Origin of the sequence: Nocardia nova, from assembly GCF_002933465.1 — a bacterium.
GTDB classification, from domain to species: Bacteria; Actinomycetota; Actinomycetes; order Mycobacteriales; family Mycobacteriaceae; genus Nocardia; species Nocardia nova_B.
In genome coordinates, this window is record NZ_PSZE01000012.1 from 111958 (window position 1) to 169628 (window position 57671).

At 68.0% G+C, this 57671-nt stretch carries 49 protein-coding genes and 3 pseudogenes (2 of these 52 only partly in view); 21 read left to right on the plus strand and 31 right to left on the minus strand.

Annotated elements, in window-relative coordinates; all coding sequences use genetic code 11:
* Positions 1 to 22 carry the end of a DUF4185 domain-containing protein gene (locus C5E41_RS16805; protein WP_104376764.1) on the plus strand. The gene continues 1034 nt to the left of window position 1, outside the view, so 22 of the gene's 1056 nt are visible here — the last part of the coding sequence; the start codon falls outside the window, past its left edge; it ends in the stop codon at positions 20 to 22.
* 186 nt (positions 23 to 208) lie between these two features.
* On the opposite strand, the gene C5E41_RS16810 is transcribed toward C5E41_RS16805, so the two are convergent.
* The 7 genes from C5E41_RS16810 to mftA all read right to left on the minus strand — a co-directional run bounded on the left by C5E41_RS16810 (position 209) and on the right by mftA (position 5607).
* Entirely contained in the window at positions 209 to 1168 is a 960-nt protein-coding gene (locus C5E41_RS16810) for a DUF5996 family protein (RefSeq protein WP_104376765.1), read from the minus strand.
* A gap of 137 nt (positions 1169 to 1305) precedes the next feature.
* The gene (locus tag C5E41_RS16815) at positions 1306 to 1509 is read right to left on the minus strand and encodes a hypothetical protein (RefSeq protein ID WP_104376766.1); all 204 of its coding nucleotides are present in this window, start codon (positions 1507 to 1509) and stop codon (positions 1306 to 1308) included.
* Between the two features lie 422 nt (positions 1510 to 1931).
* Positions 1932 to 2717, minus strand: a complete 786-nt coding sequence (locus C5E41_RS16825; protein WP_104376768.1) for a mycofactocin-coupled SDR family oxidoreductase — start codon at positions 2715 to 2717, stop codon at positions 1932 to 1934.
* Positions 2717 to 3889 carry a pre-mycofactocin synthase MftD gene (gene mftD / locus C5E41_RS16830; RefSeq protein WP_104376769.1) on the minus strand — a complete coding sequence of 391 codons (1173 nt, stop codon included), beginning with the start codon at positions 3887 to 3889 and terminating at the stop codon, positions 2717 to 2719. Before mftD ends, C5E41_RS16825 begins: the two co-directional genes overlap by 1 nt.
* A gap of 134 nt (positions 3890 to 4023) precedes the next feature.
* The gene (mftC, locus tag C5E41_RS16835; RefSeq protein WP_104376770.1) at positions 4024 to 5205 is read right to left on the minus strand and encodes a mycofactocin radical SAM maturase; all 1182 of its coding nucleotides are present in this window, start codon (positions 5203 to 5205) and stop codon (positions 4024 to 4026) included.
* Positions 5202 to 5507, minus strand: coding sequence for a mycofactocin biosynthesis chaperone MftB (mftB, locus tag C5E41_RS16840; RefSeq protein WP_258081024.1), 306 nt, complete (start codon positions 5505 to 5507; stop codon positions 5202 to 5204). The genes mftC and mftB overlap by 4 nt, the downstream gene beginning before the upstream one ends.
* Positions 5497 to 5607 (minus strand): mycofactocin precursor MftA, encoded by a 111-nt coding sequence (gene mftA, locus C5E41_RS16845; RefSeq protein WP_104376772.1) that lies wholly within the window; start codon positions 5605 to 5607, stop codon positions 5497 to 5499. The genes mftB and mftA overlap by 11 nt, the downstream gene beginning before the upstream one ends.
* A gap of 68 nt (positions 5608 to 5675) precedes the next feature.
* On the opposite strand from mftA, the gene mftR reads away from it, so the two are divergent.
* Both mftR and C5E41_RS16860 read left to right on the plus strand, forming a co-directional pair.
* On the plus strand, positions 5676 to 6305 hold the full coding sequence (gene mftR / locus C5E41_RS16850) for a mycofactocin system transcriptional regulator (RefSeq protein WP_104376773.1): 630 nt from the start codon (positions 5676 to 5678) through the stop codon (positions 6303 to 6305).
* Positions 6306 to 7144: 839 nt separating this feature from the next.
* Positions 7145 to 7948, plus strand: a complete 804-nt coding sequence (locus C5E41_RS16860; protein WP_258081025.1) for a DUF5995 family protein — start codon at positions 7145 to 7147, stop codon at positions 7946 to 7948.
* A 24-nt stretch (positions 7949 to 7972) separates the two neighbouring features.
* On the opposite strand, the gene C5E41_RS16865 is transcribed toward C5E41_RS16860, so the two are convergent.
* Entirely contained in the window at positions 7973 to 8569 is a 597-nt protein-coding gene (locus tag C5E41_RS16865; RefSeq protein ID WP_104376776.1) for a maleylpyruvate isomerase family mycothiol-dependent enzyme, read from the minus strand.
* Positions 8570 to 8608: 39 nt separating this feature from the next.
* The gene (locus C5E41_RS16870) at positions 8609 to 9601 is read right to left on the minus strand and encodes an RNA polymerase subunit sigma-70 (protein ID WP_219823178.1); all 993 of its coding nucleotides are present in this window, start codon (positions 9599 to 9601) and stop codon (positions 8609 to 8611) included.
* A 62-nt stretch (positions 9602 to 9663) separates the two neighbouring features.
* Here C5E41_RS16870 and C5E41_RS16875 point away from each other — a divergent pair, with 62 nt between their 5' ends.
* Complete coding sequence (locus tag C5E41_RS16875; RefSeq protein ID WP_104376777.1) at positions 9664 to 10002, plus strand: alpha/beta fold hydrolase; 339 nt, start codon at positions 9664 to 9666, stop codon at positions 10000 to 10002.
* A gap of 337 nt (positions 10003 to 10339) precedes the next feature.
* Entirely contained in the window at positions 10340 to 11332 is a 993-nt protein-coding gene (locus tag C5E41_RS16880) for an LLM class F420-dependent oxidoreductase (protein ID WP_104376778.1), read from the plus strand.
* A gap of 10 nt (positions 11333 to 11342) precedes the next feature.
* Here the strand turns inward: C5E41_RS16880 and C5E41_RS16885 are convergent.
* Positions 11343 to 11471, minus strand: a pseudogene (locus tag C5E41_RS16885) (steroid delta-isomerase); the annotation flags it as partial.
* A 69-nt stretch (positions 11472 to 11540) separates the two neighbouring features.
* On the opposite strand from C5E41_RS16885, the gene C5E41_RS16890 reads away from it, so the two are divergent.
* The gene (locus C5E41_RS16890) at positions 11541 to 12029 is read left to right on the plus strand and encodes a GAF domain-containing protein (protein WP_104376779.1); all 489 of its coding nucleotides are present in this window, start codon (positions 11541 to 11543) and stop codon (positions 12027 to 12029) included.
* A 74-nt stretch (positions 12030 to 12103) separates the two neighbouring features.
* On the opposite strand, the gene C5E41_RS16895 is transcribed toward C5E41_RS16890, so the two are convergent.
* Entirely contained in the window at positions 12104 to 12352 is a 249-nt protein-coding gene (locus C5E41_RS16895; protein ID WP_104376780.1) for a hypothetical protein, read from the minus strand.
* A 352-nt stretch (positions 12353 to 12704) separates the two neighbouring features.
* On the opposite strand from C5E41_RS16895, the gene C5E41_RS16900 reads away from it, so the two are divergent.
* Together C5E41_RS16900 and C5E41_RS16905 are read left to right on the plus strand one after the other, a co-directional pair.
* Positions 12705 to 13151, plus strand: coding sequence for a GAF domain-containing protein (locus tag C5E41_RS16900; RefSeq protein WP_146097581.1), 447 nt, complete (start codon positions 12705 to 12707; stop codon positions 13149 to 13151).
* 189 nt (positions 13152 to 13340) lie between these two features.
* Entirely contained in the window at positions 13341 to 14777 is a 1437-nt protein-coding gene (locus C5E41_RS16905; protein ID WP_439956442.1) for a glyceraldehyde-3-phosphate dehydrogenase, read from the plus strand.
* A gap of 10 nt (positions 14778 to 14787) precedes the next feature.
* On the opposite strand, the gene C5E41_RS16910 is transcribed toward C5E41_RS16905, so the two are convergent.
* The 3 genes from C5E41_RS16910 to C5E41_RS16920 all read right to left on the minus strand — a co-directional run bounded on the left by C5E41_RS16910 (position 14788) and on the right by C5E41_RS16920 (position 16926).
* Positions 14788 to 15324, minus strand: a complete 537-nt coding sequence (locus tag C5E41_RS16910; protein ID WP_104376783.1) for a hypothetical protein — start codon at positions 15322 to 15324, stop codon at positions 14788 to 14790.
* Between the two features lie 101 nt (positions 15325 to 15425).
* Complete coding sequence (locus tag C5E41_RS16915; protein ID WP_104376784.1) at positions 15426 to 16319, minus strand: IS982 family transposase; 894 nt, start codon at positions 16317 to 16319, stop codon at positions 15426 to 15428.
* Positions 16320 to 16377: 58 nt separating this feature from the next.
* On the minus strand, positions 16378 to 16926 hold the full coding sequence (locus tag C5E41_RS16920; protein WP_104376832.1) for a hypothetical protein: 549 nt from the start codon (positions 16924 to 16926) through the stop codon (positions 16378 to 16380).
* 275 nt (positions 16927 to 17201) lie between these two features.
* Here C5E41_RS16920 and C5E41_RS16925 point away from each other — a divergent pair, with 275 nt between their 5' ends.
* Positions 17202 to 17600, plus strand: coding sequence for a hypothetical protein (locus tag C5E41_RS16925; protein WP_104376785.1), 399 nt, complete (start codon positions 17202 to 17204; stop codon positions 17598 to 17600).
* A gap of 29 nt (positions 17601 to 17629) precedes the next feature.
* Here the strand turns inward: C5E41_RS16925 and C5E41_RS16930 are convergent, their stop codons facing one another.
* Positions 17630 to 19168 carry an acyl-CoA synthetase gene (locus tag C5E41_RS16930; protein WP_104376786.1) on the minus strand — a complete coding sequence of 513 codons (1539 nt, stop codon included), beginning with the start codon at positions 19166 to 19168 and terminating at the stop codon, positions 17630 to 17632.
* Positions 19169 to 19456: 288 nt separating this feature from the next.
* Here C5E41_RS16930 and C5E41_RS16935 point away from each other — a divergent pair, with 288 nt between their 5' ends.
* The 3 genes from C5E41_RS16935 (at position 19457) to C5E41_RS16945 (ending at position 22075) form a co-directional block, all read left to right on the plus strand.
* Positions 19457 to 19768, plus strand: coding sequence for a hypothetical protein (locus tag C5E41_RS16935; RefSeq protein WP_258081026.1), 312 nt, complete (start codon positions 19457 to 19459; stop codon positions 19766 to 19768).
* A complete protein-coding gene (locus C5E41_RS16940; RefSeq protein WP_104376787.1) occupies positions 19768 to 20349 on the plus strand; it encodes a carboxymuconolactone decarboxylase family protein in 582 nt (193 codons plus the stop codon). Before C5E41_RS16935 ends, C5E41_RS16940 begins: the two co-directional genes overlap by 1 nt.
* Positions 20350 to 20539: 190 nt before the next feature.
* Positions 20540 to 22075 carry an aldehyde dehydrogenase family protein gene (locus C5E41_RS16945; RefSeq protein WP_104376788.1) on the plus strand — a complete coding sequence of 512 codons (1536 nt, stop codon included), beginning with the start codon at positions 20540 to 20542 and terminating at the stop codon, positions 22073 to 22075.
* Positions 22076 to 22447: 372 nt separating this feature from the next.
* On the opposite strand, the gene C5E41_RS16950 is transcribed toward C5E41_RS16945, so the two are convergent.
* The 3 genes and pseudogenes from C5E41_RS16950 to C5E41_RS35130 all read right to left on the minus strand — a co-directional run.
* A complete protein-coding gene (locus C5E41_RS16950) occupies positions 22448 to 23092 on the minus strand; it encodes an LppP/LprE family lipoprotein (RefSeq protein WP_104376789.1) in 645 nt (214 codons plus the stop codon).
* A 353-nt stretch (positions 23093 to 23445) separates the two neighbouring features.
* The gene (locus tag C5E41_RS35125; protein ID WP_308706071.1) at positions 23446 to 24381 is read right to left on the minus strand and encodes an erythromycin esterase family protein; all 936 of its coding nucleotides are present in this window, start codon (positions 24379 to 24381) and stop codon (positions 23446 to 23448) included.
* A pseudogene (locus C5E41_RS35130) lies at positions 24299 to 24652 on the minus strand (erythromycin esterase family protein); the annotation flags it as partial. The gene C5E41_RS35125 and the pseudogene C5E41_RS35130, both read right to left, overlap by 83 nt.
* A gap of 112 nt (positions 24653 to 24764) precedes the next feature.
* On the opposite strand from C5E41_RS35130, the gene C5E41_RS16960 reads away from it, so the two are divergent.
* Positions 24765 to 25460 carry a MerR family transcriptional regulator gene (locus tag C5E41_RS16960; RefSeq protein ID WP_104376790.1) on the plus strand — a complete coding sequence of 232 codons (696 nt, stop codon included), beginning with the start codon at positions 24765 to 24767 and terminating at the stop codon, positions 25458 to 25460.
* A gap of 89 nt (positions 25461 to 25549) precedes the next feature.
* Positions 25550 to 26020 carry a hypothetical protein gene (locus tag C5E41_RS16965; RefSeq protein WP_258081027.1) on the plus strand — a complete coding sequence of 157 codons (471 nt, stop codon included), beginning with the start codon at positions 25550 to 25552 and terminating at the stop codon, positions 26018 to 26020.
* Here the strand turns inward: C5E41_RS16965 and C5E41_RS33335 are convergent.
* The 3 genes and pseudogenes from C5E41_RS33335 to C5E41_RS35140 all read right to left on the minus strand — a co-directional run.
* Positions 25919 to 26350 (minus strand): hypothetical protein, encoded by a 432-nt coding sequence (locus C5E41_RS33335; protein ID WP_146097582.1) that lies wholly within the window; start codon positions 26348 to 26350, stop codon positions 25919 to 25921. The two genes, C5E41_RS16965 and C5E41_RS33335, sit on opposite strands and share 102 nt — an antisense overlap.
* A gap of 589 nt (positions 26351 to 26939) precedes the next feature.
* The gene (locus C5E41_RS35135; RefSeq protein ID WP_258081034.1) at positions 26940 to 27773 is read right to left on the minus strand and encodes a carboxypeptidase-like regulatory domain-containing protein; all 834 of its coding nucleotides are present in this window, start codon (positions 27771 to 27773) and stop codon (positions 26940 to 26942) included.
* A gap of 144 nt (positions 27774 to 27917) precedes the next feature.
* Positions 27918 to 29636 (minus strand): annotated as a pseudogene (locus C5E41_RS35140) (MFS transporter); the annotation flags it as partial.
* Between the two features lie 286 nt (positions 29637 to 29922).
* Between C5E41_RS35140 and C5E41_RS16980 the strand changes: the two are divergent.
* Positions 29923 to 30885: an acyl-ACP desaturase gene (locus tag C5E41_RS16980; RefSeq protein ID WP_104376793.1), complete on the plus strand. Its 963-nt coding sequence runs from the start codon at positions 29923 to 29925 to the stop codon at positions 30883 to 30885.
* A 15-nt stretch (positions 30886 to 30900) separates the two neighbouring features.
* On the opposite strand, the gene C5E41_RS16985 is transcribed toward C5E41_RS16980, so the two are convergent.
* The 5 genes from C5E41_RS16985 to C5E41_RS17005 all read right to left on the minus strand — a co-directional run bounded on the left by C5E41_RS16985 (position 30901) and on the right by C5E41_RS17005 (position 36217).
* A complete protein-coding gene (locus C5E41_RS16985) occupies positions 30901 to 31605 on the minus strand; it encodes an MBL fold metallo-hydrolase (protein ID WP_104376794.1) in 705 nt (234 codons plus the stop codon).
* Entirely contained in the window at positions 31602 to 31835 is a 234-nt protein-coding gene (locus C5E41_RS16990) for a hypothetical protein (RefSeq protein ID WP_146097583.1), read from the minus strand. Before C5E41_RS16990 ends, C5E41_RS16985 begins: the two co-directional genes overlap by 4 nt.
* A 59-nt stretch (positions 31836 to 31894) precedes the next feature.
* Complete coding sequence (locus C5E41_RS16995; RefSeq protein WP_146097584.1) at positions 31895 to 34177, minus strand: glycoside hydrolase family 65 protein; 2283 nt, start codon at positions 34175 to 34177, stop codon at positions 31895 to 31897.
* Between the two features lie 88 nt (positions 34178 to 34265).
* Complete coding sequence (locus C5E41_RS17000; RefSeq protein WP_104376797.1) at positions 34266 to 35084, minus strand: acyl-CoA thioesterase domain-containing protein; 819 nt, start codon at positions 35082 to 35084, stop codon at positions 34266 to 34268.
* A 233-nt stretch (positions 35085 to 35317) separates the two neighbouring features.
* The gene (locus tag C5E41_RS17005; protein ID WP_181063281.1) at positions 35318 to 36217 is read right to left on the minus strand and encodes a phosphotransferase; all 900 of its coding nucleotides are present in this window, start codon (positions 36215 to 36217) and stop codon (positions 35318 to 35320) included.
* Positions 36218 to 36425: 208 nt separating this feature from the next.
* Between C5E41_RS17005 and C5E41_RS17010 the strand changes: the two genes are divergently transcribed.
* Entirely contained in the window at positions 36426 to 38738 is a 2313-nt protein-coding gene (locus tag C5E41_RS17010) for an MFS transporter (RefSeq protein WP_104376799.1), read from the plus strand.
* A gap of 300 nt (positions 38739 to 39038) precedes the next feature.
* Here C5E41_RS17010 and C5E41_RS17015 read toward each other — a convergent pair whose 3' ends face one another.
* From C5E41_RS17015 to C5E41_RS17030, 4 genes are all read right to left on the minus strand, one after another.
* Entirely contained in the window at positions 39039 to 39665 is a 627-nt protein-coding gene (locus tag C5E41_RS17015) for a PAS and ANTAR domain-containing protein (protein WP_439956441.1), read from the minus strand.
* A gap of 183 nt (positions 39666 to 39848) precedes the next feature.
* Complete coding sequence (locus C5E41_RS17020) at positions 39849 to 40796, minus strand: helix-turn-helix transcriptional regulator (protein ID WP_104376801.1); 948 nt, start codon at positions 40794 to 40796, stop codon at positions 39849 to 39851.
* 173 nt (positions 40797 to 40969) lie between these two features.
* The gene (locus C5E41_RS17025) at positions 40970 to 41638 is read right to left on the minus strand and encodes an HAD family hydrolase (RefSeq protein WP_104376802.1); all 669 of its coding nucleotides are present in this window, start codon (positions 41636 to 41638) and stop codon (positions 40970 to 40972) included.
* Positions 41639 to 41892: 254 nt separating this feature from the next.
* Positions 41893 to 44124 carry an MMPL family transporter gene (locus C5E41_RS17030; protein WP_104376803.1) on the minus strand — a complete coding sequence of 744 codons (2232 nt, stop codon included), beginning with the start codon at positions 44122 to 44124 and terminating at the stop codon, positions 41893 to 41895.
* Positions 44125 to 44666: 542 nt separating this feature from the next.
* Here C5E41_RS17030 and C5E41_RS17035 point away from each other — a divergent pair.
* From C5E41_RS17035 to C5E41_RS17050, 4 genes are read left to right on the plus strand one after another with little or no spacing between them, the layout of a single operon-like run.
* Entirely contained in the window at positions 44667 to 51110 is a 6444-nt protein-coding gene (locus tag C5E41_RS17035) for a type I polyketide synthase (RefSeq protein WP_104376804.1), read from the plus strand.
* 42 nt (positions 51111 to 51152) lie between these two features.
* The gene (locus C5E41_RS17040; RefSeq protein WP_104376805.1) at positions 51153 to 52559 is read left to right on the plus strand and encodes a condensation domain-containing protein; all 1407 of its coding nucleotides are present in this window, start codon (positions 51153 to 51155) and stop codon (positions 52557 to 52559) included.
* A 15-nt stretch (positions 52560 to 52574) separates the two neighbouring features.
* Positions 52575 to 53276 (plus strand): hypothetical protein, encoded by a 702-nt coding sequence (locus C5E41_RS17045; RefSeq protein ID WP_258081029.1) that lies wholly within the window; start codon positions 52575 to 52577, stop codon positions 53274 to 53276.
* Complete coding sequence (locus C5E41_RS17050; protein ID WP_104376807.1) at positions 53273 to 54709, plus strand: MFS transporter; 1437 nt, start codon at positions 53273 to 53275, stop codon at positions 54707 to 54709. The genes C5E41_RS17045 and C5E41_RS17050 overlap by 4 nt, the downstream gene beginning before the upstream one ends.
* A 24-nt stretch (positions 54710 to 54733) precedes the next feature.
* On the opposite strand, the gene C5E41_RS17055 is transcribed toward C5E41_RS17050, so the two are convergent.
* Positions 54734 to 55999: an MFS transporter gene (locus tag C5E41_RS17055; RefSeq protein WP_258081030.1), complete on the minus strand. Its 1266-nt coding sequence runs from the start codon at positions 55997 to 55999 to the stop codon at positions 54734 to 54736.
* A 238-nt stretch (positions 56000 to 56237) separates the two neighbouring features.
* Between C5E41_RS17055 and C5E41_RS17060 the strand changes: the two genes are divergently transcribed.
* On the plus strand, positions 56238 to 57671 hold the 5' portion of the coding sequence (locus C5E41_RS17060) for a lipase family protein (RefSeq protein ID WP_258081031.1). 264 nt of this gene lie beyond the right edge of the window; only the first 1434 of its 1698 coding nucleotides appear in the window; it begins with the start codon at positions 56238 to 56240; the stop codon falls past the right edge of the window.

Sequence of the window (57671 nt, forward strand, 5' to 3'; positions counted from 1 at the left end):
GTTCGACGGAATCACACCGTAGCGGCCGGGGCAGTGCGGAGGGCGACCCGCGAGCATCGCCTTCGCCGCGGCGCGCTGGTCGGCGCGGGGGTATCGAGTTCGGCGATGCAGATCTGACGCAAGCTCCGCTTCGCCGCGCGGGTGTAGCGCGTCGACCCCGCGGCCGGCTCGCATCCGTGCGAGCCGGCCGCTGCGCTGTTCGCGTCCCTCAGCGCGACGACCAGGGCGCCGCCGCCTTCTTCTCGGCCCACCGATGCGGATCGCCTTCGAGCTCGGTGCGATCCCACCGCCCCAATTCGGCTGCCGCCGCGTACGTTTCGCGCAGAAAGGCCGCCACCACGGCGTTCGGGTCATCCGCCGTCCGCACAGTTTCGTACGGAAGAACGAATTCCCCCAGCGCGGCGTCGTAACCCGCTCCCGGCACCTGCAGCTGCCGCTCGCGGTAGCCCTCCGGTTCGGGATACGCGTAGGCGTAGAACGCGCCTTCCTCGCCGCCGCCGGGCCAGAATCCGCAACTGCTGAGTTCGTGGGAATAACCCTCCACCATGACCCAATCAGCACAGTGCGGCGCACCGCCGCCGTGTTCCGGCGCGGTTCGCCCCGAAAACCGCGTATAGGCGAGATCCATTGCGCCCCAGAAGAAATGCACCGGACTGGACTTGCCGACATATCCCGACCGGAACTCGTTGAGCCCGCGATTCGCGTGCACGAGCTGCCGCCAGAACGCCCGCGCGGACTCCGGATCGTAAGAGGCGTGCCGGGTGTCCTCGGCGAACGGAATGGACGGATCGACCTCGTTGGGCCGTCCCTGAATCCGAGTCGGCAACCCCAGCTCGTCGAGCGCCCGCATGGTTTCGGCGTAGAACTGTGCCACGGTTTTCGGCGCGAGCGCCACACTGCGCGTATCGCCGCTGTCGGCGCGGATCACCAACCGATCCGCGAGAAAGTCGAATTCGATATCGAACAGCCGATCACCGTAGGGAATCGCCGGCGTCATCAACCCCCGCGGACTCACGACGAGAGTCACCTGCCACCAGTGATTCAACAACGGAGCATGCGCGAGCCGAACCTTCCCCACGATCTGCATCCACATATGCAGGGTCTCGCGCGTCTGCGCCCACTCCGCAACCCGCAACCGCGGCCATGTGCTGGGATTTGTTTCCGGCATATCGATGGTCCCTTCGTCGATACCTTCGACCCGGGGGTCTCGAGCTTTTCCGGTTTCAGCGGGCCGGGAGAGGTACAGCGGTTGTCCCGGCTACGGTAGCGCAACCGCGACGTAGGGCCGGCCGTCGACCGTGTGGTTCAGGGGCTATGGCGGTCGCCGTTTCTCGGCATCGAGTGAGCGACTGCGTCGGACGGCCACGCGTTCAGGAAATCGGCGATCAGGGGGTTGGTATCGGTCACGCGGGTTGCCGGGACCACGCGGACCGGGTCGACACCTTCGATGGGCACGGTCGTCAGGTCGGGGCGCAACTCGGGCCGCCGGTCGCCGACGGCCAGAATCAAGACCGCCCGCTCCTCTCGGCGAGCCGCAGGCCGTCGGCGGCGAAGGGCAGAGGCGCTTGGGCGACCAGAGCGTCCACCCGCCGGTCGGGGCGGGCATGGGCGTCGTTCCACTGCAGGTGGCGAGTGCGGATGCGAGCCGTGGGGTGCCGGCGCCGCAGTCGGCGCACGGCGGGTGTGATGATCAGGTCCTCGACGTACCCGATGGTGAGTTCGCGCGGGCTGGCGGCGTCGCGGGCAGCGAGCTCACTGTGATGAGCGGCTTTCAGCAGCGCCTGAGCCCGCGGAAGAAAGGCCCGGCCCGCTTCGGTGAGTCGGCTGCCCTGGGGCGTGCGGTCGAACAGGCGCCCCCAGATGTTGCTCGAGGCGCTGGATTTGACGGCTCAGCGCAGTTGTGACACCAGCTCGATCGCGCCTCGTCGCCGTCAGGCCAGGAATCCGCCGTCGGCGTGCACCACACTTCCGGTGACGGCGGCGGATTCGGGGGTGCACAGCCATGCGATGGTGGCGGCGACCTCGTCCGGTTCGAGGATGCGGTCGAGGAGTTGGTGGGCGGCGAATTCCTCGACGGTGTCGAGGTGGTAGAGGCGGGCGGTTTCGGTGAGCAGGGCGGTGCGGGTGGAGCCGGGTGAGACGGCGGTGGCGGTGATGCCGGTGCCGCGCAGGTCGTGGGCGAGTCCCTTGATCAGCCCGACGACGGCGTGTTTGGCCGCGTTGTAGCCGGAGAGGTGCCACATGCCGTGATGGGCGGCGGCGGAAGCGACGGCGATGAAGCGGCCGGTGCGGGGTTCGGGGCGTGCGAGCATGGCGGGGATGGCGACCCTCGCGAGGTTGGCGATGCCGTGGACGCCGATGTCGAACATGGGCTCCCAGTCGGAGTGGGTGGTTTCCCACAACGGCCGGCCGCCGGTCATGACGGCCGCGGCGGCGACGGCCGCGTCGAGTCGGCCGAAGCTCTGCAGCGCGACTTCCACTGCGTCGCTGAGGCTTTCGACGTCGCGCACATCTGCTTCGACGTCGACGATCCCCGCGTGCGCGGCCGCCACCGCCGCGAGCTGATCGCGGGTGCCGAGTGGGTAGCCGAGAGCGGGATCGTCGTGGCAGATGTCGACGGCCACGACGCGCCAGCCCGCAGTGGCGAGCCGGTGCGCCGTGGCGGCGCCGATGCCCCGGGCGGCGCCGGTGACGATGGCGACCGGGGCGGGGGTCATTACATGCCTCGGGTGAAGCCGTCGGGGATGATGAGGTCGTTGGGGGTGAGGTCGTGGATGGTGGAGTGGCCGAGTCCGTAGAGGGCGGAGTCGATGCCTTGGCGGATGACTTCGAGGACGTTGTGGACGCCTCGGTCGCCGGCGGCGGCCATGCCCCATAGGTAGGGGCGTCCGATCATGACGGCGTTGGCGCCGAGGGCGAGGGCTTTGACGACGTCGCTGCCGCGGCGGATGCCGCCGTCGAGCAGGATCTCGACTTGGCCGCCGACGGCCTGGACCACGCTGGGCAGCATGCGGATGGCGGCGGGGGTGGTGTCGAGGTTGTTGCCGCCGTGGTTGGACACGGAGATGGCGGTGGCGCCGATGTCGACGGCGCGTTTGGCGTCGTCGGGGCGGCCGATGCCTTTGATGAGTAAGGGGCCGTCCCACTGCTGGCGTAGCCAGGCGAGGTCGTCCCAGGTGACCGGTGGGGTGCCCATCCATTGGCCGTAGGCGCCGAAGAAGGTCGGGCCTTGCTGCCCGCGGGGGACAAGGTTGGGGGTGGTGAGGTCGGGGAGTTTCCCGGAGCGGGCGAAGCGCAGCAACCAGCCGGGTTTGGTGACGACCTGGGGTGCGAAACGCACCGCGGTCTTCAGGTCGATCTTTTCGGGCAGTGGGGGGCTGCCCCAGTCGCGGGCGGTGGCGAAGACCCAGTCGAGGGTGACGATGACGCCCTTGGCGCCGGCCTCGCGGGCGCGGTCGAGGCGGGCGGCCATGTCGTCTTTGGTGCCGAGCCAATAGATTTGGAAGAAGGTTTTGTCGTTGGCGGCGATGACTTCTTCGATCGGTTTGGAGCCGAACGACGACAGTCCGAGCGCGGTGCCCGACATGGCGGCGCCGCGTGCGACGCCGACTTCTCCGGCGGGGTCGACCGCTTGGACGCCGGTGGGGGAGCAGATGACCGGCATCGAGATGTCTTGTCCGAGGACAGTGGTGCTCAGGTCGCGGGTGGCGGGCAGGTCGGCGATGTGGGGGCGCAGGCCGAGTTCGGTGAAGGCGGCGGCGTTGTCGTCGAGGGTGGCGCCGGCTTCGGAACCCGCGAGCAGTGCGAGATACACCGCTTTGGGGACGCGCTTTTTCGCGCGGCGCTGGGCCTCGGCGACCGATTCGAACCAGTCACGGGTGCTTGCCATGAGAATCCTTGTGCTGAAAGTGAAGTGCGTACCGCGAGCCGTTGGCGTAACCCCTGCGACCGATAGTGTTCAGCAGTGGAGTAGGTAACCGGCAGGCCGGCGACAAGACTTCAGTGGTCGGATGGTGACGGAGGTCAGGTGAGCCCCGCCAGAGGGCTGGTGTCGCAGGCGCGATCGGGGGCGGTGGTCCGGCTGCGAGTCGGTATCCCGAGGGCGACCGTTCGACGCGCCGGCGCACTGCGGGAGTGGTTCTTGTCCGGCTGGGGTTTCGCGCCGACGCCGGCCAGGGCGAGTTCGGCGTTACCCTTCACACATTCCGGGTCGGGCCCGTCCAAAGGCAGTCCGGTGAAGAATTTGGCGGCCATGCATCCACCCTGGCAGGTGTCGTAGGCCGAACACGACGTGCAGGCGCCGCCGGTTTGCGGTTGCCGCAGTCGGGCGAACAGTTCGGATGTGCGCCAGACGGTGTCGAATCCGCCGGTGTCGCGGACGTTGCCGGCGAGGAATTCGTCGTGGATGGCGAACGGGCAGGCATAGACGTCGCCGACGGGGTCGACCAGGCAGACCACCCGCCCGGCGCCGCACAGGTTCAGCCCGGCGATCGGGGTGGAGCCCAGCGCGTTGAGGTGGAAGAACGAGTCGCCGGTGAGGACGCCTTCGCCGTGGGCGACGAGCCAGTCGTAGATCTGCAACTGCTGGTCGGTGGTCGGGTGCAGCTCGTTCCACACGTCCGCCCCGCGTCCGGAAGGCCGTAGCCGGGTGATGCGCAGCTGGGCGCCGAACCGGTCGGCGATGGCTTTGAATTCGTCGAGCTGGTCGACATTGTGGCGGGTCATCACGACCGAGATCTTGAAGTTCTCGAACCCGGCGTCGGCGAGGTTGCCCATGGCCCGCATCGCGGTGTCGAAGGATCCGGGTCCGCGGACGGCGTCGTTGACCTCCGCGGTGGCGCCGTCGATGGAGATCTGCACGTCGACGTAGTCGGTGGCCGCCAGCTGCCGGGCGCGTTCGGGGGTGAGCCGAATACCGTTGGTGGAGAACTTGACTCCCACGTGGTGGGCGACCGCATAGTCCAGCAGTTCCCAGAAGTCGCTGCGGACGGTGGGTTCGCCGCCGCCGATGTTGACGTAGAAGACCTGCATGCGTTCGAGGTCGTCGATGAACGCCTTGCATTCTTCGGTCGACAGCTCGCGGGGGTCGCGGCGGCCCGACGACGACAGGCAGTGCTCACAGGCCAGGTTGCAGGCGTAGGTCAACTCCCAGGTCAGGCAGATCGGGGCGTCGAGACCGTGTTTGAAATGTTCGACCAGTTTCATCGGTGATCCTGTTCGTCCGGGCCGGCGGGGCGCGCGGTGATGGTGCCGGCCTCGAGCAGCCCGGCGAGCGCGCTCAGATAGCGGGGGCGTTCGGCGTCGGCGACCCCCGCGGCCGCCAAGGCGGCGACCGCGGAGGGTTGCTCGGCCAGGCCCTGCACCACCGCTACCAGCTGGGGTGTTTTCAGAAACGACAGCCGGCGGGTTGTGAAGTCGTAGACCAGCGCTCCGAACGGCTCGGGCCGCAGCGAGATCGAGGGCGCGAGCCGATAGGAGCCTGCCGGGTCGAAGACGTCAGTAGACACCGCACATGCCATCGATCGACACATCCTCGACGAGCAGGTCGTCTTCGACGAGCGCGTCCTCGCCGGGGACTACTGTCTGGCTGGTGATGGGTTCGTTCATGACCGCTCCTTGGGGTGGGATCGGGGGAATGGGGTATGAGGCACAGCATAATGTCACCGAGTGACAAAATGAAAGAGGTGGGGGCGGGAAAATCTGTCGCACCCCGCGCAAGGGCGGGGCGCAGGCCCTCTACCAGCGCGGACGAGTTGGAGCGGGTGGCATTCGAGCTGTTCGAACAGCGCGGCTTCGACGACACGACGGTCGGGGACATCGCGGCCGCCGTCGGTGTCAGCAAGCGGACCTTCTTCCGCTACTTCGAGTCGAAGAACGACGTCGTGTGGGGCAATTTCAGCGACCAGCTGCAGGCGATGCGCGATCTGTTCGACCGGTGTCCACCCGAACAGCCGGTCGCCGACGCGGTCCGCAGCGTGGTGGTCGAGTTCAACCGCTTCGACCCGGCTCAGGTGCCCTGGCACCGCAAGCGCATGGAGCTGATCCTGAAAGTGCCCGCGCTGCAGGCGCATTCGACGCTGCGCTATCAGGAGTGGCGAAACGTGGTCGCCGAGTTCGTGGCGGCCCGGCTGGGTGTCGGCACTGGTGACCTGCTCGCCCAGGTCGCGGGGCACTGTGCCCTCGGCGTCGCGATCGCCGGATACGAACACTGGCTCGACCATCCCGACCAGGAACTCACCGACATCCTCGACCGCGCGCTGCGGAGTTGGGGTTCCGGATTCGGCGCCGAGGCGGCCACCGGGTAGGTGGACTGCGTAGAGAAGTACGTAGTTCTACGGTCGCCGACGGGCGAGGCGGAAGCAATGCTGGACCGCAGTCATGCCGGCACTACCCGCTCGGGGACGAAGATGTACGCAGAGATTCGGCAGCGGCGCCGCGATGGCAGCGCTGTCCCGGCCGTCCCGGCGCCGTGCTGAGGCCCGACGGGGGAGGGAACGCCGTGCACAACGATGTGCACTTGCGTATCTGGGTGGGCGGAACCGCCTTCGATTACCGGACCGCTGCGGCGGCGGTGGACAACATCGTCCGGGACTGGCGGCGGAAACGGTGGTGCACGATCGAATTCATTCTCAGCACGATCGACGGGCGTCTCCCGGAGACTCGCTTACCGAACGAGCGACTGTTCCTCGGCCCGTAAAGCCCCGCTCTCCGCCAAGTGGAGCGAGGGCGACCGCCTACGCCGGGCGCGCGTTGGCTGGCCCTGCGGTATCAGCGCTACCGATGCGAGGATCTGCGCCGCGAGCCCGACGCCGTCGACGCGGCGGCGACCTCGTTCGGTCCGATCGTCACCATTGCTGTCCTTCGATTCCGAGATCCGCCTCGGCGAGGCTTCGAATGGCTCTACGTGACGGGATGCGCGCGCATGTGCGTCCCGGCGCGTCCGTCGACGGGAGAGCCGATTGTGAGCGGCAACCGACGACACCGCCAGGGTCGTGCCCACCGCCTCGGATGGAACCGCAGTACCGTATCGGCAACACCGCCGTATGTCATCGGACAGGATGGTCATCGTATGCTCCGAATCGCGTCGATCGTTGTGGTTCTTGGCTTTTCGTCCCTGATCGCGTCCGCGCCGCAGGCGGGAGCCGTGGCCGAGGCGCAGTGCGGCACCCCGCTGTCCGCCGGGGAGATGCAGACCGTCGCCGCGCTGTCGGATACCACGACCATCGGCGCCGGGCCCACCCTCGACCGGCTCGACGAGGCCGTGGCGCGAAACCATCGGATCACCGAAATACTTGCCTCCCACCATGATTGGCGCGGGCTGTTCGATGTGGGGCTCGACGCCGTGGAACAGTCGCCGGTGCTGCCGCTGCAGCACGATCCCAGCGCCTTCGCCGACCCGGAATACGCCCACGCGATCAGCTATGAACTGCTGCGCCGATTCCTGGTGAACCTGCACGCGCAATTCACCGGCGGCGCGCCCGAGCCGCACTGGGCCTGGTATTTCCAGCTGGCCGGGCAATGCGACCAGTCGCCCGCCAGGGTCGCGATGGCCGGCTATAACGCGCACCTGACGGTCGATCTCGCCTACGCGGCCGCCGCGGTCGGCAGCAAACCCGAGAACGCGCCGGACTTCTTCCACATCGTCGACGCGATCGCCCGCAGCGGCGATCTGATCGTCGAACGGACTACGCAGGTCTACAACGCCGACCTCGGGCCGCTGTGGCGGTTCTACTTCGTCGGTGACGGGCTCGACCGGCTGTTCGGCCAGGGCGTGGCCACCGGGCCGCTGCTCGAGGTCGCCGACCTGGGCTACAACGTGGTGGTCTGGACCAACGGCCTGGCATTGCAGAATCCCGCCACCGCCGAGGCCACGCGCGCCGAGATCAACGCTCTGTGGTCGGCCGACGACGCGGCCTTCGCCGTACTCGTACGCCTCGGCGGTCTGTGAGCACGGCGCGCCCGGCCGGCTCCGTCACTCGGCCGGCAGCGGGTGGCGGCCGGTGACGATGAGCAGAATGTCCTTGGCGCACATCGTGATCGGCGTCCCCGACCCCAGTGTGACCGGTGCGTCGGACGCCCGCAATTGCCGACCGGCCAGGTCGACACCGAAGTAGCGCAGCGATTTCGGGCTCGCATGGTCGAGCACGAGGGCGATCCGTTCCGGCGGGGCGGGCGGCAGGCCCAGCGGCTCGGTGATGTCCAGGCCGTGGATCACGTCGTGGCTCAACGCGCCCACCACCCCACCGCCCGGCGGACGCCACGGGTGGTCGACGTTGTCGCGCAGCGACGCGAGCAGTGCGGCATCGCTCATCCGCGCGGTGTCGGCGCACGCGGCCCGGTCGGCGTAGCGGTGGAACGAGAAGCGCGCGCCGGCCAGGCCGCGCACGAACGCCCAGGTGGATGTCCGGTAGGGCATCGTCATATGGGCGAGCACCTCGCGGACTCGCCAGCCGTCACACAGCGAGGGCGCGGCCCACTGCTCCGTCGTGAGAGTGGTGAGCAGCTCCGCGAGGCGTCGGCGCTCGGCCACAGTGTGCTCGCGCAGGAAGTCGGTGTCGGTCGAGGTCATGAACCCGTCGTTTCGGTCGTAGGGCAGTGGTCACCTCTGTTACGAGCCCGACGGCGAGAATTCATCGGTGGGAGCGTGGAAAGCCGGCGGGAGGCCGAATTCGGCGAACCGGTCGCCGCTACCCAGGTATGTCACCTGCCGCGCTATCAGGCCCGACCGCGCCTCGATCGCGAGCAGAGCGAAGGGGCGCAGCACACCGTCGGTGTCGGGGCGGTACTGACCGAATCCGACCGAACCGTTCATCCGGACCGGTATCAGCCGATCGTCGACGCACGCCTCGCCCGCCGCGAAGACCGAGACGACGAGGTCGCGCCCGCTCAGTCGCCACGCGAGCGGCGGCATACCGGATTCGGCGTCCTCGCACAGCAGCGCGGCGAGGGTGTCGACATCGTGGTTTTCGAAGGCCGCGACGTAGCGCCGGACCAATTCGCGGTCGCCCGGATCGTCGGGATCGAGCGGATCCGTGGGGGACTGGCGAACCGCGGTCAGGGTGGCGCGCGCTCGTTGCAGGGCGCTGTTGACCGCGGCCGGGGTGACCTCCAGCATGGTCGCGGTTTCGGCGGCGCTGAACGCCAGCACCTCGCGCAGGACCAGCACCGCCCGCTGGCGTGGCGGCAGATGTTGCAATGCCGCGACGAAGGCCAGCCGCACGGACTCGCGGCGAACCACGCGGTCGGCCGGGTCGAGCACCCGCGCGTCCGCGATCGGATCGAGCCATCGGTCGGCGGGCACCACCGCATCCGGATCGAATCCGGTCGAGACCGGGCCTTCCCATACCAGCATCCGGCGCCGCGCCGAGCGCAGCATGTCCAGGCAGATGTTGGTGGCGATGGCATGGACCCAGGTCGACAGTCGGCCGCGCCCGGGGTCGAAGCTGTCGAATCGGGTGTAGGCGCGGATCAGCGTCTCCTGCACCGCATCGTCGGCATCGGCCGACGAACCGAGCAGACGGTAGCAGTAGCCGGTCAGCGGAATCCGCAGCGCCTCGAGGGCATCGGCCTCCGACAGCGGTTCACTCGCGGACACACTCACCGCCCCATGCTCGCACCTGCGTCTCGCTGGCGACAGCGGGACCGCTCCGGTAACTTGCCGTCATGAAACTGCGCGCGGGTGAGGTCGATTTCCACTACGTGGAGCACGGCACGGGCCGGCCGGTCGTGGTGCTGCACGGTGCCGGTGTCGATCACCGCGAGGCCGAGGCGTGCTTCGAGCGATCACTCGGCGATATCGCCGGATTACGGCGGATCTACCCCGACCTGCCCGGAACGGGATATACCACCGCGCCCGACACGCTGTTCGCGCGCTGTCCGCACGCGACGCTCGCCGTGATCGACGAGGCCGGACACGCCCTTCCGCACGAGCAGCCGGAACTACTGCGAGCCCTGCTGGCCGAGTGGCTCACACGCGTGGCGCGCGCCGGCGAGCGACCGTGACGTTCACCCGGCCGGTGCCGGCGGAGGCGGACCAATCCGACATACACCTCGACATCGAATACATCGTGGTTTGCCAACGGAAACGCTCGGAGAAAGGAACGCTGTGATAAGCGGAATCATCGCGGTTGTCGGAGCTTTGGCCTCGGGTCTCGGATCGATCCTCACCGGCCTGATCGGCGTTTTGCTCTGATCGAGGCTCTGCGGACCCGGTGAACCGATTCCGGCTTCGCCGGGTCTGCGCGGGCAGTTCGGCGCGCCGAGCGCCGAACTCTTGCCCGCGAGCGCATCGATCGGAAAAGTGGCCGCCGGATCTGTTCACTCGACGAGGAGGCGCGGCGTGCGTTTCGGCATCTTCATTCCGCAGGGCTGGCGGCTGGATCTGGTCGGCATCGAACCGGGGGCGCAGTGGGGTGTGATGCGGGAGCTGGCGCAGCGGGCCGACGCCGCGGAAGTCTGGGAATCGCTGTGGGTCTACGACCACTTCCACACCGTGCCGGTTCCCACCGAGGAAGCGACACACGAGGCGTGGACGCTCATGTCGGCATTCGCCGCCACCACGTCGCGCATCCGGCTGGGGCAGATGTGCACGGCGATCAGCTACCGGAACCCGGCCTACCTCGCCAAGGTGGCCGCGACCGTGGATCTCGTATCGGGCGGACGGGTGGAGATGGGTATCGGCGGCGGCTGGTACGAGCACGAGTGGCGCGCCTACGGTTACGGATTCCCTTCCGCGGGTGAGCGTTTGGGCCGGCTGGACGAGGGTGTGCAGATCTTCCGTCAGGCGTGGACCACCGGCACCGCCACCCTCGACGGCAAGTACTACCGGGTCGACGGTGCCCGGGTGTATCCGTTGCCGCTCCAGCGGGGCGGCATTCCGATCTGGATCGCGGGTGGCGGTGAGAAGGTCACGCTGCGCATCGCCGCGAAATACGCGCAGTACACCAACTTCGCGGGCGATCCCGAGACCTTCACCCACAAATCCGAGCTGCTGCGCGCGCACTGCGCCTCCGTCGGAACCGATTTCGATTCGATCACCCGCAGCTCCAACTTCAACACCGTGATCGGCGCCACCGAGGCCGAGGTGCGCGAACGGCTGGACGCACTCGCCTCGCGGCTCGCTCCCGCGCTCGGGTCCGACGCCGCGCAGGACTGGGTCACCAAGCTCTGCGCTGATTCCCCTGCGGTCGGCACACCGGAACAGATCGTCGAAAACCTGTCCCGGGTCCGCGATCTGGGCTTGTCGTACGCGATCCACAACTTCCCCGAATCGGCATACGACCTCTCCGGTGTGGAGTTGTTCGAGCGTGCGGTGATTCCCGCGCTGCGATGAACCGATGCCCTCAGTCGCCGCGCGCGTCCTCCGGTGACCAGAACGCTCGCATACCGGTGATCCGCGCGTCCTCGTCGAAGGTCATCACATCGATCGGTTCGATCGTCGTTGTGCGGGAGCCGGTTTCGGTGACCACCCGCGGGACATCCGAAGCCGCCACCACCAGGAAAGGGATAGTCATGAACCACCGCATGCGCGCAGGTGCCGCATGAGCGCCGCCGACGACCACGCGGACGACGAACGCTACCGAGAACTCGCGGCATCGGCCCGGGGGCTCCTGGCGGGGGAACACGACCGGATCGCCAACGCCGCCAATCTGTCCGCGCTCGTCTATCACGGTCTTCCCGACCTGAACTGGGTGGGATTCTATTTCTACGACGGGAGAGAGCTGGTGGTCGGCCCCTTCCAGGGCCGCCCGGCATGTGTGCGGATCGGGCTGGATCGCGGTGTCTGCGGTGCGGCGGCGCGGACTCGCCGGACGCAACGCGTCGCCGATGTACACGCGGTGCCCGACCATATCGCCTGCGATCCGCTGAGCAGATCCGAATTGGTGGTGCCGCTGGTGTCCGAGGGCACGCTGCTCGGCGTCTTCGATCTGGACAGTCCCGAACTCGACCGATTCGGTCCGGTCGATCAGCGGGGCCTGGAGGAGATCGCGTCGATCTATCTCGCCTCGGTCGCGCAGGGGAGGAACTGAGCCGACGTCCGGCTCGAAGTCGCAGTGCCGCAACCGAATCGAGGGCGCGTTGGGGGGTCGGCGTAGCCGGTCGGCTACGAGGCCGCCTGCATCGCCGACCGGAAAGCCTGGGGGTTCGGCCGGCCCAACGTCCACCTGGCCGCCGCCAGCGCCTCCGCACACGATGCCTTCAGGCGTGGATGCTGGGGGCGGGGATAGCCGGCGGCGTCGACTTCTGCCCGCAGACCCACGATTCGACGTTCCAGCAGGCGTGCGTCCGCGGTCTTCAGCCCGCGCCGCGCAGATGTCAACGCGGTCAACACTCTGCGCTGGAGATCGTCCATACAGCACACCTCCTGTGGTGATGGGCCCTCGGCGGTGACGAGGTTCGTTCCGAGTGCGGATTGTCGAGTGCGGATTGTCGAGTGGTACCCCAACGACGCGCCGCGAAAACGGCGGCCCCGCCCGGGGCGCAATGAGGCAAACGGCTTGTACCGGAAGGACATTCGTCCTACGCGGCGGCAGGCTTGCCGGGACGAGGTTTGCCGCGGCGGGCAGCGGGGCACTCGAAGACTGGTCGTCATAGCTCGGCCCCGCTTTGGCCGGGGCGGTATGCCGGCGGTGAAGTTGACTCATCGCGTCGGATCGAGGTCCGTTATGCACAGTGACCCACCCGGTCGCACCGGTGCGTCGCCTGTGTCGGCGGCCGGAGTCGCCGCATTGTTGCGTGCCCTGCCCGGCTCACCGATGGCCGGGGTGACCGCGCACGGCGGAACGGTGCTCGAGATCGTCGCGGCGACGACGCAACGCGCGCGCATGGTCGAGGAGGCTCAGCTGCTCCACCCCGACAGCCCTGCCAGAGACGTTGCGGCGACCGGCGTGCCGATCGTGATCACCGATCTCGCCGGCAGTTCGCGCTGGCCGGGGTGCGGCGCGGAACTGAGGTTGTGGGGAGTGCGGGCGGTGCAGTGCCAGCCGCTGTCCGACGACGACGGTGCGGTGGTCGGAGTGCTGAGCATCTACACCCCCGCCGCGAACGTGCTCACCGAAGAACTCGCCGACGCACTGCACCCGGTGTGCCGTTGTGCCACCGACCTGTTGCAGATCCGGCGCCGCAATCCACCGCGGCTGCGGCGGGACTGACGCCGCTACGTCCCGACGCGGGCGGTGTGGTCGCCGTCACTCGAACACCTCACCGCCGGGGAGCCGCCGTCGGTGATTTCCGGGCCCTCATTAGCATCGACGTGGCGTACCCGTCGAGGAAACCGAGGACCTGCGTTGACTACCGAACAACTTGACCGCTGGAACGCCCAGGAAGCCGCCGCGGAGGCGATGATCCCGATCATCGGCACGTTGTATCGGGCGAAGGGTGTGACGGTCCTGCTGCACAGCCGGTCGCTGGTGAACCGGTCGGTGATCAGCATTCTGCGGACACACCGGTTCGCCCGCCAGATCGAGGGCGACGAGCTGTCGGTGGACGAGACGCTCCCGTTCCTGCGCGTCCTGGAGGAACTGGATCTCGGCCCGTGCAAGATCGATCTCGGTCAGCTGGTCGTGGCCTATCGCGCCGATGATCGCGGGCTCTCGGTTCGTGAGTTCACCGAGGTGGTTCTGGCCGAGGTGATCGGCGGCAACAAGGCGCAGGCGCCGGGTCCGCGCGATGTCGTGCTGTACGGCTTCGGCCGGATCGGCCGGCTGGTCACCCGTCTGCTCATCGAGAAGGTCGGCTCCGGCAATGGGCTGAACCTGCGTGCGGTGGTGGTTCGCCGCGGCGGCGACGGTGATCTGGCCAAGCGCGCGTCGCTGCTGCGCCGGGATTCGGTGCACGGGCACTTCAACGGCACCATCAAGGTCGACGCCGACAACGACACGATCATCGCCAACGGAAACGTCATCAAGTTCATCTACAGCGACGATCCGACGACGATCGACTACACCGAATACGGAATCGACGACGCGATCCTGATCGACAACACCGGTAAGTGGCGCGATCGCGACGGGCTGTCGCAGCATCTGCGCCCCGGCATCGCGAAGGTGGTCCTCACCGCGCCCGGTAAGGGCGACGTCCCGAATATCGTGCACGGCGTCAACCACCGCGATCTGGATCTGACGCAGCGGATCTTCTCGTGCGCCTCCTGCACCACCAACGCGATCGTGCCGCCGCTCAAGGCCATGGACGACGAATTCGGCATCACCCGCGGCCACGTGGAAACCGTGCACTCGTTCACCAACGATCAGAATCTGCTGGACAACTATCACAAGGCCGACCGCCGCGGCCGCTCCGCGCCGTTCAATCTGGTTCTGACCGAAACCGGCGCCGCCTCCGCCGTCGCCAAGGCGATGCCGGACTTCAAGGCCAAGATCACCGGTAACTCGATTCGTGTCCCCACCCCGGATGTGTCCGTCGCCATCCTGAACCTGCAACTCGAGCGGGAGACGACGAAGTCCGAGGTGCTCGCGTACCTGCGGCAGGTGTCGCTCGCCGGCCCGCTGAGCCGCAATCTCGACTACATCGCCGCATCCGACGTGGTCTCCAGCGATTTCATCGGCTCCCGCGCGGCCTCGATCATCGATGCCAACGCCACCATCGTCGATGGCGACACCGCGATCCTGTACTGCTGGTACGACAACGAATTCGGTTATTCGTCCCAGGTGGTCCGGACGGTGCAGTACATCTCGGGTATCGAGTACCCCACCTACCCGCAGTTCGCGGATCGGTCGCAGGATGCCGCCGATGTGCGCGCACTCGTCGCGGTCGAGGCGGGGTAGCCGCGCCCGTTCAGTGGGTGAGGACGACCTTGACGACGACCACCGTCGTCGCGACGGCGGTCAGCAGGAGTGCCGAGAGGACGGTCGAGCGGCCGGGTCTGGCGCCTTTGAGCCGTTCGATGACGAAGACGATGCCGCCGATGCGGACGAGCATCGCCACCTCGGCGACGATCTGTGCGGTGTGGGGTGCGAGCCAGTCGACGGCGGCGCATGCCAGGATGATCGACGGCAGCACCGCGGAGCTGAGAATCGGCATCGAATCGCGCAGTTCCTCCCACCGCTGCTGCGGCGTGAGCGGGCGGTTCTCCCGCACGCCCTGGCCGACGCCCTCGGCGAAGGTGTGCGCGACGAAGGTGGACAGCGCGGTGCCGACGACCACGAGGATTCCGACGTGCTCCGCGGTGGTGGTCACCGGGATCAGCGCGGCGAGGACGAGGATGTTGCCGTAGACGTAGGCGCTGATCCGGCTGGCGGCATTGTTGCGGTCCAGCGGATCGCGCCGGGAGAACAGGGGGCCGTGAAGTAGTGCGTCGCGGCTGCCGTCCATGAGTCTCCCGTTCTGATCGTCTGGTGCGAGGCCTCGGGGCGGGCACGGGTGGGGCGGGTGGGCCGCCGCGAACAACCCTAGATGAGTCATTCCGATGTTGATCAGTGGTCGTAGGCGATCAGGGATCGTGTGACCGGTTGTCCGGTCTTGTGGTTGTGCCAGATCGCCGCAGCCAGCGCGAGGACGCGCTGAGCGACGCGAACGGCGACGCCCTCGAAGGTCCGGCCGCCGTGCTGTTCCAGGTCAAGCTGGCCTTTGAGGGTGTCGTTCACCGACTCGATCAGTTGTCGCACCGACTTCAGTGGGGACTCGCCTTTGCGGTGTTTCTCCCGCTTGAATGCTGGCCGCAGCAGCGCTGCGCCGCGTAAGGCCAGATCGGCCTCGAACTCCTTGGAGGCGAAGCCCTTGTCTGCGATCAGCAGCAGGCCGGGCCGGTCGGTGACCGCCTCCGGTTCGCGGTCGAGCATGGCCGTCAGTACCTCACGCTCGTCCAGCTTCGGGTTCGCCAGAGCCCACAGAATCGGCATCCCGGTGGGGGTGCACACCAGATACAGCCGCAAGCCCCAGAAGAACCGGGAGTGGGAGGCGCAGTACCCGTAGCTGGCCCAGCCGGCCATGTCCGACCGTTTCACCGTGGGCCGTGAGCGTCCGCACTCGACCGGGGTGGAGTCGATGATCCAGTGGTTGTCGAACCAGAAGTCGGTGTCCGTTGCCATGATCCGGATCACCCGTTTGATCAGCGGCAGCGCGGCCCTCAGCCGCTTGTTCCACCCTGGCTGCTTCGGTATGTAGGGGAACATCGCGCCCTGGCGGGAGCGGACGAATCGCAGCCACCTCGACTCCGACGCGAAGCCCAGCATCGCCTGTGCCACGGCGAGGCAGACGAGCTCGGAGTCCGTCAACTGTGGCGGGCGGCCCAGCCATCGGGGATCTCCGATCTCGTCGTCAATCCTCACGTACAGTGCGGTGAGCAGGGTGTCCAGATCGCTTGTCACAGAACGATCTTGGATGCCGTGCCTGCGCTCCCGGACGCGGGCCTCAGCAGAAGCCCGTTCAGAGGTGAGTGGCGGGAAGCGGTTCCACATCAAACGGGCGGGGCCCGAAAATGCTGACGGATCGCTCACGCACCAGCGGTAGTGCCTGACGGAGGTCTGCGCCGAGGTAGTGCAGGGAGTCGAGAGCGCGCGACTCCCAGATGGGGAACTCCCCGTCCGTGTTGCGTGACGCGGTGTTCCACAACAAGGCATCGCCGTTCTCGCTCCACGCGAAGACCTCCAGGGTGGCAGCCAGGGACCAGTGGCCGTCCGGTTCCACCATCCAGTCGAACGCTTCGGTCTCTCCGTCTCGATAGCTCGCGCGAAATCGCTTCGTGAGCTGGGTGCCCCGACCGTGCAAGCCGTCGGCGCATCCCGAACGGACTGGCGGGTAAACCAGCCACAACCCGAAGGCGCGTCCCCACCCCGCATGGCGAACGAACGCACTATAGGAAGCGGGAAACCCCTCGCCGTCTGCGAAGCGGTATCCATAGAGCGCCTCGAAGTCGATGTGCTCGATCGTCGGTGAACCCGGAAGACGCAGGTCGGCTATTGAATCGCTGATCATGTCGTGGATGCTAGCGGTCGCACAGGACCGGACTGCCGCAAACTTCCTCAACTCAGTAGACCAGGACAGGACGGCGGATGACCCTCTCGAAGCGCACGATGACCATGAGTGCGTACAAGGCACACCGCCAGCATTAGGAATAACTCGTCTAGGACATCGGTGACCGACCCACCTGGCGGTGCGGCGCGTTCGTCTGGTTTGCTCTGGCAGAGCACGGCATTCGGGCCCGGCGCGTGCGTGAGTGCCCGGCGACAGGTGGAACGCGAGGTCAGGTGATGGGGTTCGGGGACGGCGGTCCGGCGGGGGAGCCGCGCGGCGTGACCGGGGTGGTCCAGTGGGTGGGTGTGCTGTGGGGTGCGCTGGCGGCTGTGCTCACCGCACCGGTGGCCGCGGCGGGGGTGGCGAGCGTCTATCGGTTCCCGATTCCGTTCGGTGAGTACGCCGAAGGACTTCGCGAGGCGGTGAACGCCGCGCTGGCCGCGGTGTTCTATCTCGTGATGGGCGGCGGCATGCTGCTGGCCGTGCTCGGTGGTGCGGCGGGGTTGATGATCGTGCGCGCGCACGGCCGGCGGCTCGGGCGCTCGCTGGCGCTCACCTTCGCGGCGGGGTTCGGGCTGGCGGCGGTGGGCGCGTTCGCGCTCGCCCTGTTCGAGCACGTCATCGGCCCGTGGTGAGCGAGCGCCGTGGTGACCGCCGGGTCCGGTCACTCTGCCGCCGTCAGTGGTTCGCGCAGTTCACGTTTGAGTAGTTTTCCGCTCTGGTTGCGGGGCAGCGACTCGACGAAGCGGATGTTCTTGGGCACCTTGAACGGTGCGATCAGCTCCTTGACGTGCGCGATCAGCGCATCAGCCGTCGTCTCGCGGCCCTCGTGCAGGACCACGACAGCGGTGACGGCCTCGATCCACTTCTCGTCCGGGGTGCCGATGACCGCGACCTCGGCGACGGCGGGATGAGTGTAGAGGGCGTCTTCGACCTCGCGAGAGGCGACGAGGATGCCGCCGGTGTTGATGACGTCCTTGATCCGGTCGACGACGGTGATGTAGCCGTCGGCATCCCGCGTCACCAGGTCGCCGGAGTGGAACCATCCATCGCGGAACGCCGCGGCGGTCGCCTCGGGATTGTCCCAGTACCCCCGGCACAGCTGTGGTGAGCGATAGAGGACCTCGCCCGGCTCGCCGGGGCCGACGTCGTTGCCGTCGGTGTCGACCACACGGGTTTCCACGAAGAACACCGGCCGCCCGCACGACGACGGCCGCTCGGCATGTTCCTCCGGGCGCAGCACCGTGGCCAGCGGCCCGATCTCCGATTGTCCGAAGCAGTTGTAGAAGCCCAGGTCCCGATAGCGTTCCCGCAGCCGGTTCAGCACGGTTACCGGCATGATCGAGGCGCCGTACTGTGCCTTGCGCAGCGCGGAGAGGTCGCGGCGGTCGAGGTCGGGGTGGTTCGACAGGGGCACCCAGACGGTCGGGGCGAGGAACAGCGAACCGATCCGGTCCTGTTCGACCCGGCGCAGAATCTCCGGGATATCCGGGGTGGCCATGAGGTGCACGGTCGCGCCGACCGACAGGTAGGGCAGCATGAACACGTGCATGGCCGCCGAGTGGTAGAGCGGCATGGCGACGAGCGGATTGTCGTCCGCATGCAGGTCCAGCGCGATCACCGACGAGACGTACTCGAAGACGAGCGCCTCGTGAGTCATGATGGCGCCCTTGGGTTTCGACGTCGTGCCCGAGGTGTAGAGCAGTTGGGCGAGGTCGGTGGCGGACGCCCGGGACGAGAAGTCCGAGACCTCGCCCGCGGCGTCGGCGACCTCCCGCAGCGATCCGTCGGCATCGCGCAAGGGTATGACGTACTCGACCGCGGTGAGTTCGCCCCGCGCCTGATCGAGCGTGCCGATCAGCGCGGGGTCGGCCAGCACGGCCCGCGCGCCCGACTGGGAGACCAGGTAGCTCAGCTCCCCACCCTTCAGGGCATAGTTCACCGGTACGTGCACCAGGCCCGCCCGAGCGCAGGCCAGGAAACCGATGACGTACGCGTCCGAATTGGTGCCGTAGGCGGCGACCCGATCGCCCGCGGCCAGGCCGAGGTCGAGCAGATGGGCCGCCGCCCGGGTGACCGCGGCATCGAGTGCCTGGTAGGTGTAGGCCCGGCCTTCGAATGTCAGCGCGATGCGGCCGGGGACCTTTGCCGCCGAACGGTGCAGCACGCCGTCGATGGTGTGCGTGCGGGGGTCGAGACTCATAGGCCGCAGATTATAGGGCGTCCAACTAGTTTGGTGAGGAATTCGCGCGGCCGATGCATCGCCGCACTTCGTCCGCTGCGCATCGTCGTTGCTCCGGCAGGACCAGGATCTGCACGGGCTCGTCGGGCGCGCGGGGCGGTGGACGCGTCGGCGACCCTGTGAGTCCCACGCGGGCGGTGATGAGCGGTCGAGCATCGGAACCGGCTGCCGGGGCGTACATTCGTGTCCGTGGCGCCTGCCCGTCACGGCTCGCGTCCATCGCACGGGAACCGGTTGTGAGGAGGCGGGATGGCACAGGACAAGGGCGCGATATTCCGGGCTCTGGTGGAGCGGATTCGCGACGGCGAGGGCAGCACCCCACGAGAACAGCGGGCACAAGCCTTCGGAAACGCCGGACCGCCCCCGCTGCGTGAACTCGTCGACAAGGTCGCGACCCACCCGACCGAGGTGACCGATGCCGACTTCGCGGCGGCTCGGGCATCGGGATTCGGCGAGGACGAACTCGTCGAACTGGTGATCGCTGCCGCGGTCGGACAGTCTGCCCGACAGTACGACGCCGGACTCGCGGCGCTGGCCGAAGCGACCGGGGAGCGTGGCTGATGCGGCCGGATATCCTGAACCACGGCTATCGGCCCGGAACCACACTTCTGTTCAAGGCCATCCGAGTGTTCTCCGGCCAGCCGCTGCCCGATGCCGCGAAGCTGGTGTTCTATCGACCGGATTTCTACGGCGCGCGAGCGAAGGCGTTCACCCACGCGGCAATGCGCGGACCCTCCGAGTGGTCGGTCGCCGACCGGGAACTGATGGCGGCGTACGTGTCGAAGGTCAACGACTCCGCGTTCTGCGTCGGTGCCCACAGCGCGACCGCGAGGCGAGCGTATGCCGACGAGGCGAAAGTCCGCGCGGTCCTCGACGATCCGGAATCCGCCTCGATCGACGCGGGCCTGCGCGAGACGCTGCTGCTCCTGGGCACGCTGACTCGCGACGGGGAGGTCGCTGCCGACGACGTCCGAAAGGTCCTGTCCGCCGGCGTATCGCCACAACAGGTCGAGGACGCCCTGGCCGTCTGCGCCGCCTTCAACACGACCAACCGGCTCGCCGACGCCTTCGGATTCGACGTCCTGGGTCCGGACGGCTTCGACGCGGGCGCGAAATACCTGCTGAAGCGCGGCTACCGGTAGGTAGCGGGAGCGGTCCGGCGGTGTCCGTTCGGCGGAAATCTAGAACAAGTTCTCGCAATGGGTAGACAGTTTTGGTAAGTTGTCTACCAGTTCACCAGGGATGTCCGCCGTGCGGTCGGTTCGGTTGCGACAAGCCTTGTCTCACAACCGAAATCGCACGGGAACGCCAGCTCCGACCGAGGGGAAGACCATGGCCATCGTCCACCCACTGCCGACGACCGAGGGTAACCGGCGCACGCTGGCGTTGGACAGTCCGGTGGATCGCCGGCGCATCGGCGAACTCGAGGTGGACACCACCGCCGAGGTGCGGAGCGCGGTCGCGCGCGCCCGTGCCGCCCAGCCGGAGTGGGCGGCCCGCAGCGTCGCCGGGCGTGCCGAGATCGTGCGGGCCGCCATCGGCGTGATCGTCGCCCGGCGCGCGGAGATCGCCGAGACCATCCGCACCGAGACCGGTAAGCCGGAGGCCGAGGCGCTCGGCGTCGAAATCGTGCCCGCCTGCGACTTCCTCAACTACTGGACCGCGCGCGCCCCGCGTGATCTGCGCTCGCACCGGCAGCGGCTGCACGGTTATCTGAAACCGATGAAGAAGCTGTACATGCAGTATCAGCCGCTCGGCGTGGTCGGCGTCGTGACGCCGTGGAACGCGCCGTTCGTGCTATCGCTCAATCCGGTGGTGCAGGCGCTGGTCGCGGGCAACACCGTGGTGTTCAAACCGTCCGAGGTGACGCCGTGTTCGGGGGAGTGGGTGGCGCGGGTGCTGCACGAGGCCGGGGTGCCGGAGGATGTCGTGCAGGTGCTGCACGGCGACAGCGAAACCGGTGCGGCGCTGGTCGATTCGGATATCGACAAGGTCTGCTTCACCGGTAGCGTCGGCACCGGCCGCAAGATCGCGGCCGCCTGCGCGACCCGGTTGCTGCCGTGCACTCTGGAGCTGGGCGGCAAGGACGCCATGATCGTCTGCGCGGACGCCGATCTCGAGCGCGCCGCCGCCGGCGCGGTGTATCTGTCGATGTTCAACACCGGTCAGGTCTGCATGAGCGTGGAACGCATCTACGTGGTCGACAGCGTCGCGGACGAATTCATCCGGCTGGTCACCGAGAAGGCGGCGGCGGTCACCTACGGTCCTGGCGACACCGATATGGGCCCGCTGTTCTGGGATCGCCAGCGTGACATCGTCATCCGGCACATCGACGACGCGAAGGCCAAGGGCGCCGACATCGTGGTGGGCGGCGCGGCCGACGCCGGCGAGGGCCTGTACTTCCAGCCCACCGTCGTCGTCGGCGCGCACCACGACATGGAGTTGATGACCGAGGAGACGTTCGGTCCGGTCACCACGATCATGCGGGTCCGTGACGAGGACGAGGCCATCCGGCTGGCCAACGACTGCAGATACGGGCTGAGCGGCTCGGTGTTCACCAAGGACGCCGCCAAGGCCCGGCGCATCGCGGCCCAGCTCACCACCGGTTCCGTGGTGCACAACGACGCGGCCGTCATCTACGGTGTGCCCGAGGCGCCCTTCGGCGGGCGCAAGGACAGCGGCGTCGGCCAGGTCAACGGCCTGGGCGCGCTGCGCGGCTTCACCCATGCCCAGCCGGTCCTGATCGACCGCTGGCAGTCCAAGCGGGAAAGCATCTGGTACCCCTACTCGGAGAAGACCATTCGCAACCTCGACGGTCTCATCCGCTATGGGTTCGGCAACAAGATCATGCGCACACTGCTGTCCTGACGGTCGCGCTCACGCCCTGGCCCGGCCGGGCAACACGGCGAGCAGATTGTGGACCAGCGCTCGCCCGTCACCGGTGCGATGCGCGGTGTAAATGGTTGTGCCGGTGACGGTTCCGGCCATTCGTTGCCAGGGTCCGGGGCATCGGCTGTCTGCTGCTGAACGCCGCCATCGACCACGCTCGCTGATGCGGCGCGACTTCGCTGTTCCTGGCGAGCAGCGGGCGCCTGGCCGACGCCGTGCACCTGTACGAATCGGTGGGATTCGTCGTCCACGTGCCACCGGAGCAGCTGCGGCACATTCCCTACGATCGTGCGATGTGTTCATGAAAATTGTTCTGGTGAAACAGTTTTCGTCCGGCACATACCCCGGCGGTCAGTTGATCGGCGGACGCCCCCGCATGTCCACGCCCGAGCCGTTCCAGTGGAACGACACCGTCGTCGAACTCCCGTCGGGACAGGCGTTGCAGCTACCGGGCGTCTTGTAGGTCAGTACGACGGTGTCGTCGGTGTCGGCTCCGGTGTCGATCGTCGTGAACGCCTGGGCTTTCGGGGTGGCGGTGCCGACGTAGTCGCCCTTGTGGAACAGCAGTGCGTGCTCCGGTGAGCTCGCGGTGGCGCCCTGAATCGTCACCACCACGACCGACAATGTCGAACACCGGTTGTAGGTGCCGCGCAGTGCGGGCGGGTTGTCGTTCCACGCCCAGGTGAGACCGCCACCGGCGTCGTAGGGCGGCAGGGTGGTGACGGCCCGGCGAACCTCCGGCGCCGAGAGGTCGGTCGCGCAGTCCGCCGAACCGGAAGTCGTGACGGAAACGGTTTCCTGCGTGGGGTGGACGACCTGGGTCGGCGATAGCGCCGCAGAGGTAGCCGAACTCGGAGTGGCGGAAGCGGTTTCGGGTCCATTTCCACAGCCGGCCAGTGCGGCGAGAGCCACGCCCACAACCACCGGCAGACAGGCCCGCCGGAGTTGCCGGCGCGGGGTGCGAGGGGCGGCGGAGCGTTGCGCGGTGACGGTCATATGTCGAGTGTGGCGGATGGACCCGATGAGTCCCTTCGTTTTCCGAGCGAACGCTGACCCCAGTTCTCGGGTCGAGCAACTGGGAACCTGCCGGGCGGCCCGGCACCTGCGTAGCGTTTCTACACACGCGTCACCGGGGAAACGCGGCGGAACCGGAAAGGGCAGTGGCGGTTTCACCGGAACCGACGGTCGTCCCCGGTGGCGATGTCATGGCAGGCCCCTCCGTCCCGCGCGACGAGTACGGCGACAACATTCGCTCGATGGTATCGGTCCCGGACCGGGGTGGTCCGCGGTTCGGATTCTGCTCAGCGAATATCGGGTCGGTGCCGCCCGATCGAACCCCGACGGCTCCGCTACCAGTAGCGGACCTGCTTCCCGTCGGTGTCGGTGATGAAGACGGTCGCGTCGGCGGTGTCGAGATCTGCGCGGCGCAGCGGGATGTGGCCGAGGACGATCGGCTCGCCCGTGGCGATCGCGGGGGGCAGGCGGTCGCGCAATTCGCTTGTGGGGAAGAGGGTTCGGCGCGTCGTGGCCTCTGCCAGCACGCCCTGGAGGGTGGCCGGATCGGCGACGGGGGCGCCGTCGGTCGTCACGACCGCGTAGCGGGCTTCGAGGGAGAGGGCGACGAGGGCTCCGGCTCCGCCCCAGCCGGGCGCGTCCTCGCCGGGGGAATGCGCGCGCTGGAGGTGGGCGTTGTGCGCGAAGACGAGGCTCGGCCCGCGGTGCCGCTCCCGCTCGACGATCGCCAGCAGATTCTCGGCCATCATCTCGGCGCGCAGGCTCAGCAGGTCGCCGAGGTGATCGGCGGCCGGGGTCGCCATTGCCGCGTGATAACGCAACAGGCCCTGTGCGGTGCGCGCATGGTCGGCCGCCCGGTCGTAGCCGGTCGGATCGGCCGGCCGCAGGCCCGGACCCGCGCGGTGCAGGGCACTGGCGAGGTCGTCGGCGACGATGCGCAGGGCGCGGGCCCGGTCGGAATTGCCGATGGAAGCGGCCGGGTCGAACATGGCCGCTTCGTTCGTCCAGTCGGCATCCGCGCCGGCCAGGGCGTCGAGGTCGGCTGCCGACGGCGGCCGCAGCGCCGCGGGCAGAGAGTCGGCGACCGCGGCCAGCGTGTCGCGGACTCGGTGCCGCGGAGATCTCCACCGGGGCGTCGAAGCCGTAGCAGTGCACGCGATCCTCCGGCGGCCGGCCGGTGTTGTAGGCGCGCAGCCATTCGACGAGTTCGCGATTGCCCGGTACGGCGCCGAAGCCGTGGCTGAACCCGGTGGCGAGGACCTCGTCGATATCCGCGGTGGCGCCGCGGACGTAGTCGTCGACGCGGGTGGCGGCGAAGAGGTCGATCTCCAGCGCGATCGACCGGAATCCTCGCTGCACGAGGTGGGCCAGAATGTCGTTGCGCAGCAACGGAAATGCCGCGATTCCGTGTGTCGGCTCGCCGAGGCCGAGCAGGGCCGGGGGTTCGGGGCATGCGGCGAGCAGTTCGTCGAGGGTGTGGCCCAGGCTCACCCGATCGTCGAGTGGGCGGCCGATGGCGCGCAGTGTGGTGGCAGTGGACATGGATACCCCTTCCGGCAGCGAATACCTTCGACGCTATCGTTGAAGGTCCGAGTGAAACTTCTGCCGAAACGACCTGGTAAGAACCCGTAGAAGTCTCAAACGGAGGCACATCCTGCGACCCGTCGACCTCGCCCGCGAACACAATTTGTCCGCCCAGGCGATCCGCAATTACGACGAGGCGGGCATCCTGCCGCCGGCCGAGCGCACCGAGACCGGGTATCGCCGCTACACCGCGCTGCACGCGCTGGCGCTGCGCGCATTCCTCGCCCTTCGCGCCGGGCACGGACATCGGCAGGCCGCGGAGATCATGCGCGCGATCCATCGCGGCGACCTCGAATCGGCCTACCGGCTCATCGACGCCGCACATGTCGCCCTGCTGACCGAACGCGGCACTCGCACCGAAGTCGCTACGGCGTTGAGCGGCCTGTCCGCCGCCCCCACACCGGTTCCCGGCCCGCCCCTGACCGTCGGCGAGCTCGCGCGCCGGCTCGGGGTGCACCCGGCCACCTTGCGTACCTGGGAAACTCACGGCATCCTGCGCCCGGCACGCGATCGGGTGACGGGCTATCGCCGGTACGGCCCGGACTGTGTGCGCGACGCCGACATCGCCCGGCAACTGCGTCGCGGCGGCTACCTGCTGCCGCAGGTCGCGCAGTTTCTGGAGTCGTTACGCGAGGCGGGCGGCGCGCAGGCGCTGAGTACCTTTCTCGATGCGTGGCAGGACCGCCTGATCGCCCGCAGCCGACATCTCGTGACCGGCGCCGCCCGGCTCGACGAGTACCTGACGCAGGTGGATCGGATCCGATAGCCGGTCCGGAGACTCGCGCGGCGCCGTAATGGGTTGTGGCGGTAAGGCGATGGGTACGTCAGGTAGATGATCACACCCAAGGAGGCAGCGTGAAACGATGGATCGTGCGTACGTTGGCGATGGCCGGTGCGGCGGCGCCACTGGCGTTCGGCGGCGTGGCCGGCGCCGACACTTCCGGGCCTGTGTATTTCTCCGCGGGGAGTTTGAACTGCTCGATCGCCGACGACGGCAGCGTGGGATGCGACCTCGCCAGTCCGACGTGGATGTCCATCCAGCTCGGCGGCAATGTCTCGGTGCCGGTGCCCTTCCCGGTCCGCGAGGTCGTCATCGACGTGCCGTGGGCGCCCGCGCATCCGGGGTTCGATGCCGGTACTCCGCATACCCTGCCCGGCGGCAATCCGGACATCTCGACCTACGGCCAGAGCGCGGGGTCCGGACCGACGGCCGGACCCGCGGTCTCACACGCCGGGTCGACGTGCGCGGTCGGCTTCCATGGCAGCTTCTCCTGTGATGCGAAGGGCCACCACTTCTTCTACTACGAGCAGATCACCGGCAGCTGACCCCGCCGACGAAAACCCCGGTGGCGCAATGTCGCCCGCATAGGTGTGTTCGGGAGTCACTGTGACGACGTCGGTGATGGCGAGGAGGTCGGCGGGGATCACCCGGTCGGCGAAGTGGTCGAGGCTCGGAACGACCACGGCCTCGGCATCGAGTCGCACCACCGCGTCGATCAACTGCTGGATCGGATCGGTGGTGCGGTTGCTCAATGCCACGGTCTTGCACAGGTTGTAGCCCAGACGCCCTGCCAGCCAGCGGATTTGGGACTCGTCCCAGTGCTGGTGCCGTCGCGAGACATCTCTGCGCAGATATCCGAGGGCAAGGAAGGTCATGTCGGTCCATCCTCGAGTCGACTACACGCGGGCGAACTCGGTGGCCAGTGAGCTTCACTCTCAGCATCTTTCTGGCAAATTCAAGCTTAACGGCGTTTTTCGTGCCGTGACAACCAGCGGCCGGGGGACCGGCACCCGCCTGTCCGGTCGAGTTTGCTGAGGCCGAAATCGTTCTGCACAGGTAGCGGCCATTTTCAGCGCCCGGCGTCCTGCGTCGGAGGTCAACGGGGACAGGCGTTCAGGGCACTTTCATCGCCGCCGTATGCCCTCTGCCCCGCAGGCCGCGCGGATGGGAAGTGTCGGCCCGCGGCGGACGTCGTCGCCTGGATCGACGGTGCCGCCTGGATCGACGGTGCCGCCTGGTTCGACGGTGCCGCCTGGTTCGACGGTGCCGCCTGGTTCGACGGTGCCGCGCCGCTGTCGCGTCCAGCCCGGGATGATCGGAGAACCAGGTTGTTCCGCAAACCTTTTCGTGGCGAGACGGCGAGCAGTGTAATTCCGCGCCGCCTTCTCGCGCCGAAACGCGCGTGACCCCGGCACCGCACTGTGCCGGAGCCACCCGAGGGCCGACGATATCGGCCGGTCTCGGTCAGTCGTGGTCGTACGCCGGTTCCGAGGGATCCGTTTCGGCGGCCACGCCGCCGGAGGGCAGGTCGTAGCCGAGCCGCACGTCGTGTTCGACCGCGCCGCCGGCGACCTCGACCCGGCCCTCGCGCGGCGGATAGCCGCGAACCACCACGGTGTGGGTGCCCTCGGTCAGGTCGGTCACGGCGTAGTGGCCGTCATCGTCGGTGCGGGCCGTGCCGAGTACCGCGCCGGTCTCGTCGAGCACCGTGACCAGGGCGTCGGGGACCGCCCGGTCGCCGGCCCGGACCGCGCCGGTGAGCACGGCCAGCGGGGTCAGTTCCACATCGTGGTGCAGGACGCCGCTGTCGGGCACGGTCAGGGTCATGGCGGCCGGGCGCAGATGCGCGGCCACCGCGACGAGGGTATAGGTACCGCCGACGACACCCGAGCACAGGTATCCGCCGTCGGCATCGGTGACCGCGGCGCCGACGACCTGGCCGCGCAGATCGGTGAGGGTGACGGTGGCGTCGGGAACCGCGCGGCCCGCCGCGCGGACGAAGCCGGACAACTCGCCCGAACCGTGCAATGTGACGTCGAGGCGGTGCGGCCGGCCGTCGACCGAGACGGTGACCGCGGTCGGCTGCTGTCCGCGAGCCGACACGATCAGCACGTAGCTGCCGGGAGCCGGCGGATCGATTACGTACCCGCCCTGCGGATCACCGGTGGCGCGCGAAACTTGATGTCCCTGCTGATCGATCAGCGTCAGCGCCACACCGTCGAGCGGACGGCCGTCGGTCCGCAGCACGTAGCCGGTGATCGAACGCTCCGACCGGGCGGGCGGGGCCGCCGCGGGCATCACCGCGGTGGCTGCGAGCGCGTGGCGACCGGCGGACGCGGCATGCCCGTTGGTGGCAGGCCGGCCGGTTTCGGCCTCGGCGTCCACGCCGGTGACCAGACCGGTGCCGGCCGCTTCGGCCAGTTCGTGCGCCTCGTGCTCGACGTAGTCGCCGCGGGCGAACCAGGACGCGATCGAACCGAGCAGCATCATCACCGCGGCGGCGAGGAACACCACCACCAGGCCCGAGTGGAACGGATCGGAGATCAGGTGCGGGAAGAACTCCTGGCCGGTCAGCACATCGGAGTGCACACCCGGCTTGTCCAGGGTGCCGCTCGGGCCGAGCAATTCCTTGAACGGGTTGTAGCCGAGGAAGGTCGCGAACAGGCTGCCGACCGGCGGCATATCCGCGATCTGTCCCGCGACGTCGGCGGGGACGCCCTGGTCCTTCAGCCCGGAATTCATCGCGCCGGGCAGGGTGCCGGACAGGCCGACGATCATCAGCGAGAAGAAGATGCCGATCGACAGTGCCATACCGCCGTTCATCAGCGTCGCGCGCATACCGGAGGCGACACCGCGCTGCGAGGCGGGGACCGCGGACATGACCTCGGCGGTGTTCGGCGAGGTGAAAATGCCCATGCCGAGGCCGTTGAGCAGGATGATCAGCGCGAACAGCCAGTAGTTGAAGTTCACCGGGATCACGATCAGCAGGACGAAGGTGATCGCGGCGAGCAACAGCCCGCCGGTGGCGAACAACCGCCCGCCGAAGCGGTCGCTCAGATATCCGGACAGCGGTCCCGAGATCAGGAAGCCGATGGTCAGCGGCAGCATGTAGATGCCGGCCCACAGCGGCGTCGATTCGAAGTCGAAGCCGTGCAGCGGCAACCAGATGCCCTGCAACCAGATGATGAGCATGAACTGCAGGCCACCGCGGCTGATCGAGGCCATCAGGCTCGCGAAACTGCCCAGCGCGAAGGTCCGGTTGCGGAACAGGCTCAGGTGGAACATGGGCTGGCGTGACTTCGCCTCGATGACGCAGAACGCCACGAGCAGCACGATGCCGCCGATGACTCCGGTCAGCACCCACGGGTTGCCCCAGCCGGTCTTGGAGTCGCCGTAGGGCTGGATGCCGTAGGTGATGCCGGCCAGCAGAGCCGTCAAGCCGAGGGCGAAGGTGACGGTACCGGGAATGTCGAGCGACCCGGGCGTGCGTGCGCCGTTGTCGTGCAGCGACTTGTAGGACCAGATGGTGCCGAGGATGCCGAACGGCACGCTGACCCAGAAGATGGCCTTCCAGTCCCATTCGGCCAGCAGGCCGCCGATCAGCAGGCCCAGGAACGAACCGGCCACCGCCGCGACCTGGTTGATGCCCAGAGCCATACCGCGCTGCCTGGCCGGGAAGGCGTCGGTGAGGATGGCCGTCGAATTGGCCATCAGCATCGCCCCGCCGACACCTTGCGCGACGCGCCAGGCGATCAGCCATATCGCGCCGCCGCCGAGATCGAACGGATCGAACGACAGCGCTATCGCGCAGACGGTGAATATGACGAAGCCGAGGTTGTAGATGCGGACTCGGCCGAACATATCGCCGAGGCGGCCGAACATCACCACCAGCACCGCGGACGTGAGCATGAAGCCCATCAGCATCCACAGCAGGTAGCTCACGTTGGCGGGTTCGAGCGGATTGAGGTGGATCCCGCGGAAGATCGCCGGCAGGGAGATGATCACGATCGACGAGTTGATCGTGACCATCAACATGCCGAGGGTCGTGTTCGACAGTGCCACCCACTTGTAGTGCGGGTGGTCGTGATCTACCCGGAGCCGGCGGCCGATGGTCTGGATGTCGGAGGCATCCAGGTCCTCGGCGGGTTGGGCGGAAGCCAAGTTCTCTCCCTCATCGACAGAAAAACGGAATGGGTCTCCAAATAATATAGTTGCGATGGCTAACTAATTGAAGGGGAGTATGTCACGTCCGAATTGTCCGGACCTTAGGTTTGATTCGGCGGGCGTGTAATCAGGCGCGACGTGATCGGCGCTCTCGAACGGGGGACACATCGGCGGAAACTTCCGGCAACCGCTGGCCGGCGGGTAGCGTATCGCCGCGCAACATTGCTCTCGGATCGCCCTTGTGTGTCGTAAACCCGATGGTCACCTTTTCGAAAGGAATTGCATGCCAAAGGATTGGACGCAGTTGCAGTTGCTCACCGAACTCGAGCCGGTTGTCGCGGACCAACTGGACCGGCATCTGGCCGCCGCCAAGGAATGGCACCCGCACGATTACGTGCCGTGGGACGATGGCCGCAATTTCGCCGCACTCGGCGGTGTCGATTGGGATCCCGAACAGTCTCGTCTGTCGGAGGTGGCGAAGATCGCCATGATCACCAATCTGCTCACCGAGGACAATCTGCCCTCCTATCATCGGACCATCAGCGAGCATTTCTCCCGCGACGGCGCCTGGGGCACCTGGGTCGGGCGCTGGACCGCCGAGGAGAACCGCCACGCCATCGCCATGCGCGATTATCTGGTGGTCACCCGCGGGGTCGACCCGGTGGCGCTGGAGCAGGACCGGATGGTGCACATGACGCGCGGGGTGCACGCACCCGACTACTTTCACGGCATGCTCGACCAGGTCGCCTACGTGACGTTCCAGGAGTTGGCCACTCGCATCAGCCACCGCTCCACCGGACGGGTGTGCGACGACCCGATCGCCGACCACATGCTCGCTCGGATCGCGGCCGACGAGAATCTGCACATGATCTTCTACCGATCGCTCGCGGCGGCGGCGTTCGACCTGGCGCCGGATCAGGCGATGGAATCGGTCACCAAGATCGCGAAGAATTTCGCCATGCCGGGCACCGGTATGCCGAACTGGCGGCGCAACGGTGTGCTGATGGTCAAGCACGGCATCTACGATCTGCGCCAGCATCTCGACGAGGTGCTGAATCCGGTGCTGCGGTACTGGAATGTCTTCGGCCGCACCGATTTCACCGATCGGGGCGAGCGCGCCCGCCAGGAGCTCGCCGACTATCTCGACAAGCTCGGCCGCGACGTCGTGCGCTTCGAGGAGCAGCGGGCGCACATCCTGGCCCGGGAAGCTGCCAAGGCCGAGACCCGGGATCCGGCGCGGGTGTAGCCGGGCGATGTGAGATCAGCGAGCCATGGGTTTTCCGTGTCCCGGTATCAGCAGCCGTGGCCGGTGGGCGAGCAGGGATTCCGCGGTGGTGTGGGTCTGTGTCTCGTCGTGGTTGAAGACCTCGGGTAGTGCTTGGAGTTCGGTGTCGGGAAGCAGTGGATGGCCGGTGACCAGGGCGTCGCCGCCGAAGAGGATGCCCTCGTCGGGCATGAGATAGGCGGTGTGGCCGATGGTGTGCCCCGGCGTCGGGACGGCCACGATGCCGCCGGGCAACTGCCGCAGGGTGTTCTCGTCGTAGGTGGTGGCGGTGGGGACGCTCATGCGGACGTGGCCGCCCAGCGCGCGCAGCGTCTGGAACACCCACCGCGGTCCACCGGGAGTGCGGAGCTGGCGGGCCATATCCACGGGAGTGATCTGCTGCAAATATTCGCGACGGGCGTGCGCGGCCTCGTCCGCGCCCGTGTAGACCGGCACACCCGTGCGTTCGACCAGGGTCGGGATGGCGCCGATGTGGTCGAGGTGGGCGTGGGTGAGCAGAATCGCCGCGAGATCGGCCGGTTCGTGGCCGATCTGGCGGAGCGAATCGAGTACCGCGCCGGTATCACGCGGATAGCCGGCGTCGACGAGGACCACGCCGGAATCGCCGGTGATCAGCGACCAGTTGACGTTCGTTCCGGCCACCACGTACACCGAATCGGCGACCTGCTCGATGGCGCTCATGCGGCGACCCTCCTGCGCTCGTGCCGTTTCCCGGCCGGCCGCGACCGGCCGGCGGTGGTGTTCTCCCGCGTCCGTGCCGCGCTCGGGATGCGCGGGACGACTGTGGTGTCTGGTGCCGCGGTACGGCGCAGGGCGGTGGCCCGGTACCGCGGGTTGCCGAGGTCGACGTGGTTCTGCACACCGGCGATGGTGGTTGTGGTTGCGGCATCGCGCAACCACGCACCGCTCATCTCGGACGATCCGTCGCGACGGACCGGCCGGTGGCGCTTGCGCACATCCGCTGTACGCCTCAGCACGCGGCGCGGGTGGGGATCGAAAGAAGTTGTCCGGGAACCAGTTCGACAGGGCCATCCGCCGTCTGCAGGGTGATCGGGTCGCCCGAGGTGAGGGTCAGCGTGGTGTTCGCGGGCGCGATGTGAACGGTCGTCCGGCTGGCGCCGATCGCCAGGCCGCGAATGGTCAGGCCGTCGGGAAAGCCGCTGGGCAGCATGGGATCGATGGACGGGCCGCTCTCGGTCCAGCGCAATCCGAGGGGAGCGTAGAGCAGTCCCTGCAGGAATCCCGCGGCACCGGTGACGAAGATCCACGCCGACTGCCCCTGCGCGTTGGCACCCGACCGGTCCCCGCGCGCCTCGGCCTGGAATGCGTACGGTTCGCGGGCGTAGGGCTGCACGGATCGGTCCAGGTAGTACTGGGTGCGGCAGGGGTCGTAGCGGGCACTGAGGATCGCGCCGACGCTGTTGCTCATATTCGGGCCGTCCGGATCGGTGCGGTCGAAGTAGTACCGCGTGGTCGCGGCCGGCGAATAGCCGGGCGCGGCATAGGTGAACGGGTAGCTGAGCAACACCGTGTCGGCCTGTTTGATCGGGGCGCCGGTGTAGCCGAGATATTCGGCGGGCACCCCGGGCGCGATATCGGGCGGCATCGCCATATGCGCTGCGATATCGGCCCAGCGCGGGTCGATGGGAAGACCGGAGAGTCCGGCGGCTCGGGCAGCGATGTCCATCGTGTTGCGCACACCGCCGTTGGTGAGGGCGTTGTCGACCGAGAAGGTGACGTACTCGTCGGATCCGGCGGCCGGGGCGAAATGGTAGGCGCCGTCGGGCAATTTCGGCCCGATCCGCGCGGTCAAGTAGTCGGCGATCGCGGTGATGACCGGCGCGCCGCGGGTGCGTAGCCATTCGCGATCGCCGGTGGCCAGGTAGTACTGCCATTGGGCCAGGGCGATCTCGTTGTGCAGATGTTCTTCGGTCAGGCCGCAGCCGATCGGGGACGCGCAGCGCTGGGCGGGCCCGTCGTCCCAGGGATACAGCGCACCGGGCAGTCCGTAGCCGCGGGCGTTGGCCCGGGCGGCGGGTAGTGCGGCGGCGCGGAAATCGACCACGGTGCGAGCCAGGTCCGGATACAGCGCCAGCAGCGTCGGGAAGATCCAGGTCTCGGCATCCCAGAACGTCATGCCCCCGTAGTCGTCGGACGACAGCCCCGCCGGTTGCACCGACCAGCGCTCGCCGGCGCGGACGCTGGCCAGAACGGAATACAGGGCGGCGCGGATCCATCGGGTGTAGTCGGTGCGCCCCGGAGCGTCGATGGTGGGCTGCCACAACCGATCCCACTGCGCGGCGTGGGCGGAATGTGCGGCCTCGAATCCCTGGGCGCGGCCCGACTCGGCCGCGGCGGTGGCGGCGGCCAGGGGATCGGCTCCGTAATCGGTGGAGGAGATTCCGGTGTAGGCGGTGAAGGTGTAGCTGTCGTTCCCGGTGACGGGCAGAAGGTATCGGATACCGTCGGCGCCGGGCAGCGCGGTGCCCGCGGCCCGCGGCGGGGAATCGACGGACGACACCACGAATGCCGTGTCCGACGTTCCCTCGGCGCGGACTCCCGACACCGTGCGTCCGCTGCTCGGATCGGCCGTCGTCGTCACCGGGACGACCCGCCGCGCCGCCGCGCCGTCGATCCGGTCGACGACCTCGAGCTCGCCCGGGCGCTCGGGTGTGACGGTCAGTTTCTGTACCGCGAGATCCGGCCGGTCGCGGGAGACGAAGGTGTCGTAGCGAAGCCGCAGCCGGTGCTCCGGATCCGGCGTCCAGTCGACCCGGGTGGTGACCGTCGCGGTGCGGTAGTCCAGTGTCTGCCGATAGTCGTGCGCGGTCGCCGGATCCACGTCCGCGTCGTATCGGTGCCCGCCGATCTCGACGGTGAGCCCGGACCACGCGGGCAGTGCGGCGATCACCTGGGTGTACTGCGGTGACGGCGCGGCCTGCGCGTAGAACCCCGCCAAATACGTTCCGGTATAACGGGATTGCTGCAGCGGGAAGGAGGTCCGCACCGCGTCGCCGTAGTCGTGGTAGCCGCCGCCGCTGGGCGGCAGCACCGTCCCGATCCGGCCGTTGCCCAGATAGGGCGCGGCGTGGAAATCGCCGGGTGCGAACGATTCCGACGTCGAGGACCACAGCTCGTCCGCCGGGGTCGCGGTCGCCGCCGGCGGCGGTGTGGCCACCACACCGAGGGCGACGATCACAACCGGCCACAGGCGCCGACGCCGCGCAGCGGGCGTCCTTCGGATCGGGCTCACCCCGAAGATCGTCGGAACCGGCCGTCGCGTGGTCAACCCGACACGCGCGGCGCGGTCCGATATCGGGACGGAAATATCGCCCGGCGCCTCAGTTTTCGGCGAAGTCGATCCCGTTTCCAGAGAAGTCGATTCCAGAGAAGTCGATCTGGGCGGCCGCGTTGCCGACCGCGGTCACCATGCCGGTGCCGATCGGCCCGCAGGAATCGAAAAGTGTTGCGGTGCCGACGGATACACCGTTGCCGCTGAGGTGGGTCTCGGCCCGCAGCCCGATCCGGTCGCCGACGGGCAAGCGGTCGAGTGCCACGGTGAGGTCGGCATTGATGTATCCGATGCCCTGCGATCCCCAGTTGGTCACCAGGCTGGTGGACTCGGCGGCGACCACGGCCTCCACGAACGCGCTGCGCTCCTCACCCTCGACCGCCCCCAGCGGCACCGCCCACAGGCTCTTGCGACCGGAGTTCTGGTGGTCGCCCATCGACGTCGACCAGTCGTTGTGGCTGCGGTACCACCAACCCACCCCCGCGTCGGTGGGCGGGTCGAACGGATCCTCGGAATGCCACTCCTCGCCCGGAGGGGCGTCGGTGGCGCGCAACTGAACGAGGCGCGCCTGCGCGACCTCGACCTCACCCTGGCGGAGCGTGGCCGAGGCGATGTGGATCCGCCGCCCGGCGCGGATCACCTCGGTGTGCACCTCGAGGGGCTGGCCCTTCGCCGCCTTGAACAGGTCGATGGTGAATCGAGCCGGCACGAAACCGGGCAGCCCGTGTTCCCGTTCGAGGGTGCGCGCGGCGGCCGCGCAGACGGCGGGGCCGCTGAGCATATCCGCACCCCAGCGGCCGTACGCCCACTTCCGGGGCAGGTACCGGCCGGCGTCGTCGACGGTGAACATGGCAGGCATATCGGTCATCAGCCCATAGTGGCCTATCGCCGCCGGCGGTCGTCGGCCGACTCACTTGGTGGGCAGGGCGTTCTGCAACCCGCCGCCGTCGGTGATCTTCCGGCCCGTGTTGCGGTCGATGGTGAGGGAGTAGGTCACGGTGGTGCGCCATCGGGGTCTGCGCGCTGGTCGATGTCACGTCCAGGTCGGCGCGGTGCGTCGGCTCGTCGCGCAAGGGGAAACCGCGTGATGGCCAGGCGGTTTCAGTGCAGGGGCGCCCAGCCCGGCCATTGCCGCGGACCTTCGTCGCCGCGGATACAGGCCAGCCGCCACCGTGCCTGGTGGAGGTGAATCGGGTCGGCGACGGCGGCACGGACGGCATCCATCGTCATCCGCAACTCGACGATATCGCGCAGCAGGAAGAAGCCCGGCCACCGCAGGACGTCCAGGTGGTAGGTGTCGCAGAACCGGGCGTACTGCGCGCTGGTGATCCAGCCCAGCGAGGCGTAGGCGATCGCGGTCGGTATCAGATCCCATTCCGGCGGGCCGATCGACAGGTTCTCCAAGTTCAGCATCAGTACGTCGTGGTCGACAGTGGCGGCGAACTCGCGGCCCCAGGCCTCGCCGTGGATGACGCACCACTGCATCCCACTCGGCAGATCGGCCCACCGCCCGCGCAATTCGGCGAGATGTTCGCGCAGCCAGCGCCGGTCGTCGCCGGTCGTCAACTCGGCGGTGTCGATCAGCTCGGCGATTCCGCGAAACGGCTGCAGTTGACCGAGGGGGAACGTCGTCGGCGGCGCCAGGCTGTGCAATCGCAGCAGTGCCTGGGCCATATGGTCCAGCGCGCCGTGCTGGTACAGCGGCGGAACCTGCCAGAATGTCACCGTCCGCCCTTGTATTTCGAGCGGTTGACGCACGTCGGGCAGGGTGCGCAGCGCGGCGACTCCGGATGTGGTGAGCCAGCGGGCGGCCTGGATCTCCCGGCGTGCCTCGGGCCGATGATCCGGATGGCTGATGCGCACCACGACCCCACTGGGTAACTGGTAACCGGTGCCCGCGCCGAACCGCACCTTCTGTGCGCCGTCCGCCTCCATGCCGGCACTCGAACACGCGGCGCGCAGAACCGACAGTGTCCCGTTTCCGGATAGTTGGGCGGTCATACGCATCCTCGAGTCCCTGTTGAGGCCCTCATCCTTGCCCTTATTCTGATCGATCGGCGAACCGTCCGACGTGTTTTCGAGCAACGTCACGGTTACCGATTGCTGAGGCCGAGATCACGTCCGCTCGGTCGGAGACTGCCTCACATCCCTGTTAGGGTTTCTAACCGGAGATTTACTCCGCTTCCGTCTCGTGGGGAGGAAACCACTTTTGGCGCGCGTCAAATCCCGCCCGCACTACAACGTCGTCTTCGCGGTGCTGCTGCTCGGCATCTCCGCCTACGCACTGCTGCAGTCGATGGTCGTGCCGGTACTGGCCTTGCTGATTCCGGCGCTGCACACGACGCAGAGCACCGCGACCTGGCTGATGACCGGATATCTGCTCTCGGCCTCGGTGGCGACGCCGATTCTCGGGCGGATCGGCGACAAGGTCGGCAAGGAACGCATGCTCGTCGTCACCCTGGTCGCGCTGACGGTCGGTTCGCTGATCGCGGCGCTGACCGAATCGGTCGGGGTGATGATCGTGGCGCGGGTGATCCAGGGCCTGGGCGGTGGGGTGATTCCGTTGGCCTTCGGCATCATTCGCGACGAGTTCCCGGCGAAGAAGCTGCACGGCGCGGTGGGGATCGCCTCCTCGCTCCTCGCCGTCGGCTCCGGGCTCGGGCTGGTGCTGGCGGGCCCGATCGTCGAACACCTGAACTATCACTGGCTGTTCTGGGTGCCGATGATCATCACCGCGCTCGCCGCGGTGGCCGCGATCCTGTTCGTGCCGGAATCGCCGGTGCGCAGCCCGGGCAATATCAATTGGGGCGCGGCGATTCTGATGTCGGCCTGGCTGGTGGCGTTGCTGCTCGCGGTGAGCAAGGGGCCGTCCTGGGGCTGGGGTTCGGCGCTGACACTGGGCCTGTTCGCGCTGGCCGTGGTGGCGGCCGCCGCCTGGATCGTGGTCGAGCTGAAATCGGCCACTCCGCTGATCGATATGCGCACCATGCGGATTCCGGCGGTGTGGACCACGAACCTGGTGGCCGTGCTGACCGGCGCCGGAATGTACGCCCTGATGACCTTCCTGCCGCAGCTGCTGCAGACCCCGAAAGCGGTTGCGGGATACGGCCTGAACGCCAGTATCACCCAGTCCGGGCTGTACATGCTGCCGATGTCGGTGGCGATGTTCGTGATCGGCCTGTCGATTGGGCCGCTGGCGGCGCGCATCGGCCCCAAGGCGATCGTGCTGATCGGCAGCGTCATCAGCGTTCCGGCGTTCGTGCTGCTCGCGGTCGGGCACGACCACAGCTGGGAGATCTACCTGGCGGGTTCGCTGCTGGGTATCGGTATCGGACTGGCCTTCTCGTCGATGCCGGCCATCATCGTCGCCGCGGTGCCGCCCGCCCAGACGGGCGCGGCCACCGGGATGAACGCCAACGTCCGCACCGTCGGCGGTGCGATCGGCAGCGCGGTGTCGGCTGTGCTGCTGACCTCGGGCGCCCCTACCGCGCACGGACTGCCGGCGGATTCCGGGTACACCCGGGTCTTCGCGTTCCTGGCCGGTGTTTCCGTCCTCACCGCACTGGCGGCTGTGATCGTTCCGTCGGTGCGCGCGCATGCGCCGCAGGCCGTCGCCGCGGAGTCGGACGGCATCGTGGAGACGGCGGAGCTCTCGCAGCCGCAACCGGTTGCCGCGCAGCATGGCAGTGCGGTGGCCGCTGGAATCGCGGGTGTGGCGGCGCCGCAGGCGGTGGATTTGGCGGGCGACGACCGGGCCATCGGTGGCAGCGTCCGGCGGGAGAACGGCCGGCCGGTGCCGGATGCGGCGCTGACGCTGATCGACCCACGCGGACACCAGGTTTCGCGCGCCGCAGCTGGAGCCGACGGTAGCTACCGCCTTCCCACCCCAGGGCCCGGCAGTTATGTGCTGATCGCCTCCGCCGCCGCGCATCGCCCGGTGGCCGTCACCGTCGTCGCCGGCGCGGTAGCGCAGACCGTGGATCTGACGCTGCCGAGTTCCGGTGAGCTCACCGGTACCATCCGCCGCGCCGACGACGGGAAACCTGTTGCGGGAGCGACGGTTACCCTCACCGATCCGTGCGGAGAGGTGATCGGGGCAGCGGTGACCGGCGGCGACGGCGGCTACAGTTGCGGCGGCGTCGCGTCGGGTACCCACACCCTGGTCGTGGTCGCCGAGCGGATGCAACCCACCGCGGTCACCCTGACCATCCCCGAGAGCGGACTGCTGCACCACGACGTCGACCTGGAACCGATGGCGACGCTGGCCGGCGCCGTGCAGGCGCACGGCAAGGCGGTCGCCAACGCCGAGGTGACCGTCCTGGACGCCGACGGCGATCGGATCTCCACCGCTCGCACCGACCACAACGGCCGCTATGTGGTCTCCGATCTGCCCGCCGGTCACTACACCGTGGTGGCGCGCGGATATCCCTCGGTGAGCAGCACCGTCACCGTGGGCGCGGGCCGGAGCACCCACGATGTGGAACTCGGCTACGACGAATCGGCACCCGTGCGCTGCGGCTGAATCAAGCCTCGATCTGCGGGTGTGACGGCGCCGTCGACCACTCGGGTGATGTCGGCGGCGCCGGAATTGAGCTGATCCGCACCGGTCTGCAGCGTCCGGCTGCCGGCCTCGAGCGCGCCGAGCCCGGCGCCGATCTGCGCGCCCTGTCGCCGATCGTGCGCGAGGCCGCCCTAAGTGCCTGGAGTGGAGCGACATCCCCACCGTTCAGCCCAGCACCACGAACAGCACCACGATGACGACCAGCGCGACGACCATGGTGACCACCAGCAGGAGCGGGCTCGTGCGGCTGGTCACTCGCCGCTAGCTGCCGACCTCCGCGCCCCGGATGCGGGTATGCGCGGTGAGCAGCAGGTGGTCGAAGGCGGTGATGGTTTCCGGCGCGGGCGGCGCGACGAGGGGAAGTTCCTCGATGATCTGGGCGGCCAGGTCGCGCAGTTTGGTGTTGGTCTCCTGCGATCGCCATGCCAGCACCTTGAAGGCCTGTTCGGCGTTGATGCGGTACATGCGCATCAGCACGCCCTTGGCCTGTTCGATCACCGCGCGGTTCTCGATCACGTCGGGCAGCGTCGCGGACAGGGTTTCGCGTTCGTTCTCGGCGAGGGTGTCGGTGAGGTCGATGTAGAAGCCGGCGGTGGCGGCGACCTGCCCGGCGTCGTCGTAGATCCGGTCGGCGACGACCATCACGTTGTGCACCTCACCCGCCGTGTCGACGAACCGATGCCGACTGGAGAACGATTCGCCCAGTTCGATCGCGCGGGCGATCGTCTTGGCGACCTCCTCGCGATCGTCGGGATGCTTGTGCGCGAGCAGCAGTTCCGTGGTCGGCACTACTCCGCCGGGTGTGTAGCCGTGCATGCGATACACCTCTTCGGACCACTCCCAGCGGCGGGTGGCGAACCAGAACCGGAACGACCCCACTCTCGGCATAGTGCCGGCGGTGTCCGAGCGAGGCTCGGGTGTCGCATGGTTGCGAATGGAGTCGGTTCTATGCACAAGCATCATTATGTTCGCGGGGTGGGCCCACTGCCGTTGTTCGAACGCACAGTGGACTGAACCGTTCGTTTTCCGTCCTGAGGCGGCCCCGTACCGGAATATGCCCCGGTCCGGCGCTCAGCCGGCGAGCGCCGCGGCGGGCGAGCGTCCGTAGTGACGGCGGTAGAGCGCGGCGAAACGACCGGGGTGGCCGAAGCCCCAGGTGGCGGCGATGGCGGCGACGCTGTCGCCGTCGTGGGCACTGCCCGCGATCAGGTCTTCGTGGGCTCCGCGCAGCCGCATGCGCTTCAGATACGCGGTGGGCGTCGTGTCGAGGTGGCGGCGGAAGGCGATCTGCAGCGCCCGCACGGTCACATAGGCAGCCGCGGCGATGTCGGTGACCGCGATGTCGTCGTGGATACGGGCTTCCATGTAGGCCACCGCGCGGCGCACGGTCAGCGGATGCGCGTCCCGTCGATCGAGGGGGCTCGCCTCCAGGCCGGCGGTGGTCGGAAACGCGTCCAGCACGGCCGCCGCCAGGTATTGCGACGCCGTGGACGCCACCAGCGGCGGCACGTCGCCGTCGTACGACCCGGCGAGCTGGTGCATATGGGAGATCACCGCGGTGAGTCGATGACCTGCCTCCGGGGTCACGGTGCGATGGCCCGCGAGAGCTACCTCTCCGTCCTCGGGCCGATCCGCCGAGGCGACGCGGTTGAGCAGCGCGGGATCGAACATCGTGATCGTGTAGCGGGCCTGGTGGATGACGCCGGAATACGGCAGATCGGGCGGGGTCAGAACTCCGATTTCGCCCGGCCCGAAGGTATCGGTATCGGCGTCGACGTAGTTCTCCTCGACAGATCCGGATTCGACACCGACCAGGCAGATCTTGTTCAAGGGATCGGCGTCGTAGCTCATGTCGAATCCGAGTTCGAGCCGGTCGAGACTCACCCCGCCCAGCATGTCGCGCGCGATGCGGCTGCGGACCGGCGCCTCGGTGGTTTTGCCGATCTCCATCGTCGTGTAGTTCCGATTCAGGAACTGCTCGGTGGCAGCCAAGCTGTCGCTGTCGAACTCTACTGTCATCGGTCGGTGATCCTCCGCTGTGCCACTGCCACTGCTCCGGGCACGGTCGCCTGGCCCAGGCCGCGCCGTGCGGACTTCGAAGCCTACTTGTCCATAGTGTTGCGACGGAGCGCGTCGTGTCACCCGAGGGTGACATGATTCTCGAAGTGGTAACGAATTCGCGCCGGAAATGATCAGAGAAGTGACGCGAGCGGGCTGCGGTCCAGGTCACGGCGCAGATGTGCGACATCGTCACAGACGTACGCCGCACCGTCGGCCGCCAATTCGCCACGGGATATCCCGCCACTCAGGACGCCGATCGCCGCCACCCCCAGCTTGGTGCAGGCGCGCATGTCCCAGACCGTATCGCCGACGAACACCGCTCGCTGCGGCGTGACCCCGGCCCGGTCCAGCGCCACCTGGACGATGGTCGGGTCGGGTTTGGCCGTCTCCACGTCTTCGGCGCCGGTCACCGCGTACAACCACGGCTCGGCGTCGAGCAGGTCACGCAATCGAGCCAATTCGTCGGGTGGTGCGGAGGTGGCGAGGACGACGCGCAGGCCCGCGTCGTGCATATGTCGCAGGATCTCGCGGGCGCCGGGCAGCAGGGGCAATTCGTCGGCGCGGTCGAGGTAGTAGCGACTGTGTAGATCGCTCGCGGTATCGGCGGCCTCGCTGTCGAGATCGGGGGCGAGGGTGCGCAGCAGTTCGTCGCCGTCCATGCCGATACTGCGGTGGATCCGCCAGATCGGAACGTCCGCGTCGACCTCGCGGAAGGCTCGATGCCAGGTCACGGCATGCAGATAGTTGGAATCGACGAGCGTGCCGTCGATGTCGAAGAGGACGGCTGCGGGTTCGGGCACGGCATCTCCTTCTTCCGGTACAAGCCTGCGCGCTTCCGGTACAAGCCTGCGCGACGAGCCATTCGAGAGCAGACGCCACTGTACGAGCAGACGCCACTGCACGAGCGGATGCCGGTGTTGCGTCGGACATCCTCGCCGGAGTCGCCGGATGGCCACTACCGGGGCCACCCGGAACGGTGCCGGAGATCACCCCGCGCGAGGACGCCAACCCGACAGTCGCCGACGGTCCGCCGCGGCGGTGACCGCTCGCGCCGTCACCGGTTGCCGGCCACCGGCGCGGGCAGCGAGGGCACGCCGTCGGTATCCGCGAAAGCGTCTGTCCTGAACTCGTTTTCGTGGTCCACGGCCGTCCGCCCCGGTTCGCGGCGCAACCAGCGCGGTGCCCACCAGCAGGCGTCGCCGAGCAGGCGCATCGTCGCCGGAACCAGCAGCACGCGCAGGATCGTCGCGTCGATGACCAGGGCGGCCACCATGCCGAAGGCGATGTACTGCATCATCACCAGATCCGACAGCGCGAAGGCGCCGGTAACGACCAGCAGGATCAGGGCGGCGGCGGTGATGATGCGTCCGGTGTGGGCGACGCCGGCGCGGATCGCCGTGCGGGTGGACGCGCCCGCGGCTCGGGCCTCGACCATGCGCGAGAGCAGGAATATCTCGTAGTCGGTGGACAGCCCGTAGATCACCGACACGATCACCACCAGGACCAGCGCCATGATCGGTTGCGGGGTGAACCCGAGCGGCCCGGCGCCGTGCCCGTCGATGAAGATCCAGGTGAGGATGCCGACCGTGGCGCCGAGCCCGAGCAGATTCAGCGCGGCGGCCTGCAACGGCAGCACCAGCGACCGGAAACTCCGTGCCATGAGCGCGGTGGTGGCGAGGAATACGAGGGCGACCACCAGCGGTATCCGGTGCACGAGGGCGTCGATACTGTCCTTCTCGATGGCGGGCTGCCCGCCGACGAGCAGGGTGGTGCCCTTCGGCAGCGGCATCGAACGCAGGTAATCGATCGCCGCATCCTTGTCGGCGGTAGGCGCGAGCACCGTTTGGGTGGTGAACACGCTGGACTGCGCGGGCCGCTGCAGCCAGGCGGGGAACGGCGTCGCGAGGCCCGGGGCGTGGCCGGCCTCGGCCAGCACGGTGTCCTCGGCGGCGGGGTCGTAGGTGATCAGCACCAGATCGATCGGATTGATGCGGCGCAGCGGGAAGATCTCGTCGAAGTGTTGCTGGGCCAGCCGCGTCGGATGATCCGGTGGCAGGAACCGTTCGTTGATCGCGCCGAAGGCCAGATCCCGGATCGGCGCGATCAGCACCAGCAATCCGATGACCACCGAAACCGTCACGAGCAGTGGCCTTTTCATGACACGGTCGGCGATCCGCCCCCACAGATTGTCCGGAATCCGGCCCGGCGGAGTGGTCCGGCGGAACCAGGAGACGCCGAAGCGGTCCACCCCGTGGCCGAGCACCGCCAACATCGCGGGCAGCAGTGTGACCGAGGTGAACGCGGCCAGCGAGATGGTGATGATGGCGCCGTAAGCGAACGAGCGCAGAAAACCTTGCGGGAACACCAGGATTCCGGCGGCGGCCACGGCCACGATGGTCGCGGAGAACGTCACGGTGCGGCCCGCGGTCGCCACGGAACGCCGCACCGCGTCGTCGACCTCGCGGCCGTCGGCGAGTTCGTCGCGGAACCGGCTCAGCACGAACAATCCGTAGTCGATGGCCAGGCCCAGCCCGACCATCGAAACCACCGGTGAGACAAAGGAATTCACCTCGGTGACGGTGGTCAGCAACCGGATGAGACCCCAGGCGCCGAGGACGGTGAGCCCGCCGACGATCAACGGCAGCGCCGCCGCCACCACACCGCCGAAGAGGAAGAACAGCAGCACCGCCACCGCGGGAATCGCGAACAGTTCCATGCGCTGCTGATCGTGGGTCATGGTGTCGTTCAGTGCGCCGGCGACCGCCTGCCCGCCGGCGACCTCCATATTCACTCCCGGAACATCGAAGGCGTGCGCGACAGCTCGGAAGTTGCGCATCTGCTCGGTGGGGTTGTCGCCGTGGATGGCGATCGAGGCGAAGGCGTGCGCACGGTCCGCGGAGCCGAACACGTCCGGTAGCGCCACACCCGTTCTGGTGGGCCAGTACGCGCCGTTCACGCGGTCGATCTGCCGCGGGTACCGATCGGGCAGACTGTTCAGACTCGCCACGATCGGCGCGGCGAAGGCCGGATCGTCGATCGTCGTGCCGGGCGGTGCGTGATACAGCAGAACCACGTCGGCGCTGTGGTCGCGCCCGAAGATCTCCTCGTGCACGTGCGCGGCCCGCACCGATTCCGAGGACGGATCGTCCCAGCCGCTGGAGCTGAGATGCGCACCGAGGCCGAGCCCGTACCAGCCGAGGGCGAGCAGGCCCGTCACCAGCACACCGATCACCGTGAACCGCCGGCCCAGCACGACATCGGCCCAGTGATTCGATTCGGCGGACAAGTGCCGGCTCCCAACTGTTTGCGCGGATCGGTTCGGCTGTGGTTTCGCGACGCTCGTCCCGAGACCGGAACTGGGATTTCGGCGGAATTTCCGGACATTAACCGCCGCGTTGTCGTGGGGACGGCCGACAGCTCTCTCGAGAAAATGAGCGTTCGAGGAAAGATAGGACGGGCTACGCGCGAATTCTGTCGATGTACAGCAATGTACCGACGGATCATAATCGCGGTGCGTCAGTCTTGTGAGCGGTGAGCAAAGCCGCTGTTACGCCGGGCAGGCCCGCCGCCGATGTACCGAATACTGTTGCGTCCCTGCTGGTTCAGGAGAAGGGTGGTCGGCGCCGAACATTTCGGCGCAGCTTCTGGGCGGGTTCACAACTCCGCCGCGCGTCGTTGGTTGGAGGGTCCAAAGGTGCAATGAATCTCTTCCTTCCTCGAGCACGGTCAATAGCGTGGGCGCCATCGGTCAATGCCCAGGACCGCAGAGAGACGAGTGAGTCGCCGAGATCAGCCGGTGGCCTCTGAACGCGAGACCGGAGGATATTCGTGTCGGATATTGCAATTGTGGGTATCGGCTGTCGATTCGCGGGCGGAATCGACTCGCCCGAGACATTCTGGGACTTCGTGGTCGACAAGCGCGACGGCGTGGTCGAGATGCCGGCGGATCGATGGGACTACCGCAGGTACTACGATCCCGAACCCCGCACCCCGGGCCGCAGCTACACCAAGCGCGGTGCCTTCATGACCGTCGATCCGTGGCAGTTCGATCCCGACTTCTTCGGGATCTCCCCGCGCGAGGCGACGGTGCTGGACCCGCAGCAACGCCTGATGCTCGAGGTCACGTGGGAGGCGCTCGACGACGCCGGGATGGCGGGCCGCGCGGCCGGTTCCTCGGTCGGGGTGTACGTCGGTGGATTCGTGGTCGATCAGTCCGTGATCGGCGTGGTCGGGCCGGCCCTGTTCCACACCGATATGCACACCCCGGCGAGCGCGTCCTACACGATGCTGTCGAATCGAATCGCCTACGCGCTCAATCTGGTCGGGCCCGCGCTCACCGTCGACACCGCCTGCTCGTCGTCGCTGGTGGCCTTCCATCTGGCCTGCCAGGCCTTGGACAACGACGACTGCCGGGTGGCCCTGGCGGGCGGTGTGAACGTGATGCTGCAGCCGGAAACCTTCGTGCTGATGTGCAAGGGCGGCTTCCTCGCCGCCGACGGCCGCTGCAAATCCTTCGACGCCTCCGCCGACGGGTACGGCCGCGGCGAGGGCGCCGGCATGGTGGTGCTGAAGAAGCTCGACGACGCCGTGCGCGACGGCGACCGCATCTACGCGGTGGTCAAGGCCACCGGCTCCAATCAGGACGGCCGCACCACCGCCATCACGGTGCCGAATGTCGATTCCCAGGAGGCGCTGGCCCGCACCGTCTGCGAACGCTCGGGTCTGGCGCCGCAGTCGATCACCTACCTCGAGGCGCACGGCACCGGAACCCTCGTCGGCGACCCGGTCGAATTGCGGGCGCTGGGAAAGGTTTTCGGCGCCCCCGCCGGACGCACCGAGTCGGTCGGCGTCGGGTCGGTGAAGGCGACGATCGGCCACACCGAGGCCGCCGCCGGAGTCGCCAGCGTGATCAAGGCGGCGCTGGCCATCAAACATCGCACGCTGCCCCCGCAGGGCTGGCTGGACAGGCAGAACCCGGATATCCCCTTCGAGGAACTGGGCCTGCACGTGCAGACCGAGGCGCAACCGCTGCCGGCCGACGCCGGCCCGATGTCGGTGGCGGTCAACGGTTTCGGTTACGGCGGAACCAATGCGCACGCGATCCTGCAGGAGTATGCCGGCGCCGTACCGGCGCCCGCCGGGACGCACCGCCACCTCGGCATTCTGCCCATCTCGGCCCGCAGCACCGCCGCGGCCCGCGCGCTGGCCGGGCGATTCGCCGACCTGATCACCGCGGGAGCCGACCCCGATCACCTCGCCGAGGCGGCGTGGACGCGGATGGCGCACCACGCGTTCCGCACCGGCGTACCGGTCGGTGACTCCACCGAGGATCTGGTGCGGGAGCTGCGCGGCTACGCGGCGGGGGAGGGGCGCGACGCCTCACGCACCATCGTGTCGCGCGCACCCGAACCGGTCTTCGTCTTCTCCGGGATGGGCCCGCAGCACTGGCGGATGGGACGGGAACTGCTCGCGGCCGGTGGTGTGTTCGCCGACACCGCGGCCGAGATCGACGCCGAGTTCCGGGCCCTGGCGGGCTGGTCGATCATCGACGAACTGCGCAAGCCGGAGGACGAATCCCGGGCCACCCGTACCGAAGTCGCGCAACCGGCCAACTTCCTCGTCCAGGTCGGCCTGGTGCGCGAGCTGGAGCAGTACGGCATCACTCCGGCCGCCATCGTGGGGCACAGCGTCGGCGAGGTGTCGGCGGCGTATGTGAGCGGCATGTTGTCGCTGCGCGATGCCGTGCGGGTGGCCTACCATCGCGCCCGGCTGCAGGCGACCACCGCCGGCACCGGCGGTATGCTCGCGGTAGGACTGCCGAAGGACAAGGCCCTCGATCTGATCGGCGACGATCCGGGGATCGATATCGCGGCGGTGAACAGTCCCAGTGCCGTCACCCTGTCCGGCGATGCCCAACGCTTGAACTTGCTGGCCGAAAAGCTCACCGAGGACGGCGTTTTCGCCCGCCGCCTGCGGGTGGAGGTGCCGTATCACAGCCGCCTGATGGAGCCGATCGAGGCCGAATTGCGATCGGTACTGGCCGATCTGGAGCCCCGTACCCCGACCGTGCCGCTGTACTCGACGGTGACGGGTGTGCGCGTCGCCGAGGCCGACTGGGACGCGTCCTACTGGTGGTCGAACGTGCGCCGGCCGGTCCGATTCTTCGATGCCGTCGGCGCCTTGATCGGCGCGGGTCATCGGATCTTCGTCGAGGTCGGCCCGCATCCGGTGCTCTCGGGCAATATTCGCGAAGCTCTGCTCGGCGCCGATGTGCAGGGTACGACGGTGCCGACGCTGGACCGCGAACAAGCGGATTCCGACAGCCTGCGCCGCACCCTGATCGGTCTGCACGCCGCCGGTGTCCTCGACCGCGATCTGCTGTTCCCGCCCGATCGCCCGGCCACCCCGCATCTGCCGCTGCCCCGTTACCCGTGGCAGCGCACCCGCTTGCACTCGGCGCTGCCGCTGTTCGAACAGGCCCGGCTCGGCACCCCCGGCTCCTACGCCATGCTCGGCGATCCCGATGTCGAAGGCCGGCCGGAATGGCTGCTGCAGGTCGGCACCGAATTGCTGCCGTGGCTGTCGGATCACGTGGTCAACGGCATCAAGATCATGCCCGGGGCCGCCTATCTGGACGCGGCGCTGAGCGCCACCACGTCGCGGATCGGCTCGGAACAGGTTGCCCTGGAAGGGGTTCGGTTCGTCGCACCGCTGATCATGGGTGCTCCGGACGTACCGCTGGTCGCGCTGAGTATCGAGGAGGCCAGTGGCCGGTTCCTGATCCGGTCGCGCAGTGCGACCGGTACCGCGTGGACGGTGCACGCCTCCGGACGCACCCTCACCGGCGGCCACGAGCAGACCACTGTCGACGTTCCGGAGATCGAGGTCGGCATCGACGTCGACCCGGCAATGTTCTACACGGGCCTGGCCGCGGCCGGCCTGCAGTACGGCCCGTCGTTCCGGCGGGTCACCTCGGTGCGGGTCGGCCGCGATGTGGTGGTGGCGACCGTCGACGGCGCCATCGCCACGGACTCCGGTCATCTGGCGCATCCGGCGGTGGTGGACGCCGCCATGCAGTGCGCGGCCATGCTGTTCGCCGACGAACGCATCGACGAGGGCGTGATGGTTCCGGTCGGCGTCGCAGCGGTGCGCTTGCTCGCGGCGCTGCCCGAGACGGTGACGGTGGTGGCCCGGCGCGATCCGAACGCGCGGCTGCGTGCCGATGTGGATCTGCTCGACGCCGACCACAAATTGGTCGTCCGGCTGTCCGGCCTGCAGATCGGCGCGCTGCGGCCCGGCGACGATCCGCTGCACCGGATGGCCGACTTCTACTACGCCGAGACCTTCGAGGAACGGGATCCGATCGACCCGGCCGCACTGGCCGAGGCCGGTTCGGTGAGTACCGTGGTGGTCCGCCTCGGCGAGACCGCACGGGCCGACCAGTTGATGGCCGTGCTTCCGGATTCCCGCCTGTACGTGGTGGATTCGACCGGGCCGGAGCTGGAATCCGAGCTCGTCGCGCAGTTGCGCGCCGCTCGCGGCGAGCCGACTCGGCGGTTGCACATCTGCGTGGTCGCCGGTGCCGTTGCCGATGACGTGGCGGAGTTGTGGACGCTCAAGCGCATCGCGGTGGCTGTCGCCGACTTCGTGGAACCGCGGAGCGAGAACGGCGCTCCGCAAACGATTTTCGGTGATGGCCTCGTGCATTGCACCCTGGTCACCGAATCCGCGTTCGCCCTGCCCGGCAGTTCCGCCGTTCCCGACACCGGGCAGGCCGCGCTGGCCGGCGCGCGGCGCGTCCTGCTCAACGAGCAGACCGCACTGCGGTGGCGGCTCGTCGACACCGACTCCGCCACACCGGTCGCCGATCTCGTGGCGGAGCTGGCGGTGCCCGGCGCCTTCTCCCTCGACAACAGCGACGAGGTGCTGTTGCGCGCCGGTAAACGCTGGGCGACGGTGATCACCAAACCGCTGCCCGAACGGCTGGAAGCCCTGGAAACTTCGGCGCCACTGACGGATCCGGAGGCCAACTTCGAACTCGACATGCCGCGCACCCGGCTGCTGTCGGCACTCGCGTGGCGGGAATGCCCGCGCGTGGAACCGGGCCCCGGCGAGATCGAGATCCGGATGCAGGTCATCGGATTGAACTACAAGGATCCGCTGAAGGTCATCGGGCTGCTCGGCGAACGTGAGCTGGCACCGACGTATTTCGGCACCGTGCCCGGTATGGAGGGTGTCGGCACCGTGGTGCGGGTCGGGCGGGGCGTCGAGGATGTCGCGCCGGGTGATCTGGTCGGTGTGGCCGCCAAGGGCATGATGCGCCGCTTCGCGGTCGTGGACCGGCAGCTCGCGGTCGTCCTGCCCGAGGGCACCGATCCGGGTCACTGCACCAGCATCATCGCGTTCGGCACCGCCGAGTACGCGCTGCTGGATCTGGCCCGGCTGGAACCGGGGGAGACGGTGCTGGTGCACGGTGCGGCCGGTGGTGTCGGCACCGCCGCGATCCAGGTCGCCAAGGCCCGGGGCGCCACCATCATCGGCACCGCGAGCACCCCGGAACGGCGCGCGCACGTGCTGGCGATGGGTGCGGACTACGCCGTGAATTCGCGGTCGCTGAACTTCGTCGACGAGGTCGCCGCGATCACGGGCGGCGCGGGCGCCGATGTGATCATCAGCAGCGCGCCCGGTGAGATCCTGCGCCAGAACTTCAACGCCGCAGCCGAATTCGGTCGCATCGTGGAGGTCGGCAAGGCCGACATCTATACCGGCGGGCTACTGGAGCTGGCCAATTTCGACAAGAACCTGTCGTACTTCTCGATGGACCTGGACCGCCTCGTCAAGGTGAAGCCGCAACGGCTCGTGGCCCTGCTGCAACGGGTGTTCGAGAAGGTCACCGAAGGCACCTACCGCCCGCTGCCTTACCACATGTTCGACACCGCCGAGGTGAGCAAGGCGTTCGAGGAGACACTGCGCTCGTCGCGGCCGGCCCGGATCGCGCTGCGCATGGACGCGGCGGAACCGCCGGTGCGCCCGTACCTGTCGGATGTCGAGATCAGCGACAGCGCAACGTATTTGATCACCGGTGGTTTCGGTGGTTTCGGTCTGGCGATCGGCCGCTGGCTGACCTTGCGTGGTGCGCGGCGGCTGGTGCTGGCCGGGCGGCGCGGCGCGACCACCGAGGCGGCGCGCCGTGAGCTCGAGGCGTGGCGCGCGATCGGGATCGAGATCGTCGAGGAACTGCTCGACGTGACCGACGCCGAGGCGGTGGCCGGTGCGATAGCGCGCATCCACAGTGCCGGCCATCCGCTGCGCGCGGTGTTCCACGCCGCGGGTGCGGTCGCGGACAACAATCTCGCCAAGATGGAACGCGCCCAGCTCGAACGGGTCTATCTGCCGAAGGTGCTGGGCGCGCAGATCGTGCACCGGGCCGTCGCCGATGCGGGCATCGACCTCGACATGTTCGTGTTGTGCTCGTCGGGCGGGTCGATGTACGGCATCTACGGCCAATACAGCTACTGCGCGGCCAATGTCGCGGTCGAATCGCTGGCGCTGCGCTGGTCGCAGGCGGGGGAGCGGGCGTTGTGCGTCGGCTGGGGTCACCTGTCCGGTGCCGGCGGCATGGCGGCGAACGAGACCTCCGAGAAATATCTGGACCTGGTCGGATTCGGTCCCATCGAGATGGGCGACGCCACCGCTTATCTGGAACAGTGCCTGCGCCTGGGAGCCTCGCGCGTGGCCGTCATCCCGACCGATTGGGCCAAGCTCACCGGTACCTTCCCCCAGCTGGCTCGCACCGGCCGCACCGCCGCACTGGCCCGGGCCTCGGCGAAGGACACCTCCGAGTTGGCCCGGTTGCGTGAGGAACTGGCCGCGATGGAGGAGTCCAAGCGCGGCCCGCACATCGCCCGGCTGATGGCCGGTGAACTGGCCGTCGTCATGGGTGTGGATGTCGACACCATCGATATGACGATTCCGGTGCCGGAGCTGGGCCTGGATTCGCTGATGGCGGTCGAACTCGGCGCGCGCGTGACCAAGACGCTCGGCATCGACCTGATGTCGTTGCAGATGGGACGCTCGTTCAGCCTGGAGCAGGCCGGACCGAAGGTCGCCGAGCTGATCCTGGCGCACGAACCCGGTGGGGCTCAATTGGATCCGGCGGCCGTGGCCGCGGCGGTGGACGGGGCCGTCCCGAGCGGATCACAGCCCGCGGCCGAGTCGAACGGCCACGACGCGCCGGCCGGTGCGGTCGCGGAGATGGCGGGAGTCAGCTGATGGCCCGCCATTTCGATGCCCACCGGTGGAAATGAGGTAGTCGTGGTCGACTTCGGACTCATCGACGAATGGTCGCCGCCGCCGGGGCGGATGGTCACCTGGGTCGCGTCACCGCAGGCGGTGGCGCGGGCCCGGACCGCCCCGGTGCATCCGGCGCCCCCTTCGCTGCAACAGCAACAGTATCTGCGCCAAGCGGATCGGCACGCCGCCGCCGACTTCCGCTTCTCCGGGCTGTGCCTGGCCACCGCGCGGATCCCGACCGGTGGCCTGGACCGGGACGCGATGACGCGGATCATCAACACCTTCCTGTTGCGCCACGACACGTTCCGCACCTGGTTCGACATCGACGCCGACGGCACCGTGCGGCGGCATCTGGTGCCCGAGGAGGTGGTCGACTTCATTCCGATCGACTACGGATGGATCGACGATCCGGCCGCGATCCGTCAGCACGTCGAGAAGACGACTCCGGATCCGTTCCACTGGGATTGCTTCACCTTCGGAGCCGTCGAACACGGTGACGCGACCACGGTCTACCTCGCCGTCGACCACCTGCACACCGACGGTCTCGGGCAATACCTGTCCGCATCCGATTTCGCGCAGCTGTATCTGGCCGAACTCGGCGGCGAGGCGGACCCGCTGCCCCCGGCGGCGAGTTATCTGGACTACTGCGTCGCCGAGCGGGCCTACAGCGAGACGCTGACGCTGTCCTCGCCGGGTGTGCAGAAGTGGTTACAGTTGTTGCGCGGCAACGATAATCGGCTGCCGTCCTTTCCGCTGGACCTCGGCAAGCGCTCCGACGGTTACAACCGCAGCGCTCATCGGACGGTGACCCTGCTGGACGAACAGCAGGCGCTGGTCTTCGAAGAAGTCTGCCGGGCCAACGACGCGGAATTCGTGGGCGGGGTCTTCGCGGCGGCGGCCCTGGCCGAACGCGATCTCACCGATTCCGACTACTACTTCGGAATGACTCCGGTGAGTACGAGAACCTCGGCGGCGGAGGGTAATTCGGTCGGCTGGTATGTGACGCTGGTGCCGGTGGCCTTTCCACTCGGCCCCGGCACCCCCGTCACCCGCACGCTGAAACTGGCCCAGCGCGCCTACGAGAACGGGCTCCGCCTGGCGCCCACCTCGTTCCACCGGGTGCTCGAGCTATTGCCCGCCGACTCGGAGATCAAGGCCGAACCCGGCTGGGTCACACCGATGATCTCGTTCATCGACGCCCGCGACTTCCTGGGCCACGAATTCTTCGACGAGGTCACCGCCGGCGTCTACGCCAACCGTGCCGCGTCGGAAGAGGCGCTGATCTGGGTCAACCGGCTGCCGTCCGGGACCACGCTGAGCGTCATCTATCCCGACACCGCGGTCGCCCACGACTCGGTCGAGCGCTATATCGCGGCGATGCGCTCGGTTTTCGCGTCGATCATCGACAGCGACGCGGAAACGAACTGAACTACAGGAGGTTTCGTGGATTCAGGAGGTACGGTGCCCACCCTCTTTCGCGACCCCGGCATACCCGACGGCGAAAAATGCCGGTACACCGTCGCAACCGACGGGCGCAGTTCGGGTTTCGAGCTGACCAGCGTCGTCACCCACGAGAACGGCGGGTACCGAACGCTGCTCGAGGCATCGAGCGGCGACGGCGAACTGGAACTGACCGTCGACCAGCGCTTCGGCCGGCTCGACGGATTCCTGCGCGCCGAGGACTACCGCGCCGAAACCCGCTCTCGCGGCGCGGTGGTCTCTCGCGAGGAGGCGCATTTCATCGACACCGTCCACCTCCCGATAGGCGGCGCACCCACACCGTTCCCCACCGACGTCATGCCGATCGTCGGCGGCCTGACCCTGCTGCGCGGCCTCGACCTCACCGAGGGCTCGGTGCAGTCGATCGATACGTGGCTGGCCTTCTCGGTGCACTGGCCTTTGGTCGCGCGCGTGGACAAGCGCACGGACTCGGTGGTCGGCGCCGGCGAGATCGAATGCCGCCAGGTGCGCCTGCGGCCCAGCTTCGGGCAGGTGAACATGTTGCTGGACAAGATGATCGGCGGGCTACTGCCACCGTTCGTGGCGCATATCGAGGTAGCACCACCACATCGTGTGGTGCGCGTGAGTTTTCCGACCGAACTGGCCTTGTCCGCGCCTCGTAGCGTGATCGAGCTGGCCGGATGAGGGAGAATACCCTCGGTGGGCCGGAAAGCGTTGTCCTGCTTCCCGGTTCGTCACCTTCCGAAGGGACGGCGTGGCTGGCCTTCGCCGGCTGTCTGATCGCGGTGTTCATGCAAATGATCGACGTGACGATCGTGAACACAGCCCTGCCTCGGTTGACGTCCGATCTGGGGGCCTCCCGCTCGGCGGAATTGCTGGTCATCTCGGGCTATTCGCTGGCCTTCGCCTGCACGTTGCTCAGTGCCGCCCGACTCGGGGCCGTGCTCGGCCGCCGTATGCTGTTCCTCGCCTCGGTGGTGGCGTTCACCGCTGCCTCGGTGTGGTGCGGATTGTCCACCGGCGCCGATGAATTGGTCCTGGCACGCATAGTTCAGGGCGTCGCGGGCGCGGGCATGGCGGCGCAGACCATCGCCATCCTTATCGCCAGCTTCCCTCGCGAACGCCATTCCCTGGTCTTCGCCATGTACGGCGGGGTGGCCGGTTTCGCCGGTATGCTCGGCCCCATCCTCGGCGGCGCCCTGCTCACCGTCGACATCGGCGGCTGGGGCTGGCGCACGGTCTTCCTGATCAACCTCCCCATCGGCATGGTCGCGTTCGCCCTGGCCTGGCGTTTTCTGCGGATCGGCCGACCGGCGTCACCCGAGCGCCTCGACCTCGGCGGCGCGGCATTGTCGGGCGCCGGGCTACTGCTGCTCGTCTCTGCCCTCGCCCTGGTCCAACAGCACGGCTGGCAACCCCAGCCGTTCGCCCTCGTCCTGGCCGGGGTAGTGGTGTGCGCTCTGTTCGTGGCCCACCAGATCAGGCGTTCGTCTCGCGGAGCCGGCCCGTTGATGCGCCTGGAACTCTTCTCCGACAGAGGCTTCCGTATCGGCTCGATCCTTATCTGCGTCTTCTTCGGCCTGTTCACCGCCTTCGTTTTCGCCGCCTCCATCACCATGCAGGACGTCCTCGGCTACACGCCTTGGCACACGGCGATCGTGATGACGCTATTCGCTGTGGGAGCTGGCGCAGGAGCGATCGCCTCCCTGTTCCTGGTCCGCCAGTGCGGAGTGCTGATCCTGGCCGGCGGAGTAACCCTCTACGGAGGCTGCATGGCCGGCGGCGCCATCTACCTCCACCTGACCAGCGGCATCGCCAACCCCCTCATCGCCACCCCCGCCGTGTGCGCAGCCGGTTTCGGAGTAGGGATCTTCGCAGTCCAAATCCAGCCGATCATGCTGTCCGGCCTGAACGCCGACCACATGTCCGAGACATCGGGTGTGGTCCCGACCATCGAACAGATCGGCAACGCACTGGGTTTGGCAGTGCTGACCACCCTGTTCTTCCGCTCCCACACCCTCAACGGCGCGATCACCATGATGTTGGCCTTGGCCGTGGTGTCGTTCGGTCTGGGGGCGCTGACGTTGGCTCTGCCACGAGCGCAGAACATGAACTGAGGCTCCCGCCGTGCGTGTCGGCTGTCATTCGCTATCCGGCGGCACACCGGGATGTGGGCTCGAGCTCGCCCACCCGCTCTGCCGCCAGGGCAGCAGGGCCGAGCTGGCGAGCACCGCTGCGGTCGCGCAGCCGATCGCCACTCGCGTGCTCGTCGCGCCGGCTATGAGCCCGCCCAGGGCGATGAACGCGGGCTGGACGCTCTTCGAACTGATCGACCACGCGGTGCGGACGCGGCTCATGTGATCGTCGGTGGTGCAGTTCATTCGGTAGGTGGCGAAGATCGGGTTGAACACTCCGGCGCAGAGCAGCAGGAGAGTTTCGGCGGACAGGATGACGAGAAGTCCTCGCGTACTGGGGCCTGCGATCAGGAGTAGCCCCATCCAGCAGGTTCGCAACGTACCGGAGCCGAGGAGGACTGCGCGTCGACCGAATCGCGCGACAAGTCTCGGGCTGCACAGCGACCCGATGAGGCCACCGAGGCAGGGCAGTCCCAGGGCGAGTCCGTACTGCCACGGTGCGAAGTGCAGTTCGCGCAGTATGAGCAGGGCGAGCAAGGGGGTGGTGAGGGTGACTGCTCCGCCGAAGAGCATGCCGTTCCAGAACAGCCGGCGCAGTACGGGGTGATCGAAGATGTAGGTCCATCCGCTGTGGATCTCGCGCCGCCAGTGGTGGCCTACCGGTGCGTGCGCTGGTATCGGTTCGATGGTCGCGATGCTGCGGATCCCGAACGCGGACAGCAGATAGCTGACCGCGTCGAGCGCCACGGTGATCGTCGCACCGAACACCGTGACGAGCAGGCCGCCGATCGGCGCGCCGATGGTGGATGCGGTCCAGAAGGTGGCTTCGAACCGGCTATTGGCTCGCACGCGCTGCGGCTCGGCGACGACGGCTTTGACATAGGCCTCGTTGGCGGCGTTGAACACCATTCCGCAGAGGGTTTGCAGCGTGAGTACGACGCAGAGTTGCCCGTAGGTAAGCGCACCGAGCCATGCGGCCAGAGGAACACTGGCGAGGGCCGCGAACGAGACGAGGTCGGCATGCATCATGATGGGTCGTTTGCGACGGAACTCGATGAACGATCCCATCGGCAATGCGATTGCCGCACTGGCAAATCCGGCCAGCGCCGCCATCAGCGAGACCTGCAGCGCGGAGGCGTGCACGACGAGGACGGCGACCAGTGGGAGAGCACCCGCGCCCAAGGCACTGCCCATCCGACTGACGGTGGAGGCGCGCCACAGGCGATAGAAGTCGGGTGAGAGTCGATCCGTCTGCGCGGTAGTACGTGTCACAGGCCGACTCCGATCCATCGGTGGTGGCGCCCAGCTGTACCCGCGGCGACCGCTCGCGGACACGAGGTGGTGTGCCGTCGCGGATCCCCCGATTTTCGCTGTTCCGGGGTATCTTTCGAAAGTCGGTGCGGCGTCGGCCGCCGCCGACCCGCGCCCTTGGGTGCCGGGTAGCCGGGACTGTTCCACTTCTGCACGACCTTCGGTTCGAGTACGACTCCGACAGGACGGGTGTGTTGTCGTGAAATGTCTACGGGGCATTGTGGTCACGGTGGCGATGGGTTGTGCGCTGACCTCGGGGCAAGCTGCCGCGGTCGCTGACCCGTCGGCGCTGACCCCCGCCCCGACCACTGCCGCCCCGACCACTGCCGCCCCGGCCACCGCCGCCCCGACAGCTCCGTCGGCATCCGGTCCCAGCGTGCCGTCGACCACCGACCGGCCTGCGCCGCCTGCCTCCGGTCCGGATGTGCCGCCGGCGTCCACTTCCGCTGTGCCGCCGGCGGCCGATCCGGGCGCTGCAGCGTCCTCCGATCCGAAACCTTCGGTCGCCCAACAGGATCCGGGCCCGTCGGCGTTCCAGAAATGGCTCGACGACACCATTCCCGCGCCGACGTCCGTGCTGCCCGGGATCGGGTCCGCTGCCGCCGATCCCGGCGGGGCATCGGACCCGCAGGCGCTGTGGAAGGCGATTCAATCCAGTCCGACCGGTGATCCGTTCTTCGACGACGCTCCGCCGGATCTCGCGCAGTACGCACCCGGTGACGTCATCGAATCGCGTGACGTCAGCTGGCCGGGGGTTCCGATGGTCTTCCTGACGGTGCTCACGCCGGTTCAGCGGGCGATACAGCTGAAATTCCGGACCACGAACTCCTCGGGTGCGCCGTCCTTCGGGACCGCGACGCTGCTGTTGCCCTTTGCCCGGTGGAGCGGGCCCGGAACCCGGCCGGTGCTGCTGAACGCCCCACCGATCAACGCGCTCAACCGACGCTGCACTCCCGGCTACGTGTTCTCACACGGATTCGACATCACGACCGGCGGCACCGGCAATGATTTCGTCCCCTCACCGACGATGTGGGCCGCGAGCCGGAACTACGCGGTGGTGATCCCGGATCACGAGGGACCGTTGATGGCGTATGCCGAGCCGACCGTGGCCGGCCACATCATGCTCGACACCGTGCGTGCGGTACGGCATCTGATGCCGGACGAGTTCGGCGAGAGCCGTTTCGCGATGACCGGCTATTCCGGCGGTGCCATCGCCAGCTACGCCGCCGCGATGCTCTCGCGCGAATACGCCCCGGAACTGGCACCCAACCTGGCCGGTGCCGCGATGGGCGGCCTGCCCGTCGACTACGAATCCTTCGCCAAGACCTTCGACGGCACCTACGCCTCGGGACTGATGCTGACCGTGACCCTCGCGCTGGCCCGAGAGCATCCCGACATCCTCGGCCGCATGAATCATCTGGCGCAATGGGCGGCCATTTCCCCGCTCAAAGACGTGTGCAGTTCGACCATGGCCGACATCGGCGTCTTCGTACCCTTTGCGGCCGTGGCCGATATGGCCGACCCGCTCCACACCGAATTCGCCGACATGATGTTCCGGCGGTTGAGTCTGAAAGGCAAGAAGGCCGGCATGCCGATCTATGTCTACAACGGTGTGCACGATCCCTGGATGCCG

What these genes read in the sequence shown, in the direction of transcription:
- C5E41_RS16810 (WP_104376765.1), bottom strand. Translation starts at nt 1,168, where the DNA reads ATGCCGGAAACAAATCCCAGCACATGGCCGCGGTTGCGGGTTGCGGAG.
- C5E41_RS16825 (WP_104376768.1), bottom strand. Translation starts at nt 2,717, where the DNA reads ATGACCCCCGCCCCGGTCGCCATCGTCACCGGCGCCGCCCGGGGCATC.
- mftD (WP_104376769.1), bottom strand. Translation starts at nt 3,889, where the DNA reads ATGGCAAGCACCCGTGACTGGTTCGAATCGGTCGCCGAGGCCCAGCGC.
- mftC (WP_104376770.1), bottom strand. Translation starts at nt 5,205, where the DNA reads ATGAAACTGGTCGAACATTTCAAACACGGTCTCGACGCCCCGATCTGC.
- mftA (WP_104376772.1), bottom strand. Translation starts at nt 5,607, where the DNA reads ATGAACGAACCCATCACCAGCCAGACAGTAGTCCCCGGCGAGGACGCG.
- mftR (WP_104376773.1), top strand. Translation starts at nt 5,676, where the DNA reads ATGAAAGAGGTGGGGGCGGGAAAATCTGTCGCACCCCGCGCAAGGGCG.
- C5E41_RS16865 (WP_104376776.1), bottom strand. Translation starts at nt 8,569, where the DNA reads ATGACCTCGACCGACACCGACTTCCTGCGCGAGCACACTGTGGCCGAG.
- C5E41_RS16875 (WP_104376777.1), top strand. Translation starts at nt 9,664, where the DNA reads ATGAAACTGCGCGCGGGTGAGGTCGATTTCCACTACGTGGAGCACGGC.
- C5E41_RS16890 (WP_104376779.1), top strand. Translation starts at nt 11,541, where the DNA reads ATGAGCGCCGCCGACGACCACGCGGACGACGAACGCTACCGAGAACTC.
- C5E41_RS16895 (WP_104376780.1), bottom strand. Translation starts at nt 12,352, where the DNA reads ATGGACGATCTCCAGCGCAGAGTGTTGACCGCGTTGACATCTGCGCGG.
- C5E41_RS16905 (WP_439956442.1), top strand. Translation starts at nt 13,341, where the DNA reads ATGATCCCGATCATCGGCACGTTGTATCGGGCGAAGGGTGTGACGGTC.
- C5E41_RS16910 (WP_104376783.1), bottom strand. Translation starts at nt 15,324, where the DNA reads ATGGACGGCAGCCGCGACGCACTACTTCACGGCCCCCTGTTCTCCCGG.
- C5E41_RS16920 (WP_104376832.1), bottom strand. Translation starts at nt 16,926, where the DNA reads ATGATCAGCGATTCAATAGCCGACCTGCGTCTTCCGGGTTCACCGACG.
- C5E41_RS16925 (WP_104376785.1), top strand. Translation starts at nt 17,202, where the DNA reads ATGGGGTTCGGGGACGGCGGTCCGGCGGGGGAGCCGCGCGGCGTGACC.
- C5E41_RS16930 (WP_104376786.1), bottom strand. Translation starts at nt 19,168, where the DNA reads ATGAGTCTCGACCCCCGCACGCACACCATCGACGGCGTGCTGCACCGT.
- C5E41_RS16935 (WP_258081026.1), top strand. Translation starts at nt 19,457, where the DNA reads ATGGCACAGGACAAGGGCGCGATATTCCGGGCTCTGGTGGAGCGGATT.
- C5E41_RS16940 (WP_104376787.1), top strand. Translation starts at nt 19,768, where the DNA reads ATGCGGCCGGATATCCTGAACCACGGCTATCGGCCCGGAACCACACTT.
- C5E41_RS16945 (WP_104376788.1), top strand. Translation starts at nt 20,540, where the DNA reads ATGGCCATCGTCCACCCACTGCCGACGACCGAGGGTAACCGGCGCACG.
- C5E41_RS16950 (WP_104376789.1), bottom strand. Translation starts at nt 23,092, where the DNA reads ATGACCGTCACCGCGCAACGCTCCGCCGCCCCTCGCACCCCGCGCCGG.
- C5E41_RS33335 (WP_146097582.1), bottom strand. Translation starts at nt 26,350, where the DNA reads ATGACCTTCCTTGCCCTCGGATATCTGCGCAGAGATGTCTCGCGACGG.
- C5E41_RS35135 (WP_258081034.1), bottom strand. Translation starts at nt 27,773, where the DNA reads ATGCCCGCGGCGGCCCCGCCCGCCCGGTCGGAGCGTTCGATCACCGGC.
- C5E41_RS16980 (WP_104376793.1), top strand. Translation starts at nt 29,923, where the DNA reads ATGCCAAAGGATTGGACGCAGTTGCAGTTGCTCACCGAACTCGAGCCG.
- C5E41_RS16985 (WP_104376794.1), bottom strand. Translation starts at nt 31,605, where the DNA reads ATGAGCGCCATCGAGCAGGTCGCCGATTCGGTGTACGTGGTGGCCGGA.
- C5E41_RS16990 (WP_146097583.1), bottom strand. Translation starts at nt 31,835, where the DNA reads ATGAGCGGTGCGTGGTTGCGCGATGCCGCAACCACAACCACCATCGCC.
- C5E41_RS17000 (WP_104376797.1), bottom strand. Translation starts at nt 35,084, where the DNA reads ATGACCGATATGCCTGCCATGTTCACCGTCGACGACGCCGGCCGGTAC.
- C5E41_RS17005 (WP_181063281.1), bottom strand. Translation starts at nt 36,217, where the DNA reads ATGACCGCCCAACTATCCGGAAACGGGACACTGTCGGTTCTGCGCGCC.
- C5E41_RS17015 (WP_439956441.1), bottom strand. Translation starts at nt 39,665, where the DNA reads ATGCCGAGAGTGGGGTCGTTCCGGTTCTGGTTCGCCACCCGCCGCTGG.
- C5E41_RS17020 (WP_104376801.1), bottom strand. Translation starts at nt 40,796, where the DNA reads ATGACAGTAGAGTTCGACAGCGACAGCTTGGCTGCCACCGAGCAGTTC.
- C5E41_RS17050 (WP_104376807.1), top strand. Translation starts at nt 53,273, where the DNA reads ATGAGGGAGAATACCCTCGGTGGGCCGGAAAGCGTTGTCCTGCTTCCC.